The 43125-nt window shown below is 45.4% G+C and carries 43 protein-coding genes and 1 pseudogene; 20 read left to right on the top strand and 24 right to left on the bottom strand.

The genetic code is table 11. The features are described from left to right. Positions 1-246 precede the first annotated feature (246 nt). Both JGK16_RS26560 and JGK16_RS26555 read right to left on the bottom strand, forming a co-directional pair. Positions 247-1539: an MFS transporter gene (locus tag JGK16_RS26560; RefSeq protein WP_293182150.1), complete on the bottom strand. Its 1293-nt coding sequence runs from the start codon at positions 1537-1539 to the stop codon at positions 247-249. Next, entirely contained in the window at positions 1526-1693 is a 168-nt protein-coding gene (locus JGK16_RS26555; protein ID WP_293182148.1) for a hypothetical protein, read from the bottom strand. Before JGK16_RS26555 ends, JGK16_RS26560 begins: the two co-directional genes overlap by 14 nt. A 197-nt stretch (positions 1694-1890) precedes the next feature. Here JGK16_RS26555 and JGK16_RS26550 point away from each other — a divergent pair, with 197 nt between their 5' ends. After that, positions 1891-2229 carry a P-II family nitrogen regulator gene (locus JGK16_RS26550; RefSeq protein WP_293182221.1) on the top strand — a complete coding sequence of 113 codons (339 nt, stop codon included), beginning with the start codon at positions 1891-1893 and terminating at the stop codon, positions 2227-2229. Positions 2230-2383: 154 nt separating this feature from the next. Here JGK16_RS26550 and rdgB read toward each other — a convergent pair whose 3' ends face one another. The 8 genes from rdgB to JGK16_RS26510 all read right to left on the bottom strand — a co-directional run bounded on the left by rdgB (position 2384) and on the right by JGK16_RS26510 (position 8841). Further along, complete coding sequence (gene rdgB, locus JGK16_RS26545) at positions 2384-2968, bottom strand: RdgB/HAM1 family non-canonical purine NTP pyrophosphatase (protein ID WP_293193156.1); 585 nt, start codon at positions 2966-2968, stop codon at positions 2384-2386. A gap of 15 nt (positions 2969-2983) precedes the next feature. After that, complete coding sequence (locus JGK16_RS26540; RefSeq protein WP_293193155.1) at positions 2984-3604, bottom strand: hypothetical protein; 621 nt, start codon at positions 3602-3604, stop codon at positions 2984-2986. A 349-nt stretch (positions 3605-3953) separates the two neighbouring features. Next, positions 3954-5378 carry a phosphoglucomutase/phosphomannomutase family protein gene (locus JGK16_RS26535; RefSeq protein ID WP_293182143.1) on the bottom strand — a complete coding sequence of 475 codons (1425 nt, stop codon included), beginning with the start codon at positions 5376-5378 and terminating at the stop codon, positions 3954-3956. 192 nt (positions 5379-5570) lie between these two features. Continuing rightward, positions 5571-5699, bottom strand: a complete 129-nt coding sequence (locus tag JGK16_RS26530; RefSeq protein ID WP_293203491.1) for a hypothetical protein — start codon at positions 5697-5699, stop codon at positions 5571-5573. A gap of 46 nt (positions 5700-5745) precedes the next feature. Next, positions 5746-6480, bottom strand: coding sequence for a GTP cyclohydrolase I FolE (gene folE / locus JGK16_RS26525; protein WP_293182141.1), 735 nt, complete (start codon positions 6478-6480; stop codon positions 5746-5748). Positions 6481-6630: 150 nt separating this feature from the next. After that, positions 6631-7356, bottom strand: a complete 726-nt coding sequence (locus tag JGK16_RS26520; RefSeq protein WP_293182139.1) for an SDR family oxidoreductase — start codon at positions 7354-7356, stop codon at positions 6631-6633. A 243-nt stretch (positions 7357-7599) separates the two neighbouring features. Further along, entirely contained in the window at positions 7600-8580 is a 981-nt protein-coding gene (gene accA / locus JGK16_RS26515; protein ID WP_293182137.1) for an acetyl-CoA carboxylase carboxyl transferase subunit alpha, read from the bottom strand. 111 nt (positions 8581-8691) lie between these two features. Further along, a complete protein-coding gene (locus JGK16_RS26510; RefSeq protein ID WP_293203489.1) occupies positions 8692-8841 on the bottom strand; it encodes a hypothetical protein in 150 nt (49 codons plus the stop codon). A gap of 78 nt (positions 8842-8919) precedes the next feature. On the opposite strand from JGK16_RS26510, the gene JGK16_RS26505 reads away from it, so the two are divergent. After that, positions 8920-9417 carry a tellurite resistance TerB family protein gene (locus tag JGK16_RS26505; protein ID WP_293182135.1) on the top strand — a complete coding sequence of 166 codons (498 nt, stop codon included), beginning with the start codon at positions 8920-8922 and terminating at the stop codon, positions 9415-9417. A gap of 211 nt (positions 9418-9628) precedes the next feature. On the opposite strand, the pseudogene JGK16_RS26500 reads toward JGK16_RS26505, so the two are convergent. Continuing rightward, positions 9629-10631, bottom strand: a pseudogene (locus tag JGK16_RS26500) (long-chain acyl-[acyl-carrier-protein] reductase). Between the two features lie 244 nt (positions 10632-10875). Next, positions 10876-11568 carry an aldehyde oxygenase (deformylating) gene (locus tag JGK16_RS26495; protein WP_293182134.1) on the bottom strand — a complete coding sequence of 231 codons (693 nt, stop codon included), beginning with the start codon at positions 11566-11568 and terminating at the stop codon, positions 10876-10878. A gap of 179 nt (positions 11569-11747) precedes the next feature. Between JGK16_RS26495 and JGK16_RS26490 the strand changes: the two genes are divergently transcribed. Beyond that, positions 11748-12566, top strand: a complete 819-nt coding sequence (locus JGK16_RS26490) for a carbohydrate ABC transporter permease (protein WP_293193158.1) — start codon at positions 11748-11750, stop codon at positions 12564-12566. Positions 12567-12749: 183 nt separating this feature from the next. Further along, positions 12750-13007, top strand: coding sequence for a transporter suffix domain-containing protein (locus JGK16_RS26485; protein ID WP_293182132.1), 258 nt, complete (start codon positions 12750-12752; stop codon positions 13005-13007). 94 nt (positions 13008-13101) lie between these two features. On the opposite strand, the gene JGK16_RS26480 is transcribed toward JGK16_RS26485, so the two are convergent. After that, the gene (locus tag JGK16_RS26480) at positions 13102-14130 is read right to left on the bottom strand and encodes a hypothetical protein (protein ID WP_293142578.1); all 1029 of its coding nucleotides are present in this window, start codon (positions 14128-14130) and stop codon (positions 13102-13104) included. A gap of 349 nt (positions 14131-14479) precedes the next feature. Here JGK16_RS26480 and JGK16_RS26475 point away from each other — a divergent pair, with 349 nt between their 5' ends. The 6 genes from JGK16_RS26475 (at position 14480) to JGK16_RS26450 (ending at position 18602) form a co-directional block, all read left to right on the top strand. After that, positions 14480-14677 carry a DUF433 domain-containing protein gene (locus JGK16_RS26475; protein ID WP_293182130.1) on the top strand — a complete coding sequence of 66 codons (198 nt, stop codon included), beginning with the start codon at positions 14480-14482 and terminating at the stop codon, positions 14675-14677. Between the two features lie 9 nt (positions 14678-14686). After that, entirely contained in the window at positions 14687-14980 is a 294-nt protein-coding gene (locus JGK16_RS26470) for a DUF433 domain-containing protein (RefSeq protein WP_293193154.1), read from the top strand. Continuing rightward, positions 14980-15351, top strand: coding sequence for a DUF5615 family PIN-like protein (locus JGK16_RS26465; protein WP_293193153.1), 372 nt, complete (start codon positions 14980-14982; stop codon positions 15349-15351). The genes JGK16_RS26470 and JGK16_RS26465 overlap by 1 nt, the downstream gene beginning before the upstream one ends. Positions 15352-15483: 132 nt before the next feature. Then, on the top strand, positions 15484-17265 hold the full coding sequence (locus JGK16_RS26460) for a pentapeptide repeat-containing protein (protein WP_293193152.1): 1782 nt from the start codon (positions 15484-15486) through the stop codon (positions 17263-17265). Between the two features lie 29 nt (positions 17266-17294). Further along, positions 17295-17921 (top strand): hypothetical protein, encoded by a 627-nt coding sequence (locus tag JGK16_RS26455; protein WP_293193151.1) that lies wholly within the window; start codon positions 17295-17297, stop codon positions 17919-17921. Between the two features lie 15 nt (positions 17922-17936). After that, positions 17937-18602, top strand: a complete 666-nt coding sequence (locus JGK16_RS26450) for a hypothetical protein (RefSeq protein ID WP_293193150.1) — start codon at positions 17937-17939, stop codon at positions 18600-18602. 167 nt (positions 18603-18769) lie between these two features. On the opposite strand, the gene JGK16_RS26445 is transcribed toward JGK16_RS26450, so the two are convergent. The 4 genes from JGK16_RS26445 to JGK16_RS26430 form a co-directional block, all read right to left on the bottom strand. Continuing rightward, positions 18770-19285, bottom strand: coding sequence for a DUF4112 domain-containing protein (locus JGK16_RS26445; protein ID WP_293182120.1), 516 nt, complete (start codon positions 19283-19285; stop codon positions 18770-18772). A gap of 170 nt (positions 19286-19455) precedes the next feature. After that, on the bottom strand, positions 19456-21354 hold the full coding sequence (gene dnaK / locus JGK16_RS26440) for a molecular chaperone DnaK (RefSeq protein ID WP_293182118.1): 1899 nt from the start codon (positions 21352-21354) through the stop codon (positions 19456-19458). Between the two features lie 673 nt (positions 21355-22027). Beyond that, a complete protein-coding gene (locus JGK16_RS26435) occupies positions 22028-22390 on the bottom strand; it encodes a CHAT domain-containing protein (protein ID WP_293182116.1) in 363 nt (120 codons plus the stop codon). A 176-nt stretch (positions 22391-22566) separates the two neighbouring features. Continuing rightward, positions 22567-23133 carry a hypothetical protein gene (locus JGK16_RS26430; protein ID WP_293182114.1) on the bottom strand — a complete coding sequence of 189 codons (567 nt, stop codon included), beginning with the start codon at positions 23131-23133 and terminating at the stop codon, positions 22567-22569. 207 nt (positions 23134-23340) lie between these two features. Between JGK16_RS26430 and JGK16_RS26425 the strand changes: the two genes are divergently transcribed. Continuing rightward, entirely contained in the window at positions 23341-24357 is a 1017-nt protein-coding gene (locus tag JGK16_RS26425; RefSeq protein ID WP_293193149.1) for a hypothetical protein, read from the top strand. A 219-nt stretch (positions 24358-24576) separates the two neighbouring features. On the opposite strand, the gene JGK16_RS26420 is transcribed toward JGK16_RS26425, so the two are convergent. The 3 genes from JGK16_RS26420 to JGK16_RS26410 are packed head-to-tail and all read right to left on the bottom strand — an operon-like array spanning position 24577 to position 25576. Continuing rightward, complete coding sequence (locus JGK16_RS26420) at positions 24577-24915, bottom strand: XisI protein (protein WP_293193148.1); 339 nt, start codon at positions 24913-24915, stop codon at positions 24577-24579. Further along, a complete protein-coding gene (locus JGK16_RS26415) occupies positions 24903-25319 on the bottom strand; it encodes a XisH family protein (RefSeq protein ID WP_293182106.1) in 417 nt (138 codons plus the stop codon). The genes JGK16_RS26420 and JGK16_RS26415 overlap by 13 nt, the downstream gene beginning before the upstream one ends. A gap of 23 nt (positions 25320-25342) precedes the next feature. Further along, positions 25343-25576, bottom strand: coding sequence for a hypothetical protein (locus tag JGK16_RS26410; protein WP_293193146.1), 234 nt, complete (start codon positions 25574-25576; stop codon positions 25343-25345). A gap of 325 nt (positions 25577-25901) precedes the next feature. Here JGK16_RS26410 and JGK16_RS26405 point away from each other — a divergent pair, with 325 nt between their 5' ends. Both JGK16_RS26405 and JGK16_RS26400 read left to right on the top strand, forming a co-directional pair. Beyond that, on the top strand, positions 25902-26087 hold the full coding sequence (locus tag JGK16_RS26405) for a hypothetical protein (protein WP_293182102.1): 186 nt from the start codon (positions 25902-25904) through the stop codon (positions 26085-26087). Between the two features lie 284 nt (positions 26088-26371). Further along, positions 26372-26551, top strand: coding sequence for a hypothetical protein (locus JGK16_RS26400; RefSeq protein WP_293182100.1), 180 nt, complete (start codon positions 26372-26374; stop codon positions 26549-26551). 76 nt (positions 26552-26627) lie between these two features. Here JGK16_RS26400 and JGK16_RS26395 read toward each other — a convergent pair whose 3' ends face one another. Then, complete coding sequence (locus JGK16_RS26395) at positions 26628-27215, bottom strand: Uma2 family endonuclease (protein ID WP_293182098.1); 588 nt, start codon at positions 27213-27215, stop codon at positions 26628-26630. A gap of 261 nt (positions 27216-27476) precedes the next feature. Here JGK16_RS26395 and JGK16_RS26390 point away from each other — a divergent pair, with 261 nt between their 5' ends. Further along, positions 27477-28241 (top strand): DUF429 domain-containing protein, encoded by a 765-nt coding sequence (locus JGK16_RS26390; RefSeq protein WP_293193144.1) that lies wholly within the window; start codon positions 27477-27479, stop codon positions 28239-28241. 320 nt (positions 28242-28561) lie between these two features. On the opposite strand, the gene glgP is transcribed toward JGK16_RS26390, so the two are convergent. After that, positions 28562-31120: an alpha-glucan family phosphorylase gene (gene glgP, locus JGK16_RS26385; protein WP_293182217.1), complete on the bottom strand. Its 2559-nt coding sequence runs from the start codon at positions 31118-31120 to the stop codon at positions 28562-28564. Positions 31121-31429: 309 nt separating this feature from the next. Then, positions 31430-34771: an EAL domain-containing protein gene (locus tag JGK16_RS26380; protein ID WP_293193142.1), complete on the bottom strand. Its 3342-nt coding sequence runs from the start codon at positions 34769-34771 to the stop codon at positions 31430-31432. Positions 34772-35113: 342 nt separating this feature from the next. Here JGK16_RS26380 and JGK16_RS26375 point away from each other — a divergent pair, with 342 nt between their 5' ends. Beyond that, on the top strand, positions 35114-35692 hold the full coding sequence (locus JGK16_RS26375) for a hypothetical protein (RefSeq protein WP_293186728.1): 579 nt from the start codon (positions 35114-35116) through the stop codon (positions 35690-35692). Between the two features lie 325 nt (positions 35693-36017). Further along, positions 36018-37043, top strand: a complete 1026-nt coding sequence (locus JGK16_RS26370; RefSeq protein ID WP_293186729.1) for a M20/M25/M40 family metallo-hydrolase — start codon at positions 36018-36020, stop codon at positions 37041-37043. On the opposite strand, the gene JGK16_RS26365 is transcribed toward JGK16_RS26370, so the two are convergent. Next, positions 36998-37318, bottom strand: a complete 321-nt coding sequence (locus tag JGK16_RS26365; protein WP_293203486.1) for a hypothetical protein — start codon at positions 37316-37318, stop codon at positions 36998-37000. The two genes, JGK16_RS26370 and JGK16_RS26365, sit on opposite strands and share 46 nt — an antisense overlap. On the opposite strand from JGK16_RS26365, the gene JGK16_RS26360 reads away from it, so the two are divergent. From JGK16_RS26360 to JGK16_RS26345, 4 genes are all read left to right on the top strand, one after another. Next, positions 37308-39152, top strand: a complete 1845-nt coding sequence (locus tag JGK16_RS26360; protein ID WP_293193139.1) for an ABC-ATPase domain-containing protein — start codon at positions 37308-37310, stop codon at positions 39150-39152. The two genes, JGK16_RS26365 and JGK16_RS26360, sit on opposite strands and share 11 nt — an antisense overlap. Before the next feature lie 328 nt (positions 39153-39480). Then, positions 39481-41841, top strand: a complete 2361-nt coding sequence (locus JGK16_RS26355) for an FHA domain-containing protein (protein WP_293193138.1) — start codon at positions 39481-39483, stop codon at positions 41839-41841. Between the two features lie 228 nt (positions 41842-42069). Beyond that, positions 42070-42561, top strand: a complete 492-nt coding sequence (locus JGK16_RS26350; RefSeq protein ID WP_293193136.1) for an SRPBCC family protein — start codon at positions 42070-42072, stop codon at positions 42559-42561. Beyond that, positions 42558-43007 (top strand): EVE domain-containing protein, encoded by a 450-nt coding sequence (locus tag JGK16_RS26345; protein ID WP_293186734.1) that lies wholly within the window; start codon positions 42558-42560, stop codon positions 43005-43007. Before JGK16_RS26350 ends, JGK16_RS26345 begins: the two co-directional genes overlap by 4 nt. Positions 43008-43125 lie beyond the last annotated feature (118 nt).

The raw sequence follows: 43125 nt of genomic DNA, 5'->3' as shown, positions 1-43125 counted from the left end.
CCCAAAATCCCTTTCTTGCCGTAAAAGAGCTGATGGATGGGTGAAAAAATCAACAATTCTACTCCTTGGGACACAGGGAGTCTGCCGGAAAAGATAAGTGATTATCTTGCTAGTTAGGATCACCTTCGGGTGAGTGAAACCTACGGAGGGAGGATAAGACCAGCTTAGAGATGGCTCGCGTCGAGGCTCTCCCGTTGAAAGAGGAAGCCCGCACTCTATTTGTTTACAAAATGAGTGTCGGGTATGTCACGCCTTTAAGGCTTTGCGGGTATGGTACCAAGCTGCCATGCCCATCACTGGAACTAAAAAGCCCAAACTCAGCAGCACGATCCGCAAGCCGAGGTCATCCGATCCCACGGCTTTGCTGACAGCATCCGTCAGCGGGCCGGTCAGTGCTAAAGGCAAGCTGAGAGCAATATTAATCGCATTGTTCTCCAAGCCAAAGACTTTTCCCCGCATAGATTCGGGAGTTTTTTCTTGAATCAAAGCTTGCATCGGGCCGTTAATTAAGGAAGCGCCAAAACCGAACAGAGCACTCAATCCGAATCCCAGCCAAAGCTGTCTGACAAAGGCAAACATTCCCAACACAAAACCCATCATTACGAAACCAATTAATGGCAAAGGTTTGTTGTGCATTCGATCGCCCCAGTGGCCCAAAAACGCCGCGCCGAAGACCATTCCGATGCCCGCAGCAGCCAGCAAAAACCCAAATTGAGTTTCTTTGAGACCTATTTTGCCCGAAAGTGCGATCGCCAGAACTTGCAGCGCCGCAAACACCGAATACAAAATCGTCAACTGCACCATCGCGTTGCTAATCAGGCGATTGTGCTTCAAATACCGCAAACCTTCTTTAAAGTCTTGCCAAGGATGAACATTTTTGCCACTGCTACCGCCGCGATTTTCTTTAATGTGCATCAAGTAGAGCAAACCTGCTGAAATCAGGTACAACCCGCCCAGAAAAAACTCTTGAGAAGCTGGCCCGTAGCTGTGTTTGAGCCAAGTAAATATCGGTTCGCCGATCGTCATTCCGACAATTATCCCGCCCATTGTGGACGAGGCGAACAGAGCATTTGCCGACATCAGTCCCTCTCGCCCCACAGCCAGCGGGATTGCCGCCGCCTCTGCGGGAGCAAAAAATTGCGTTACGGTAGACACTAAAAACGTGAGTACCAACAACACCACAAAAGTTTTGGGCAAAAACGGCAAAGATCCAATCAACACCGCTCGGATCGCGTTGCAGCCGATCAGCATTTGCTTTTTGGAAAAGCGGTCTACCACGATACCGGCCGCCGAACCAAAGACGATCGCCGGTAGCGTGTAGGCGATCATCACCGCTGACAGCATCGAATTTTCCGAATGCTGCCAAGAAACGGGCCAGGGTCGGTAATCGCCTGTTTTCAGCAGAATAATCAGCAATACGTAAAAGATTTTATCCGCCACTTGGGCCAACAACTGGCCAGTCCACAAGGTGAGGAAGGGGCGATTTCTCAGTAGGGCATCAAGCCCGCTGCGGTCAGGGGGAGGGCTAGCTGGGTGCATAGGAATAGTTTAACTGACCGCTTCTGGCAATTATAGTTTTCAGCAATACGTGCAAATCTGACTTGTGCAAAGCGGAAACCGGCGAAAAATCCTGTCTCCTGTGTTCTTTTTCTGTTTTAGCAGATCGGCGACGGACGGCTTGGGTCTTTTTCACTCTAGCGCGATCGGCTCCACACGGCCACCACCGCCGGAAAATCAGGGAATGTTGTTAAATGTTGACCTGCATTATTTCATCGGGAGTACAACATAAGGTAATATATTTGACAAAATAGTTGCTGTTGGCAGTGATCTTAAAAGATGTCACGCCGATTAAGTAATATAACGAACGTAGTAATGTTAGGAGTGAGAAACTTGAAAAAGGTTGAAGCTATTATTCGCCCGTTTAAACTTGACGAAGTGAAAATCGCACTCGTCAATGCTGGGATTGTGGGGATGACTGTTTCTGAAGTTAGAGGTTTTGGCCGTCAGAAGGGCATGACAGAACGCTATCGCGGTTCTGAGTACACTGTTGAGTTCTTGCAAAAGCTCAAGGTCGAGATTGTTGTCGAAAACGATCAGGTTGACATGGTGGTTGATAAAATTATCGCTGCTTCCCGCACGGGCGAGATTGGCGACGGCAAGATTTTCATCTCCACCGTAGAACAAATTATCCGCATTCGGACGGGAGAAAAGAACCTGGAGGCAATCTAGAATACTGGGGAATTGGGAATGGGGAATTGGGAATGGGGCATTGGGCATTGGGCATTGGGCATTGGGCATTGGGCATTGGTAATCAATCACAAATAACCAATAACTAATAACCCATAACAACTGACTTCTTCCTTCTTCCTTTTTCCCTCCGAAATTACTTGACTAATGACTTCATTTGTGGTAATAAAGCCTGGAATGCTTGGCCTCGATGGGAGTGCGATCGCTTAATTTCCGGTGTCATTTCCGCAAAACTCTGTTGCTGTGCGGGTACGTAGAAAATCGGATCGTACCCGAAACCTCCCGTACCGCGAGGAGAGTGCAGGATTTCGCCGCGACAAATTCCTTCTACTTGCAGGGCAATTGTACCGTCGGGACGGGCGATCGCGATCGCACACACAAATTGTGCACCCCGGTTCTGTTCGGTTCCCAATTCTTTGAGAAGCCGAGATATCCTGTCAGCATCGGTTTTTCCGTAGCGCGCCGAGTAAATTCCAGGTTGACCGTCGAGTGCATCTACCATTAAACCAGAATCATCGGCGATCGACCATTCACCGATCGCTTTGGCAATTTCCGAAGCTTTCAAACAAGCATTAGCGATAAAAGTCTCGCCAGTTTCTTCTATTTCCAACTCTGCCGGCTTCAGTTGCAACTCCCATCCCAAATCCTGAAGATAAACCTGCATTTCCTTAACTTTGCCAGGATTGCCCGTAGCCACAACTAGCAATTTATTATTTGTCATTATTTCTGTTAAAAATTACGGATCTATCTTAACAAAAGATTGGTGAAACGGCTGCAACAAAATTCCCAAAATCTTATCAACGTCTTGAATATAATATTCGATCTGATCGATATAAACAGTAGTTTCCTCCAAAATCAAGAATTTCCAGTTAGTACCCGTTGTCACCGCGCCGTAAATGCGATCGATCTCAGTGTCTTGATTTTGATTAAAAGATTGAGCCGCCACCATTGCTGCAACACATTGACCCAACTCAGCAATAATATCCTCTTTTTTTGCCTCAAAAATTGTTACAACCGGAGCGCTGATGAATAATTGTTCTGGAGAACCGCTCATGATATAATCGCAAAACCCTTGCAAACCTCTTTCTGGATCGACTATAAAATCTTTACCTGAGAAAAGAGAAACTCGTTTGTTTAACATTCGCCTAACTTCTGCCAAAATCGGAGCAATTAAAAATTCCGATCGAGCTTTTTGAGTTGATATGAAAGTTGCGAGTGGCACATAATCGATGAGAAGTGTTGTTAATATTTCTGATGGTGTAACAGGTTCTGTGTCTGCAAATAAATTGCGCGTTTCATCTAAAGTTAATCCAAAATCTTTTTTGACTCTCGCAAGGCTGAAATCGCTGTATGCCATTTGCTTTTATACCAATTATTAAAAACTCTTACAACATTCTTCCGTAGGGTGTGGATCTCTTAAAAATCTCTGCATAAAAATCAACTGTTCGAGTGGCGACGCACCTTACACAATTGTTGAATAAACAAGCACGAACAATTATTGTGTATCAAGCTTTGTCAGGTGCGCTGCTTTAAGATTGTTTGTCTAATTTAGAGATTTTTAATGGCGGCACATCCTGCAATACTTTTGATTTATGAATAAGAAAGATTTTTTTGAACCACAGAGGCCGCAGAGAACACAGAGAAAGAGAGGTTTCATATTAATTCATCCGCGTTTATCTGCGTTTATCTGCGGTGGCAAACTCTTCTCAATTCTGTGCCCAACTCTTCGCCCAATTCAAGTTTTGCATCACCTCTTTCAAGGTCGCAGCTTCCGAATACAACCGCAACACTGGTTCAGTACCGCTAAACCGAATTAACAGCCAACTTCCGTCAGCCAAACGGAATTTATATCCGTCAACTTTGTTGCAATCTACAACTGCTTTCCCCGCTATTTCTGTGAGAGGTTGATTTTGCAGCAGCGACAGCAAACGCGCTCTTTCTGCCATGCTTGCTAGATGCAAGTCAATGCGATCGTAAGCTGAAGTAAAATTAGTTTCTGTTTGCAGTCGGCGATAGATGTCGCTCAAATCTTCCCCGGATTTGACAACGGCTTCTAGCAAGTACAGCGCCGATAGCAACGCGTCTCTTTCGGGTATGTGGGTACCGTAGCCGATTCCGCCGGATTCTTCGCCGCCGACTAGGACTTGGGTGGTTAACATTCGATCGGCAATATACTTGTAACCGATCGGCGTTTCAAACAATGGTAAGCCGTAAAGTTCGGCAATTTTGGGCATGATGTCGGAACCGCTGACGGTTTTGATGACTTCTCCGGTGAAGCCGCGCCGTTTGGCTAAGTGTTCGATTAATATAGGAACTAGGATTTGCGAACTGAGGAAGTTTCCGCTAGAGTCAACCGCAGCAATTCGATCGCTATCTCCGTCAAATACAAATCCGATCGACAAACCAGATGCTTTTCGCTGGTGAGTCCGCATGACGCGGAACAACTGCGACAGGTAGCGCGGCAAAGGTTCCGGTGCACCGCCACCAAACAGCGGATCGCGATCGCTGTTGACTTCCTGCACTGTTTCTTCTAATATTTGAGCTAATCCGCCCGCCGCTGCGCCGTGCATTACATCTACAAATACTGTGATTTTCCCGGATGCGATCGCCCCCTTAATCGCTTCAATATCCACCATTTCCCGCAAGGTTTTGCAGTAAGCCGGCCAAGGATTGAAACTTTCCAATTTTCCGGGAGTTGCTGAAAGTGCCGCCGGATTTTCGAGTTTTGCTTCTATCTGTTGCGTAACTTCGGGCGAAACTGAACCGCCAAATCCGCCCTTGACTTTTAATCCTAAATATGCACCGGGATTGTGGCTGGCTGTCAGGACGATCGCACCTAAAGCATTTAATTGTTTGGCAGCTAAACTAAAAGCCGGAGTTGGGGCGTAGGATTCGCTGAGGAGCACGTCAAATCCGGCGTTTTGGACTGCCTTAGCTGCTGCGAGGGCAAAATCTTCAGCCAGAAATCGGCGATCGTAACCGACAATTACAGTGCCGCTACTGGCATTATTGCCGCCGGTTTGTGCGAGAACTTGTGCTGCTAGGGGAGCTACCAACGCTACGCGATCGAAGGTAAAATCGTCAGCAATGATGCCGCGCCAGCCATCTGTACCGAATTTAATAGGATTCATCGTTTAGTCACAAGCCATAAGTCACTCGTCTATTTTATGAGCTTATTTGGCGATCGTCAGTCTATTTTAGATTTTAGATTTTAGATTTTAGATTTTCTTGCAGCCTTGAATCTGGCAGCTTGAACAAGACTCTAAAATTTGGGGAGCTCCTTTTAACGAGTGTACCTGGCACGGTACCGGTTTTGGGGCTGCTTAAAAGTCATCATTAGTCAGCAGTAAGCAGTCATCAACCGACAACTGACAACCGACAACCGACAGTTGACAACTGACAACTGTCAACCGACAACTGTCAACTGTCAACCGACAACTGTCAACTGTCAACTGTCAACTGTCAACTGTCAACTGTCAACTGTCAACTGTCAACTGTCTAAAAGAATGCCGGTTGGTGGCGGATCAAATTCAGGAATTCTTCGCGAGTTTTTTGTTCCTCCTGAAACACGCCCAACATCGCACTCGTCACTGTCCAAGCACCGGGTTTTTGCACGCCCCGCATCGTCATGCACATATGGCTGGCTTCCATTACTACAGCCACTCCCTGTGGTTCCAATATTGTCTGAACTGCTTCGGCAATTTGGCGCGTCAAACGTTCTTGTACCTGCAATCGTCGGCTGTACATTTCGACAATTCTCGCTAGTTTGCTCAGTCCCACTACTTTTTGGTTGGGAATGTAAGCGACGTGAACTCGACCCATAAATGGCAGCATATGGTGTTCGCACATACTGAAGGCGCTGATATCTCGCACCAGTACCATTTCGTTGTGACCTTCGTCAAAGATAGCGCCGTTGAGGAGTTCTTCGAGGGATTGACTGTAACCGCTGGTGAGAAACCGCATTGCTTCTGCTACCCGCTTCGGGGTTTTGAGCAATCCTTCGCGTTCGGGATCTTCTCCTATTCCCAGCAGCATCGTCCGAACGGCTTCCATCATTTCTTCCTGACCTATTTCTGAGGTTACCGGAACGTTGGATTCTTGACCGTGGGAGGAATTGCGATCGGGTCGAGTGGCGATGCGGGGCAAGTTGTTATCGGCGGTTGCGGGCTGTTTCATGGTGTCAGTTGAGATTGAGTTTGAGCCGTTCGTACCGTTATTCGATGCAATTGTCATAAAAAGTTGGTGTGAGGATGAATCTATTTTCGATTTTCGATTTTCGATTCGGCATATACCTATCGATTTTCGATTTTCGATTGAGGGATAGAACGAGAGATTTAAAGATTGTTGAATTCGATAAAAATCCAGCTTTCTACAATCTCAAGTTCACAAAACTCCGGCGTTGGACATGAGCGTGATTTCTTCAATGACTGCACTTGTCGGTAACTGAACTGCGTGCAGGATTGATTGGGCGACGATTTCTGGAGTTAACATCGCGCTGCGATCGAAATCGGCTTGGACGCTCTCTGTGTCCCACATGGGAGTGTTGACAGAACCCGGACAGATGGCTGTGACGCGAATTCCGCCAGCCCGTTCTTCTGCGGCTAATGTCTTGGATAAAGCCATGAGACCGAATTTGCTGACGCAGTAGGCTCCCCAGTTGGGGAAGGTTTGGGTGCCTGCGATCGAGGAAACGTTGATGATGATTCCCGATCGCCGATCGCGCATTCCCGGCAAAATTCCTAAAATACACTGCCAAACGCTAGTAAGATTCAGGTCTAGAACGTTCTGCCAGTCGGCTAGGGGCGTTTCGGTCAATGAGCCGGTGTAGCCCATGCCAGCGCTGTTGACCAGGATATCTACGGGGCCGAATTGAGCTGCGATCTCGCTGATGCCGCTTTGCACTTGCTCAATTTTTGCCAAGTCTAAGGGATAAGCTTCTGCTTTCACTCCGAATTCTCGGGCTGCTGTGGCAACGGCTTCTAGGTTTTCTGACTCTCGGCTAACTAAGGCCAGATTTATGCCAACGGCAGCGAACCCTAGAGCAGTTGCTTTGCCAATACCGCTGCTGGCTCCGGTAATCAGAGCCTGCTTTGTTGTTCGATCGTTCATTAAATTTCCTGATACTTTCGCTCGGCAACTCTCTCAAGCGTTACAGCCTTCTTCGGCAAATTAGAAAGCTGTTTGCCACGGGTGAACACAGTTAATTATGAAATTAACATTAAGAACTGTTAAGCCGATGTCATCTGAAAAATTATAACACTGCTGACAGATTCGCAGAATGGTGAGTTGTGAGTTATGAGTTTGAAGTTAAGAGATTTTTAACTCATAACTAATAACTATGAATTCGTCGGCTCAAGCAACCTTTTCAGTGAACACACCGATGTCGCGGAATTTTTGATACCGGAGATCGCGTCGCTGCTGGCCGGTGAGCTGTGTCAGTTCTGCTAAGTTTTCCAACAAAGCTCCTTTGAGCATAGCCGCAGCTTTCAGGGGATTGGAGTGCGCGCCACCAACGGGTTCGGGTACTATCTGATCCAGAACGCCGAGGTTTTTCAAATCCCAGGAAGTAATTTTGAGGGCTTCGGCGGCTAAGTTGGCTTTACCGGAGTCTTTCCAGAGGATGGCCGCACAAGCTTCGGGGGTGGCTACGGTATACACGGAATGTTCTAACATTAACAGCCGCTCGCCGACGCCGATGCCCAATGCGCCCCCGGAACCGCCTTCGCCGATGACAGTGCAAATAATCGGAACGTCGAGGCGAAACATTTCTCGGAGGTTGCAGGCGATCGCCTCTCCCTGTCCGAGCTGTTCGGCTTCTAAGCCAGCCCAAGCCCCCGGAGTATCGATAAAGGTGAAAATTGGCATACCGAAGCGATCGGCGTGTTCCATCAACCGCAGGGCTTTGCGGTAGCCGCCGGGAGCTGCCATCCCGAAGTTGCGGGCGATATTGTCTTTGGTGTCGCGTCCTTTTTGATGGCCGATGATGACTGTAGGGCGCCCGTCTATGCGGGCAATTCCGCCGACGAGGGCGGGGTCGTCTCCCCCGCGCCGATCGCCGTGGAGCTCGATCCACTCGTCGCTAATTGCCTGAATGTAGTCGAGGGTGCTGGGGCGGCGCGGGTGACGGGCGAGTTGCAGCCGCTGCATAGGGGACAAGCTGCTGAAAATTTCTTGTCGCAGTTGGGCGGAACGAGCTTCGAGTTTGCGAATTTCGTCGGTGACATCGACGCTGTTTTCTGCGGCGAGTTCGCGAATCTGGTGAATTCGGGTTTCGAGTTCGGCCAGAGGCTTTTCAAAATCTAGGAGTAATGGTTTGCGGTCGGGGTTTGCCACGCTGATAATTTCTATAGGGTTTTTAAGGTGAAAGTCGATCGACTGTTTCCCGATCCTACCTTGTCAGTTGACACTGAAAAAGAGGGTTCTTGGGAAGTTTTGAATTTTGAATTATGTTTTTCTTCGTAGCCAGAGTTGAAAACCTGAGGCTTGAGCCTCGTTTTTTGTTACACTATTTTTGCTTAATCCCAGAGTTTTACCAGAAAGAATTGGTTTAAAGCCGAAACCCTTGTAGGGAGAAATTAAAATCAGACTATTCATTAATCCAATCCTCTTGCTTCCAGGTAGCTGTTAACTGTCAACTGTCAACTGTCAACTGTCAACTGAACCACCCCCCCTATGCCTGCCCACAGCCACAAAAGACCTAACCCTGCTGAATTGTTCCAAAGCGCAAAAAGCGATACAAGTGCGATCGAACTCAGTCCGTCGGAAGCTTTGACAGCTATTTCAGTCTTAGCTGTTGCCGCCGACGGTGAAATATCCGAAGCCGAAAGACAAACCCTTGCCGCCAATCACATTCGCTTGTTCGGCTCTTATTCTGGCGAACACTTCCAAGAACTATTTAAGAAAGTTCTGAAATTGAGCAGTCTGTACACTCCGGCCGAAGTATTTGCCGCAGCTAAAAACGCATTGAATGCTCAGCTTCGAGAAACAGCTTTTGCAATTGCCACAGATTTGGTCTTGGTAGATGGAGTTTTCACAACCGAGGAAAAAGATTTCTTAGTTGAACTTTCCCAAGCTCTCGACATCTCCGAGACAATGGGCAAAAAAATCATCGAAGTCATGACCATCAAAAACTGCGGGGACAATTTGATCTCAGCTCAATCTCTTGAATAAGTTGAGCGATAGACCACTATATCATGTCTGGTTAAATAACCGTTAGCTGTATATTTTTGACCGATCCGCACTCTTTGTCCTGACTGCCAAAAACTTTTCTTCGAGTCGTGCGATCGAACACAATCTCAACTCTTAACTCCCTCAAAAAAAAAGTTACTGGTTATTATCAGAAAAAATTTCCTCAATAACCAATAACCCTTAATCAATCACATCAAAATGACATCAAAGGTCGGAAACCGTGCTTGACGGAAATTTCTCCGATTTGCTCCATCTTTTCTACCGTAATTTGATTCCGTCCCCAAGAAAAATTGGTGTACAACTTTTCAAATTCCAGCAGCATGGATTCGGCAAAACAGGCAAATAACTGCCGGCCCGGCACATCCATATTCACAATCTTCATAATCTTCCACTCAATATCGAGGGAATGCTCCACAATCCCGCCATTGAGTACGTAAATTTCGGGATGCTGAACCTGAGTTGCCAGATTTTTCGGATAACCACCGTCAATCAACAAACAGGGTTGCTTCAATGTCTTGGGGTCAATTTCTACTCCCTTTGGCATACTGGCTACCCAGACTACAATATCCGCTTGGGGGAGAGCTTCTTCCAAATCCATGATTTTGCCTCGTCCCAATTCCGATTGCAAATCTTGCAATCGTTCTTTGTCGCGGGCAATGAGCAACAATTCTGCTACATTAGTTTTAACATTCAGCCAGCGGCAGACAGCACTGCCAATATCTCCAGTAGCACCACAAACCGCCACAGTAGCTTTTGAAAGTTCAATCCCCAATTTGGGGGCTGCTTCTTCTACTTGGCGGCAGAGGATGTAAGCCGTGTGGGTGTTACCAGTGGTGAAGCGTTCAAACTCCAACTTTAGATTGCGGATTTGCTTAATTTGCTGCAAGTTGAAGGTTTCAAAAATGATCGAAGAAAAGCCGCCTAAAGCAGTGATATTAATCCCGTTTTTTTGAGCGTGTGCCATCGCGTTAATGATTTTGCGAGTGGCTGCTTTGATCCGGCGAGTGGCTAGCATTTCTGGTAGAAAACACGACTCCACATAGCGGCCTTCTATTTTTTGCCCGGTAATGCTAGTGACAGTGATATGATCGACTATCTGGGGCGGTGCGCTGCACCAAAAATCGAGCCCTTGATCGGCATATTCTGGATAGCCCAGCTCGTTAGCTACTGATTGGGCGACCGATTAGACCAAACATTAAGTTGTCAAATGAAGGAAGAAGAAAGATGTCAGTTGACAGTTGACAGTTGACAGTTGTTAGTTGTCAGTTATCAGTTATCAGTTGTCAGAAGTCAGAAGGGAAAATTAATTTTTTTTAATTTAGTTCCCGTTCTTTATTTCCAACTTGATTGGGGTACAAGACCTTGTAATGCAGAAGGAAGAAGGGAAAATTAAAAGGTTTTAATTTTTAATTTTTATCCCATTCCTTATTTCCAAATTGATTAGGCTGCGAGGCCTTGTGCTGACATCCGCATGATGTCGCGGTTGTTAAACCCTATGTTACCCAGGGCTTCGCCGTAGGCAATCATGAAGTCTTCAATTAAAGCATCTTTTTCCATTCCCAAAACGCTAGCATCGTCTGCGACAGCGTTTAGCAGCCTCCAGATGATGGGCAGGTTTTGGCGGTTGGCGGCTTCGAGTTCAGCTTTGGATTCTTCAAAGTGAGCTTGCAGCCAGACTTCCCCAAAGTTGAGGTGGCTGTATTCTTCTTTGACGACGCCTTCGGTGATTTTGCGGGCAAAGTCATCGGCGACGGGAATGTAGATGTTGTAGGCTGCGATCGCAAAACACTCGATAATGAGTGATTGAATCAGCAAGCAAGTTACAACCTTACCTTCGGCGGATGCCGTTTGGAAGTTGCTGTGCAAATCCGAAAAGAACTCCTTGGCAAATACCATGTCAGGCGTGACTTTGAGATTCTTGCCACAAGCTTGGAAGCCTTTCATGTGGCGGTTCTCCATCTTGGACAAGCCAATTAACTCACTTTTTTTGTCAGCCAACATTTCTGCCAGTTGCAGGTAATTGTCATGAGCTTCTTGTTCGCCTTCAATCACAATGGCGTTGATGCGGCTGTAAGCATCTTTGTAAGTTTCGGTTTGAAAGTCAATTGTTGGGCTGGCCTCAAGCTGGGGCATAGATATGTCGTCTCCTTATATAACCTTGTAGGATGTTTGGAAACCCCTTTGAATTTTGGGGTCACGTGCACTACACTTTACCTATTTTTGACTAAAAATTTACGGTTGTGTGGGAATCTGGAAGGCGATCGGGTTTGAGAGCCTCACAAGCTTATTATTTTAGGTTAATTCACAAGTTTATGGGTAAATCCTTTGACAGGTCTCAAGCGCTGGAACTGCTGAGTTTTATTTTGTTGCTGGCGGGGGCTGCGCTGGTGCTGCTGCCGCTGGCTGCTGTTTTTTGGGTTTCTTTATCACCATCTGGTGTCGGTGTCAAGGCGACAGACCTGACTTTTGCAAACTATCAGGAGGCTTGGCGACGGGGGAATTTTTTGTTGGCATTTGCTAATTCTACTCTAGTGGCGATCGCAGTTACTGCTTTTCAGGTAGTGACTTCTGCTTTAGCGGGTTATGCTTTGGCCAGGCTGAAGTTTCGCGGGCGACAGGCCCTAGTTTTGGTGGTTTTGGCGACGCTAGTGATTCCGTTTCAGCTTTTGGTGATTCCAATATTCATGGTTTTGAAGTGGGGCCATTTGCTGAATACTTACGGGGCGCTGATTTTGCCGACGGCGGTTAACGGTTTCGGAATTTTTCTGCTGCGCCAGTATTTTCTGACAATTCCGGTGGAGTTGGAGGAGGCGGCAATGCTAGATGGGGCTAACCGCTGGCAGGTGTTGTGGCAGGTGATGCTGCCTTTAGCGCGCCCTGCTTTGGTGACGCTGTTTTTGTTTACCTTTATCGGCGAGTGGAATGATTTGTTTAAACCGCTGGTGTTTACAACGCGACCAGAGTTGCGGACTGTGCAGTTGGTTTTAACCCAGTTTCAGGAACAGTTTACTAGCAGTTGGCCGTTGTTGATGGCGGCGGTGGTAATTGGGACTGTGCCGGTGGTGTTGCTGTTTTTGGCGGGCCAGCGGCAGTTTATTCGGGGAATTGCGGCGACGGGGATTAAGAATTGAGTTGGTGGGCCGAAGAAGACCGGGCGGTTGAAACCGCGTCTATACAAACAAAACCCACCTCCGTGGGTTGAAGAGTGAGCAATTAAAATTACGTTATTTTCTTTACACCCTCGCTCGGACTTCCTTTGTGTATGCGCGGTTTTAACCGCGGCCCGATCTATAATTATCCAATAAATGAAATCTATGCAGAATTTGCAAAAGCTGGGTTGGTTTTTATTTATTGCATCTTTTTTGCCCTGGCTGGCAATCTTGTTTATTGTACCATTCCTACCACTGAGCATCGCCGAAAAAACGCAAATAGATGTTGTTTTAGCTGTGCTAGCCGAAGTGTGTTTTTGGCTGAGCGTGGTAATTTTGGGAAAAGAAGTAGTTACGAAATATCGGCGTTATTTGAATCCCCGCTATCTTTGGAACAAAATCAGAAATTTTCACCGCAGATAAACAGGGATTGACGCAGACTTGGTTCGTAGTGAGGACTTTAGTCCGCATTTGGAGAGGACTAAAGTCCTCACTACGAACCCAGGTCAAGGTTGAGCTATTCGCTAATAATTTGCAAGCGAATCGAGCGTTCTCCGTCTCCGAAATCCACTTCAATCTTTTCTCCGGAAAGACTGTCCAAACATCCCAAAAGTAAGCGCAAATTTGGTGTGCTTGCTCCTGTATCCACGTACAATCTATCTGCCAAACTTCCTAAACGCTTCCAAACAGTGTAGAGTTTGACTACAGTTTGTTCTAGCAAGGCGGCTTGTTTGACAACATCGGCGGTAGTTCCCAAACAGCCGACTCGCAAAGATTCTTCCAAAGCCATTTCCATGTCTAGGTGAGACTGGTTCAGAGCTTGGACTTGGGCGGCGGCATCGAGATATTTCGATAAATTCTTGGCGTCAGAAGTTAGCTGTTTGACTGTATCTACATCTGGATTTTCTGCTACTTCTTTTTGAATTTCGCTTTGGTGAGATGGGGAGAGTTTCTCCATTTCTTTGACTAAAGGAGCCAGATAGCGGGAAGGAAGAGAACCGCTAGATGCTTTTTCTTTGACTTCTTCTGGCAATAAATCTGAGTTCATTGCCATCCATTCGTCGGATAGTTGTTTGACTTCGCGGCGGGTGATACGATCGCCTTTTCCGGCAGCATCTGTTACCATTTGCTGTACTTCTGGAGATGCTTTGGCGGTTTCTACAAAGGCTCTTTTGCTGAAGTTTCTAATGGATTCTGGGTCTAAATCTCCTTGTTCGATGAGAGTATCGGCACTTTTAGCTAATTCGATTAAAGAATAGGCTTGACTTTTGCTGATTTCTCTTTCTTTTAGCCAATTCAAGAAGCCTGTACCGCGTCCGTCGCCGCCTTTTTTTTCTCTATCTCTGACTGTGCGGAGAATTTGTCCGCGCCAGATGTCGGTTTGTAAGTCGAAACGATCGCACACTTTCCAGGCGTTGTCAACCTGATTGTCAAAATCGAAGTCTGGTATTTGTTCGTCTTCGGGGTCTGGTAATTGGAAATTGATATCTGTCAAGCCTCTGAGGGCTTCGGCGAGTTCTGTGGGAGATTGGGGGACTTCAGCCATTAGGAGAAATTTGTGTAGAGCGACAGCCGGTTTAATTGGGAATTTGCACGAATTGAGATTGAAGACACTACCTGTAGTAGTAAGGCGGCAAGGCTGACACTACTGATAGAGTTTTTGTGCAAGTTATCTCATTATTGCATGGCTGGGGGCGATCGGCGAAAAGATACTCAAAAAGACTCCGGGTACGGCCCTGATGGGACTTGATGCGAGTGCTGGCTGTGGGGGGATTGAGTTAAAGTGAATTAGGAAACTAAAGGAACTAATAAAATGCTGGAAACTACCAAACGTTAGGAGCGCTTTATCCCTTTGTTAAGCTAGAATTGAGAAAATAAGGTAAAGGAAAAGTGCCATGTCAGAACAAGACATCGCTAAGATAATTACGATCGAACCGGGAAAGCGTGGTGGTAAGCCCTGTATTCGGGGCATGAGAATTACGGTTTATGACGTGTTGGAATATCTTGCATCTGGGATGAGTTATGAAGAAATCCTAGATGATTTTCCCTATCTCACGCAACAGGATATTTTGGCTTGTTTGAGTTTTGCTTAAGAGGTAACTATGTCAACAACTGCGATCGACATTGGCACGCTGGTTGTCAGTACGCCTGAAACCTGTGGAGGGCGGCCCCGAATTGCGGGAACCAGAATTTCTATTGCTCAAATTGCCGTTTGGAATAAACAAGGAATGAGTGTAGAAGAAATACTCGAAGAGATTCCCTATTTAGATTTAGCACAGGTTTATGCGGCCCTATCTTACTATCATGCTAACCGTAATGAAATTGAGGCAGATTTAGCTGCGGAATTAGCTGAATATCAGCTTTTGGAAGCTGAACACAGGGCGGGGAATCTTTAATGAGCCTGATTCGTTTGTATTTGGATGAGGATACGCTTAGAAAAGCATTCGTGCAAGCCCTGCGAGAGAATGGGGTTGATGTGGTGACTGTCTCAGATGCCAATAATTTAGGGCGTATAGATGAAGAACAACTGATATGGGCAACAGAGCAAGGTCGAGTCATTTATACTTTTAATAGTCGAGATTTCTGTCGGTTGCACGGGAACTTGCTCGCAGTAGGCGGGAGTCATTCAGGAATTATTGTTGCACCGCGACAAAGTTACTCTGTAGGCGAACAGTTGCGCGGTTTGTTGAATTTGATTGGTAGCAAGTCTGCTGAGGAAATGATGAATCAACTGGAATTTTTAGGAACTTACATTAGTTATGAATAGAAGTATCTAAGTCAGTGGTTGTAACTATCCCTGCCTTGTGCTAGATTTTTATCCAATTCCGTAAAATTTTTGTCAGGGCGATCGCCACAGCATCGCAATGAAAAAATAACTACTATCTCCCTGCGTGAAATCATGCCCCAAGACTTCTCCGGTAAAAATCTCCGAGGCCGCAACTTCAAAGGTCAAAACCTCACAGGTGCAAAATTCATCGGTGCAGACATCCGAGGTGCAAACTTCACCAATGCCATCCTCAGAGAAGCTGACTTCACTGGTGCCAAAGCTGGACTGCAACAGCGATGGCAAATTCCACTGCTAATAATCGCATTACTTATCGCAGCAGCAGCGGGATGTGTCGGGGCAATAGGCGGTGCTTTTGTAGGAGCTTTTTTGTCCGAAAACTATCAAAAATTTCTGAGTTACCCAGGGATAATCTTTTCAATAGCTACTGTTATTTTCTTGATGATGATTATCCCCCACGGATTCAAGTCTGCTTTTGAATTTTTCCTAGTTATAGCTTTTGTTTTTGTTGTAATTTTAACGTTTTCCTTTGGCTTATCATTAGAAGTAGCTGGACCTGTAAGTCTGGGTTTATTATTAACTTTGGTTTTTGCTGTAGAGTTTTCTTTGGCTTTGGCTTTAACTTTTGCTGGAGTTGTATCTGATACTTTTGCTTTAGGTGTGATCGCGACTTTATTTGGAAGTTTGATCGCAGTAATACTTGTAGCTTTTGTTAAGGCGTTTGCAACAGCAAGAGCTATTAGTCTCGTTGGGGCTGTGGTTGGCATTTACGCTGTTACTTTTATATCAGCTTATATTAGCAAGCGAGCTTTAGCTGATGATAACAGATTTTCGTGGCTAAAAAGTATAGCAATTGAGTATGCAACTGTGAAAGGTACTACTTTTCGTAATGCCGATTTAACTGATGCCAATTTCACTGAAGCAACTCTCAAAAGTACAGATTTTAGAACAGCTAATCTCACTCGCACTTGCTTCCGAAATACAGAAAAACTCGATCGCGCGCGAGTCGGTAAATCGATATTAGCTGATACCCGCGTCCGAGAATTACTCGTCACTGGCAATGGCTACAAAAAATCCTATGTTGGTGCGAATCTTCAAGGCGCAAACTTGATAGGCGTTAATCTCAACGAGGCTAATCTCAAGCAGGCTAACCTCAGCGAAGCAACTTTGCATCAAGCTAATTTGGAATGGGCAAACCTCACTGAAACTCAAGCCTTGGCAACAAATTTTACAGCAGCTAGTTTTACAGGTGCTTGTTTGGAAGCTTGGAACATTGACGGTAATACAAAGCTCGATCGCGTTGACTGTCGGTTTGTTTATCTTCTAGAATATCCCAAACCGGGAACTGACGATCGCGAACGTTGCCCCAGCAGTGGCGAATTTGCACCAGTAGAATTTACCAAACTGTTTGAGGAGGTTTTAAATACAGTTAATCTAATTTTTCGTAACGGAATTGACTGGAAAGCTTTTGTTGCTGCATTCAAACAATTGCAAGTGGAAAACGAAGGCACGGAACTGACTATCCAGAGTATTGAAAATAAAGGCGATGGAGTCATTGTTGTCAAAGTTAGCGTACCACCTGATGCTAATAAGGAGCATATTCATAAAAATTTCACACAAAGTTATGAACTAATGGCGGCAAGATTGGAAGATAAAGACAAGCAGATAACTTTTCTTGAAGGAGTCGTTATCCAACTCGCAGCTAAACCTGTTACCATAGAACTTAAAGCTATAGCAGAGAGTAAATCCACGGGAAATCAAAGCAGTAATCTCTATGTTGCTAGAGACGCGATCGGGTCAACGTTAAATATAGGTAATATTGAAGGTACAGTTACCAACGCAAACAACGAACAGCTAGAGTCTACTCAACTAAATCAGCCTCCGCAGGAATCCTGAAGTTAGATTTTGAAAAAAAGGATGAAAATATGATTAATAACAACTTAAATTTTACTGATACGATTAACCAGACACACATCTCTACGATTAACCTGATTCCTCAAAGTGACAAGCCGGGAATCAAAGAATTGTTGACTGAGTTACAAATAGCGATCGAAGCTGAAACTAATTTATCTGATGATGATAAAGCTGAAGCCTTGGAACAGGTAAAAACTTTGGCAGAAGTAGGGAAAAATCCCCAAGAAAGCACAATGCAAAAGGCGGGGAAAACGGCAATGAAAATTCTCAAAGGTACTATTGCTAGTTTACCGAGTGCAGCGACATTGGTGGAAGCTTGCAGTAAATTGTTATTTGAGATTGAAACTTTTGATGAGTCCGCATCCTTGCAGTTAGATGAAATCAGCAGCAAACTTACCACTAATCTTAACCAGTTACCTCACTCACCTGGGCTGTTTCAATTAGTGATAGATCAATTGTTAAAATACTACCAACTGTCAATAAAAGCAGTTGAAGAAAGATATCAAGCCGAACTCCAAGCAAAAGATGCTCAAATAGAGACGTATCGTGAGGAAATAGCTTTTTTGAGAGAACTGACTGTCAAGTTAGCTAAAAATCCGATCGTGATTAATTCCAGCCAAGACAACAAGCCAGAATAAATTTCTTTTTAGTTTATGTCAAATGAGGAAGAACTGGCTCGGCTGAAACAAAAGTGTGAAGCAAAAATTAGAGAATTAATGCAAAGACATAAATTAGAAATCGCTGTTAAAGACAAGGAAATTCAAGGCTGTTGCCAAGAAATCGCTATTAAAAACAGTAAAATCCAAGACTATAGCGAACAAATCTTATATTTAAGAAAACTTAATATGGCTTTAGCACAAAAAGAATTAATAATCTATAATAATAATGAAGTAAAATCTACATCAAAGAGTAAATCTATGACTGACAGTAGCAGCAAAAATATCAATGTTGGGGGAGACGTTACTGGGTCAACATTGAACATAGGCGAGATCAGCGGTATAGTTACCAACACGATCGGCCAGCTACCAGCCTCTCCTCAAAGTGACAAGCCGGGAATCAAAGAATTGTTGACTGAGTTACAAACAGCGATCGAGGCTGATACTAATTTATCTGATAAGAATAAAGCTGTGGCCTTGAAACAGGTAAAATCCTTGGCAGAAGTAGGGAAAAATCCCCAAGAAAGCACAATGCAAGAGGCGGGGGAAACAGCCATGACAATGCTGAAAGGTATTCTTGCTGGTTTACCGAGTGCGGCAACATTGGTCGAAGCTTGCAGTAAGTTGTTGCCCGCGATCGCGAGTCTCTTACTTTTACCCTAAAATTATTCAGAAATTCAGACATAACTAACGCGCTGCTACGAAGAAACCGGGTTTTTGACCATATCTGGGACTGCAATGAGTATGCTCGGAAAAACTCGGTTTCTGAACCCCGTGCGAAGTCCTAAAAAGGACACAGCAATGCTGTTTCCCTACCCCAAAACTCAACATCAACCGCCAGTCAAAGCTTTAAACACCCACCCAAAAAACATCACGCTCAAGAAAATTACACTACCAACAATCAACGTCAAACCCAACAGCAAAGCCACCACAAACAACCAATCAGCTTTTTTTCCAGCCGGTTCAGGCGAACCTAAATGAGCATCCAGCAATTCGATATTTTTGATATTAGCTTTCCAAGCAACATCTAACAAGTCTCCGGCAACTGGTACAGTGCCAGCAACTGTATCAAATACGATGTTAGCCGCCATCTTTACTAAAGTCTCTTGTGGCACTCCCATTTGAGCGGATTTGAAAACAACATAACCTGCAAAAATTGAACCAACTAAATCGCCGCCACCCGGTATCAATCCTAATATTGGATCGAGTCCGATGCGGTATTTTGTGCCGGGAATCGGAATTGCGTTGTCGAGTAAATGGCTGATGCGGCGGAGTCGGCGCAAGGATGCAGCCTGAGATTTGTTGGGAGTGTTTGCGGAGGAATTTTGTATAGGAGGACGAGACATTTAGATTACTCCTGACTTTATTTCTTAGTCCGCGGAGGCGGACTTCGTTTTTGTAGAAGCGATTTCAATCGCCGAATCATGAAGGTGTTAACTTTTATCATACAGAGAAACCCGGTCTCTATTCAAAACCGGGTTTCTTGCTTCTAGCTGCTGGCTGTTAGTTTAGCCTACTATTTGTTGCCTTCGGTGAAGTCGGCGTCAATCACGTCGTCGCCGCCGCCAGTCGGGCCGCCGTCTCCAGGGCCACCAGGGCCGTCAGTGGGGCCGCCTGCTTGCTGGTAAAGGTTGCTGCTGACTGCGTAGAATGCTTGCTGCAACTCTGTTGTCAAGGTTTTGATCCGATCGTCATCTTCACTCTCGATCGCAGCCCGCAAGTCTTTTAGCAAGCCTTCAATCTTGGTTTTGTCATCAGCAGGAACTTTATCGCCCAATTCTGCCAACTGCTTCTCGATTTGGTAGGCTTGAGAATCGGCTTGGTTTTTGCGATCGATCCGTTCGCGACGTTCTTTGTCAGCAGCCGCATTCGATTCGGCTTCCCGAACCATGCGATCGACTTCATTGCTAGGCAAAGTAGAAGCACCGGTAATGCTGATAGATTGTTCCTTACCAGTACCTTTATCCTTAGCAGCTACATTCAAAATACCGTTAGCATCGATATCAAATGTAACTTCAATTTGAGGTACGCCACGGGGAGCTGGGGGAACTCCATCTAAACGGAAAGTTCCCAAATCTTTGTTATCGTTTGCCATTTCCCGTTCGCCTTGCAAAACGTGAATTTCCACGTTTGTTTGGCCATCTACAGCAGTCGAGAAAGTTTCCGACTTCTTGGTAGGAATTGTGGTGTTGCGGGGAATGATTTTGGTCATCACGCCGCCCAAGGTTTCCACGCCGAGAGACAGCGGGGTAACGTCGAGCAACAGGATGTCTTTGACTTCGCCTGCGAGCACGCCTGCTTGAATTGCGGCACCGACTGCGACCACTTCATCCGGGTTTACCGTTTGGTTGGGGTCTTTGCCGAGGATTTTTTTGACGAGTTCTTGCACGGCTGGAATGCGTGTAGAACCGCCAACTAAGACAACTTCATTAATTGCTGATTTGTCGAGTTTGGCGTCGCGGATTGCGTTTTCTACGGGAATGCGAGAGCGATCGATCAAATCAGAACAAAGCTCTTCAAACTTGCCCCGAGTCAAGGTGGTGTCCAAGTGTTTTGGCCCGTCTTGAGTTGCGGTAATAAACGGCAAGTTGATTTCTGCTTGGGTAACGCTCGAAAGTTCAATCTTGGCTTTTTCGGCTGCTTCCGTCAGGCGTTGCAGTGCTTGTTTATCTTTGCGGAGGTCAATTCCTTCGGCTCTTTGGAATTCTCCGGCGATGAAATCAACAATTTTTTTGTCGAAGTCGTCACCACCGAGGTGAGTGTCTCCAGAAGTTGCTAGCACTTCAAATACGCCGTCGCCGACTTCGAGAATCGATACGTCGAAAGTACCGCCACCCAAGTCAAATACGAGGATGGTTTCGTTGCTCTTTTTATCTAATCCGTAGGCTAAAGCTGCTGCTGTAGGTTCGTTAATAATCCGCAGAACTTCAATACCGGCAATTTTTCCCGCGTCTTTAGTAGCTTGGCGCTGGGAATCGTTGAAGTAAGCGGGCACGGTAATTACCGCTTGGGTAACAGTTTCACCGAGGTATTTGCTGGCATCTTCTACGAGTTTACGCAACACTTGCGCGGAAATTTCTTCGGGAGCAAATTGCTTGCCGCGGGCGGGACAGTCTAGTTTGAGGCTGTTCCCAACTTTCAGGACTTTGTAGGAAACTTCTGTGGTTTCGTGGGTTACTTCGTCAACCCGACGCCCGATAAACCGTTTTACTGAGTAAAAGGTGTTTTCGGCGTTCATCACGGCTTGACGCTTGGCGATTTGTCCGACGAGTTGATCGCCATTTTTAGCATATGCTACTACGGAAGGTGTGGTGCGACCCCCTTCGGCGTTGGCTATGACGGTGGGTTTGCCGCCTTCCATAACTGCGACGCAGGAGTTTGTCGTACCTAAGTCAATTCCAACTACTTTTCCCATAGGGGTGTTCCGGCTCCAATCTCTACAAAATTTTGGTTTTCTATCTGTGTGATAGTCTGGTTATTCAGAACTGCGATTCTACTTCGCGGTTTACGGGTAGTCAGCTCTGCTTTAATACAACAGTCTTCGATAGGGTGCTTATCTCTATACTGCGGGCGGTTAGACCTTGCGATGAAGGTGTATTTACCGAACCTGTTGGGGGACGGTTGCATCGGTGAGGCTTGTACTGCTACAGCTTTGGACTGCTTTTCTTTACTCTTCCTAATGTAGGGCGTGCGATCGATTCAGGCATTGTGGCAAACCGTATACGTTGTGTTGTATTTGCCGTCTTGGGTGTATAAATTTAGTTGGGCCGGTTTGGGCGATTCGTTGTGCGATCGCATTTTTTGGATGCCAAATATAACGGTTATCAGAAAGATGAGGTACGTTGTTGGGCTTTAGCCCTCTTAGTTTAAGGGTTATGTAAGCTGTCAGTTATACATCATCCATCTTTTTGAGAAAGGCTATATAAGATTTTATGCGATGTCCATGCCAAGCGGACTGAAGATCATGTAATTTTAACTGTCTACTCTTCAACCCCCGAAGGCGGGTTTTGTTTGTGTAGACGCGGTTTCCAACCGCCGGGTTTCAACCGCCAGGTTTCAACCCAATTTCAACCATCGCCGAATTTCAACTACCGCGCATCACCAATTAAAATAAACGGCGACCAATAAAACGGATGGCGACTAATCTGACTCAACTTAGCTTGCCGCAAAGCATCATTTTTACTCATCCCCTTATTAATATTTTGATAAAACTGAACCATCAAATCTTTAGTAGCTGCATCATCAACACTCCACAAACTCGCCATCACAGCTCGTGCACCCGCACGCTCAAATACATAGGCAACTCCCGATATTTCTTCACCGTTAGAATTTGCTTGCATAGCAGTTTGACACGCGCTTAAGGTGAGGAGTCTGGTGTTTTGCAATCCTAATAAGGCGGCATCGCGAATATTGAATTGGCTGTCAGCAAACAGCAGTGTATTTTCGTCCATGCCCAAATTTTGAGCTTCGCGAAACCCAACTCTCTAAATCGAACAAGTTGGGTTTCGTTCCTCAGCCCAAGCTAAAACTGGACGCACTCCTACCGAAAGAAACCGGGTTTTTATCGAATCTGCGGGCTACAACGAAATATTTTCGTAAAAAACCCGGTTTCTGACCCCCGACGGACTCAATAAGGAGTCACTACAATTGTCATAGTCTTTTTCTGCACATTAAATCGCATTTCATCAACGAAAAATCGCTTGTTTTTTCGTATGTACTGCAATTGCGCCCGATCAACGACAGGCGAACTCAATTTCACCACAGCTTGACCTTTAATAGCATCTTTCATCTCAAAAGCACTCATGGGAATGCCATTCCATATGGCTTTGGCTTGAGGCAAAATCCCATGCCGATAACGAGGCCCCCGATTACTCCTAGGCGGGGGCGTACTTTGGGGAAACATGATTTTCTCAATTTGGTTCAAGGGGAGAGATCGCTGTTCCCCGGATGCCTGTATCCATAATTTTTGCCCTTTCTGATCAATTTTTACAACTCGACCATCTCTTTTTTCACCTCCTTTCATCACAATTTGCGCTTGCGTCCGTAAAGTTACTGGTACGGCCTGGCTAACGTTAGCTTGTGCTTGTATGGATAGCAAATTCTGTGGTTGGCTGGCGGCATTGACTTGTGCTGCCATACCCGCTGTTACTGTAAAAAATCCTACAACTAGAAATGAAAGTGTGTTGCGTTTCATAATCTCCCTAAACCCCCTTCAATGGTAAGCGTTAACTCCGCTACCGTTATAAAATTGTATTTCACCTCTCTAGAAGGTGATTCAGTACATACGGTATGAAAGGCTAAATATGCCAGTCATAGAAACCAGTATCGACAAAGCTTGGGGATTTTTAACTTATTTTTTTCATACCCTGATTAAGCAACGCCATTTTGTGAAGGTGATTGTGTGACCGCTTCTCCCCAACCTACTCCTCAACCTACTCCTCAACCTACTCCTCAACCTACTCCCCAACCTACTCCCCCGAATCCCCCGAATCCCCAGCCGAATCCCCAACCGACTCCTCAACCTACTCCCCAACCGACTTCCCCGCTGACTCCAGAACCGAATATTTTAGGTAACTTTGCCAGTATTGTTGGCTTGCTTGGTACAGCTTTGTTTTTCACAGGCTGGATTTATCGCTGGTCTTATTTTTACTACTTTCAGCTAGAGGTAATGACCCTTGATTTACCAGTAGAATCGTTTTTCATAGTACCGATTCAGGTTTTTTTAGCTGACCCCTGGACGATACTCAAAAGTTTACTCGCACTTCTGCTAACAGCTCTAGCAATTTACCACACTTTGTGGGTATTTGATATTGTAAATAGAAAAATTTCTGCTATAGTCAATTGGACAATTATAAGGTTTTCTTCGTCGGCTCGTGTAACAAGAATTTCGTGGTTTTATCACCCACTGATGTCTTGGCAGCAATTTAATATCAATCGATTTAACTCGATTAAATTGGTACGATCGCTGGTTAACGAAATTATTATCGTTAGTTTGGTATTAGTAATGTTGTTTTGGTCTGCTCGCTACCAAGGTATTGCCGATGCCCGAGGCGATGCGGGGGAAAATTCATCTTTACCCGCCGTTGCTTTAATCGCTAAGCAAGACAACATTGCTTTAGGCAGAAAACTCGACGATCCAACACTCCGATTAGCCCCCAAAGGATTTAAGGCGATCGGCGATGCAGGTCTATTTGCAGATTTGAGCAAAAGAGATTATACTGATATCAATAATCCCAAAGAACCTAGAGTTTGGCGGTTGCTTTTGGAGAGAGGAAACTGGATTTATCTGTTTCCGGCTTTAACAACAGAACAGCAAAAAGACCCTAAAGCACGCCCGCCAGTGATGGCAATTCAACAAAGTCAATCCGGCGATCAATTGTTAATTATAAGTCCCGAACCTTCTAAACCGTCTAAATAAAGTCGGGGCTGGTTGATTGGATGCCAAAATAGTCTCGATGCTAATGGTTAGACAGTTAAATTAACTTTTAGAGTGTGTCAGTTAAGACAGTCCGTTGGAAAAACGAGGTGAAAAATAGACGCTGCGATTGCCGCGCGTGGACGTTCGCAATGACAAAAAAGCATTAAGTAAACCGTATTGCGATTTCAACAGGTTTTTCTGGGGAACCTTACGCATTTTCTAAGCAACTCCATAGCCAGTATATGGACGCTTGTACGGTGGATGCAACCCTAAAATAATATCCTCTTTGGGTACTCCCATCTCAACTAATTCTTGTCCTAAATCGGCTTCTGTCATATTGCGTTGAATCCAGATTTTACCATCCTTGATATCTAAGTGAATGAAACAGTTATAAATCCGCTTGTATCCCTCCCAGCCAACGTCTAAAATTTGGTAATGATCTTGTTCTGTATCGAACACCAACTGACATTCAACATCCAAATCTGAATTGGGATCGACTGTGGCATGAGTGGTTAGTAACTGGCGGATAAATTGGCGGTACTCCTCTATTCTTTCCATTCGATGATTACCTCCTGCACTGGTTCGTAGACGATTAACTTCACTTGATACTGTCTGACAGCTTCCTGAGTGAATCGTTCTTGAAAAAAGGATTCAAATATATCGAGAGGAATTGCCAGATATAGAGTTCTGTCTGGTTCGTTCATTTGCAATCCTAAGCGGTAGTTCAAAAACTGTCCTAACGCTGAATGAAAGTCTGTCACCGCTGATGGATTCAAAAAACTTTTGATTTCAACAGCAATCTTTTGTCCAGCCTTTTCAGCGGCAAAGACTTTTTCTGCTGCTAAATCAATCTCAAACTTCACCTTATCTATCTTGAGGATCAGCGGATCTGCCGTAATTACCCACTGCTCCTTCAAGAGAGCTTGTTTAACAGCATCATGAAATCGGTCTTTGGCAGCCATCGTTTTTTTACAGTATCTAGGTATTATGATAGCCGATCGCCCTCCTTTGACTCTTCCGGTGTTTTCCCTCGCGAATTTAAGTTGAGTTCGATCGCGGGACGATCGGCAATTGTCGGAGAATTGGCTTTTCTGAGAGAGTTGAGATAACGGGCGATGGCTACGCCCCGGCTTGCGCCTACGCACTTCCGTTCAAATTCGCCCCGACGCGCAGAATCAGAAACACCGCCAAGCTTTCGAGCTCTGGCTGAGTCATACACGCGCGATCGGCCTCGAAATCCTCATCCTAGTAGCTGCGGATGCGCGACAGCAGTTGCGTCACGCTAAAGTCATCCAAAGCTTGTTGATAGCCGCGAGTATATTCACTCTCGTCGCTTTCAGGTCGTACCATAGAGATTGCCTCCTTGTTTATTAGGGGCCATAAGCCAGCGACGAACTTTCCTAGGGATGACGCTGGCTTTTGACTTGTTGAGATTATAGCATGGATATAGCACATATAAATGCTTTAAATGAGCTATATTCGACAAAGTGGTCTAGATACAGCACAATTGCGATCGGTTTAAACTAAAAAATAGTGAATATCTTATGACCAAACGCTTAGCGACCTATTTAGCCGATGGAATCTATGACATCCTTGAAGAGTGGGCAAGTCAAGAACGCCGTTCAGTCAGCAGCTTGTCAGCATTCATTTTGGAGCAAGCAGCCAGAGAACGTCAAAAGGAAATGAAACAACAGCCCCCGCCATCGGATGAGAAGCAGGAGAAGAGTTAAGTTGAGTTTGGGCGATCGATCGCTCTCTCAAACAAACTGAGGACTGAAGTTTTTTATTGCTGATTCATGCGCGATCGGGCGCATAGTGCTGTGCAAAAGCAGCATAATGCTGCATATTCGACAGAATCGTCTAAAATACTCGACAATGACGATCGTCCTAAATACGGTATGAAAGGCTAAATATGCCAGTCATAGAAACCAGTATCGACAAAGCTTGGGGATTTTTAACTTATTTTTTTCATACCCTGATTAAGCAACGCCAATAAAAAAATACTGAATTTCTAATGGCTAAACGTGTATCAACCTCAATAGCAGAAGGAATTTACGACCTACTCCAAGAGTGGGCAGATGAAGAACGGCGCTCAATCAGCGGCTTATCAGCATTCCTTTTAGAACAAGCTGTGAGAGAACGTCAAAAACAAAAACAGCCCCCGCCATCCGATGAAAAGCCGGAGAAAAATTAAGTGCAGTTTGTGCGATCGCCCGAATTCAGCAGATCGATGGCTGAAGTCCTTGCTGCAAAACGATTGTGCAACAAGTCTATTCTGCTGCGACTTCAAAATTTATGCGATCGTAAATATCCGTCAAGCTAATTTGGAACTCAACCGAGTCCATTGCTAATACAGAATCTTCTGACTCATACTCAGTAAATAGCCATTTATCATCAGCAGTCTTAGTCAATTGTTCGACATGATATTTGTATTGGTCAATTAAAATATATTCCCGAAGTTCAGGAATCGATCGATAATAAAGAAACTTCTCCCCTCTGTCATAATCTTTAGTAGATTTCGACAAAACCTCAACAATTAGCAAGGGATTTGTCACAGTCGTGGTGTTAGTTCCCTGATAAACCGGTTCACCCTGAATCACCATCACATCTGGATAAGTGTACAGACGATAACGCGGTATCCACAACCGCATATCATTGATAAAAATCTCGTAATTTTGCCCGCTTACAGTCAAGGGAAATATGCGGCAAAAATTCAGCGCAATTTTATTGTGATTAGCTGTTCCACCAGTCATCGGTAATATTTCTCCATCTAGATATTCGCTTTTGTATTCCGCAGCTTCGTCTAAAGCTAAATATTCCTCTGGAGTATAGTAGCGTTTTTCTGTTTCTGCCAACATACTATATTTCTCCTATCCAATTTTATATCTATCATTGTATCATATTTTTGATGGTGCAATTATCTCTCGCACACAAGCATCTGTAGGAAAGCGGCACTGCCGTATCCTAATCCGCAGCTAGATTTTTATGTATAATTATCACGGCTGACACATGGGGGTAAGAAACCCGGTTTCTACGAGATTTTGCGGACAGGAACGAGAAATATACGAGGAAACCGGGTTTCTAATCTCAGCGCGCGTCCAGGACTAATTTAAACAAGTATGAAATTTATCGGCATAGACTTAGGTTGGAGTTCAGGAGCAAGCGGTTTGTGCTGTTTGAATTGGGAAAACAATCGATTGCAATTCATCGAGTGCGATCGCCAACAATCCCTCAACGACATCCTCACCTGGATCGATCGCCAAATCTCCCCAACCGAACCAGCCATCATCGCCGTAGACGCACCCACAATCATCGCCAATCCAACGGGAATGCGCGACGCTGACAAACTCACCCACAAACACTTCGGGCGCTACCACGCAGGCTGCTATCCCGCCAATCTTTCTCGCCCCTTCGCCCAAAAAACAGTCGAATTTGGCCTTTGTTTAGAAGCCCGAGGATTTGTCCACTCACCAACTATTGAAGCTAAGAAACTAGGCAGATATCAAATAGAAGTCTTTCCCCATCCAGCCACAATCAACTTATTTAAATTAGATAGAATCATCAAATACAAAAAAGGAAAACTGGCAGAGCGTCAATTAGAATTGATGAAACTCTGCCAGTATATTATCGATATTTTACCGAGCCTTGAACCAAGTCTCAATCTGTCTTGTGGCACAGACATCTTGCCTGTGAACTGTGGCATAGGCATCTTGCCTGTGAGCGATATCCCCACCAGTATCGCTACCCTTAAAGCCTTGGAAGACAAGCTAGATGCCTTGCTGTGCGCTTATATCGGCGCTCACTGGTGGTACTGGGGAATCGAGCGGAATTTGGTTTTGGGCGATCGCGCAACCGGCTACATAGTCATTCCCCAACTTCAATAAGAATAGGGAGCATCTCATTTTTGTAAAAAGCATTTTTTCTTATAGTGCGAGCTTAAGAGCTCGCGTATCGTATAATACGCGAGCTCTTAAGCTCGCACTATTAAATGCAAAACAGAGATGCTCCCTGCGGACTAAAGTCCTCACTACGAACCTGAGGGAGTATCTCAGTTTTGCAAGAAGCATTTTTTATGGTAGTGCGAGCTGTCGCGAACTCGCGACAGCTCGCACTGTAAATGCAAAACTGAGATGCTCCCGAAAAATAGCACAATCGCGCATTGACCATCACAAATGTCAACTGTCAACTGTCAACTGTCAACTGTTTAATGTGCCCAGAGAATCACACCAACTTCATAAGGACTGCTGAGATTATCGTGCTTCGGCAAAACCCGCAGCGACAAACCTTGCAAACCGCTAGAAGTATAAGTAATGTCAGCCGTATAAAGGCTAGCATTGTGAGGATCTTCTCCCAAATACTCCATTACCATTGGCACGCCACCAACAATCTCGCCGTTAGCATCAACCGAACCTTGATAAAGTTCGACTTGTACGTCCGCAGGTGTCAATCCCATCAGATTGATTCGAGATTTAACAGCGATCGACTGATTGACCTTAACTTCCTTATCCTGGGAAATATCAACAGCCTCAATCTTAATGTCGTGCCACTTCCCGAGAAGGTGCTTCTTCCACTGAGACAACTCCTTAGCCGGAGCGCATCCGTCAGAAGTCATCGTGTGATAGCGATCGCTCACGGGGAAATAAGCCCGCCGCGCGTAATCCTTCACCATCCGAGCCGTATTGAAGAAAGGACAGTTCAAAGCAATAGAATCCTTCATTTTCGCCGTCCAACCGCGGGGAATACCATCAGCATCCCGGTTGTAAAACAGCGGTACAACTTCCTTTTCCATCAAGTCGTACAAAGCATTCGCCTCGACTTCATCCTGATACTTAGTATCTTCGTAAAACTCGCCATGTCCGATCGGCCAACCAGTGCGAACATAATCCGCCTCATCCCACCAACCGTCAAGAATGCTGAGGTTTGGCAAACCATTCATCGAAGCTTTCATCCCGGAAGTACCAGAAGCCTCACGGGGACGGCGCGGCGTATTCAGCCACACATCGCAACCGGACACCATCATCCGAGCCACGTTAATGTCGTAATTCGGCAGAAACACCATCGAACTGATAGTTTCGTGCTCGCGGATGAAATGAACGATATCCCGAATCAATTCCTTACCCGGAATATCCATCGGGTGAGCTTTCCCAGCAATCACAAACTGCACGGGGCGGTTTTTGTCACGCATGATCCGCATAATGCGATCGACATCGCGCAAAAACAGCGTCGCCCGCTTGTAAGTAGCAAAACGGCGTGCAAACCCGATCGTCAGCACCTTCGGATCGAGAGCTTCCCGAGCGTGTTCAATTTCCGTTTGAGCCGCCCCGCGCTCGCGCAGAGTCTTTTGCAGCCACTCCCGCGCAAACACCACCAACTCCGATCGACAGCGTTCGTGATTCCGCCACAATTCCTCATCAGGAATCGACGACATCCGATCCCAGAGTCGATCGTCCTTGCGAGTCATTTCCCAATCCGGGCCAAGATAGCGATCGTACAACTCCTGAGTAGACTTCGCCACACAACTGCGAGCGTGAACCCCGTTGGTAATCGAAGTAATCGGCACCTCTTCCTCAGGCAAACCCGGCCACAACCCTTGGAACATCGGGCGCGACACGACACCGTGCAAAGCCGCCACCCCGTTGACAAAACTCGACATTTTAATTGCCAAAATTGCCATATTCAGAGGCCCGGACAAATCTTTAGTATTCTCCCGGCCCAATCCCAGGAACTCATCTTGCGACAAGCCAAACATCTTGGGATACTGACCCAGATAGTGCATCACCATATCCGGCTCGAACAAGTCAAACCCAGCAGGTACAGGCGTGTGAGTCGTAAACATACTGCTCGAAATCACCACCTGTTCCGCTTCCAAGAAACTCAGGTGATGTTCCTCCATCAGCATCCGTATGCGTTCCAAAGCCATGAAAGCCGCGTGGCCTTCATTCATGTGATAAGCCGTAACTGTCAAGCCCAAAGCCTTGAGCATTTTCACTCCGCCGATGCCCAACATGATTTCTTGGTGCATCCGCAGAGTTTTGTCACCGCCGTAGAGTTGGTCGGTAATATCTTGGTCGTAGCGGCTGTTAGGTTCAATATTTGTATCCATTAGGTACAGGGGCACCGTGCCCACCTGTACCCGCCAAATCCGGGCGTATACCTTGCGGCCGGGATAGTCCACCTCAATCCGCAATTCCGAACCGTCGGGATTGCGTTCTAGGTGCAGCGGCATATTGTAGAAATCGTTCAGCGGATAGCGTTCTTGCTGCCAGCCATCGGCGTTGAGATATTGCGAAAAATAGCCTTCTTGATACAGCAAGCCTACGCCAGCCAAGGGCAAGCCCAAGTCGCTAGCAGATTTGAGGTGGTCGCCTGCGAGCACGCCCAAACCGCCGGAATAGATGGGTAGGGCTTTCACTAAGCCGAATTCCATCGAAAAGTAAGCGTAGCATTCCTGGCGATCGGTGCCGCGCTGTTTGCGGTACCAGGCCCGATTTTTGAGATAATCGTCTAACTGCTGGGCTGCTCGGTTCATTTGAGCAATGAAGCCTTCATCTTCTGCCATTTCTTGCAGTCGCTCTTGAGAAATGGTTCCGAGCATCAGCACCGGGTTTTGATTGCTGGAATCCCAGAGATCTCGATCGAGCCGGCGGAAAAGGTCTTTGGTATCAACGTTCCAGTCCCAGTGCAAGTTGTAGGCAAGCTTGCGTAGGGGTTCGAGAATTGCCGGCAGAGACGGGGAAACGTTAAATGTGCGAATTGGCTGCATAGACAAAGCGTTTATGTTGGGGTAGCGATATTTTCGTCTGTCTTTTGGCACAAGTCCGTTATTCTGCACACTATTTTAAGTTTTAAGTCGTGCGGGCGATCGATCGCAAGGTCGATCGCCCACCTCCAACGACACAGCAGTAGGGTTTCCCTACAAGTGGTGAGAGCAAATGCCGATCGCCCTTTACTCTCACATTCAAGGTACGTAGTTGCGCTTCAGCGCTCTTTCTTGATATATAGGAAAAGAGCGCTGAAGCGCAACTACGTACCTAAAGCAGCGTCAGCACCCGATCGAATGACCAATGACCAATTAAGCAATTTTCACTTTCCTCAACAGACAATTTACCAAAAGTTTGCTCGCATCCCCAGCCGAGAGCGCCTTGCTAAAATAATGACCCTGAATTTCGTGACAGTGGAGCGATCGCAAACAATCCAACTGCTCTTTAGTTTCTACTCCCTCAGCCACCACGCTCAAGTTCAAATCTCGCCCCAGAGTTGCTACAGCATTTGCGATCGCCCGTTCGCACGGATCAGTCGTCAGTTCGCTGACAAAAGATTTGTCTATTTTCAAGATATTCAACGGAAACTTTTTGAGATAATTTAGAGAACAATAACCCGTACCGAAATCGTCCAGCGCAATCTGCACTCCCATAGCCTGCAACTCCCTCAAAACTTTTGTGGTATAATCCACATCTTGCATAGCTGTAGTCTCGGTGATTTCTAACTCCAAATACTTCGGTGCTAAACCAGTTCTTTCCAAACAATTCGCCACCATTTGCACTAAATTAAATTGCTGAAACTGCCGCGCCGAAAAGTTAACCGCTACCCGCAAATCTGGTTGCAAAGCATCCTGCCAAGCTTTATTTTGAGTGCAGGCAGTTTGCAGCACCCATTCGCCAATAGGGACAATTAATCCGTTCTCTTCGGCGATCGGAATAAATGTCGCCGGAGAAACTAAACCTAATTCTGGATGTTTCCAGCGCAGCAGGGCTTCCATACCCTGGATTTTCCAAGTAGTGATGTTGACTTTTGGCTGGTAAAAAATCTCAAATTCTCCCTGTTCTAGAGCCTCGTGCAACCTGTTTTCTATATTTAGCAACTGGCTGCCTTCGGGATTAAGTGTTGCAGTGTATAATTGATAATTATTTCTTCCCCTTTCCTTAGCGCGGTACAAAGCGGCATCGGCATTTTTGACTAAAGTTTCGGCATCTTCACCGTCGTTGGGATAAAGGGCAATGCCGATGCTGCTACTGATGTGAAACGCCTGTTGTTCTAGTTTAAATGCTGGTTTTAAATTGTCGAGTATTCTTTGAGCTGTTTTAATCGCATCTTCTAAGCAATTGATTTCGGGAAGCAGTACAGTAAATTCATCGCCTCCCCAGCGGGCTACCGTATCCGTCGATCGCAAAGTGTCGCTGATGCGTCCGGCAAAACCCTCTAACAGGCGATCGCCCGCAGCGTGACCTAGTGTATCATTAATCTTTTTGAACCTGTCCAAGTCTAAAAACATCACAGCGAGCATTTTTTCATTTTTTTTAGCTTGTTTTAATGAAGCCAACAGGCGATCGTTAAACAGTATCCGGTTCGGTAAACCTGTGAGTTGGTCATAAACAGCTTGATAGCGAATAATTTCTTCAGCTTGCCTGCGCTGAGTGATATCCATCATAGTGCCAATCGCCCGCACTGCTTCACCGCTAGCATTCCGGATAATGTAACCGCGATCGAGCACAAAAACATATCCCCCATCTGCGCGGCGAAAGCTGTATTCCTCCGACCAACATTGAGCGTCTGAGTTCATTGTTTCGTTGAAGCTAGACTTCACTCTTTCCCGTTCTTCGGCATGAACATTCAGCCACCATGATTCTAAATCTATCGTCTGAGTTTCGTTGAGTTTGTATCCAAAAACTTTTTCAAACTCTTCGCTCAACCAATACTCATTTCTTGACACATTAAAATCCCAAACTGCATCATTTGTTGCCCGCGTCAGCAGGTGAAAGCGTTCTTCACTTTTGCGGAGTTTTTCTTCAGATTGCCAGCGTTCCGTTACATCCCGAAAGCTGAACACTCGACCAGTAATTTTGCCTCCAGTATGCTGCGGTAGCGAGTAGCGTTCGACAATTCTGCCATCTTGAAACTCGATGACATCGAAACTTTCTGCTGCGGGGATATCGGACAATTCTTTAGCACGGTTGAGAAAGATTTCCGGGTATCTTAACTGGCTGATTCCGAACCCCAAAATTTGGTTGCTATCTCTCGAATCTAGCAGAAAATCTGGCAACTGCCACATTTGAGCAAACTTGCGGTTAAAGCTGACAACTTTTCCGCTACCATCCACCGCCAGAATTCCGTCAGCAGTAGATTCAATGGTTGCTTGAAGCAAAGAAAGAGATGTTTCTAGTTCTAACTCTGCTAATTTGCGATGGCTAATGTCAAAAGCAGTGACTAATATTGACGCTTTTCTCTCAAATTTGATAATATCAACAGTGGCTTCAATCCAGCGAGTTTCTCCAGTTTTCGTGATAATTCTCACTTCATATTTTGAGCCTGCACTGTCTCGCGGCTGGCGGGATTTACCCCATTGTTTAACTGTCGATCGAAAATCTGGATGAATAAAATCGTATAAATCCAATCCTAGCAATTCTTCGCGAGTATATCCAGTTAAAGCTTCTGTCTGAGAATTGACATAGCGCAACTGTCGGCGCTGATAGATAAATGCAGCAGCATTAACAGTTTCTACCAGTTGCCGAAACTTTTTTTCACTGCGCCGCAAATCTCTTTCAGCCCGCTTGCTATCGGTAATATCTTGTGCTACATACAACTTGCCGCTCACTTCACCTTTGCCGTCGCGAATAGTTGAAATTGAAAGCAGTACAATTATTTTTTTACCCTGTTTGGAAAGGTAGACTTTTTCGACGTTGCGGACAGAACCTTGGGCTGTTAATGTTGCTGATTCTAATCCGGCTGCCGGTGATTCAGTTTGTTTGAAAAGTCCAGCTATTTGTTTGCCTAACAACTCTTTTTTAGAGTATCCTAAAAGTTGACAGGTAGCTTGGTTAGACGACAGGATATGACCGCCGGGAGTTGTAGCAACGATCGAGACGCTCATTTCCTCGCAAATATCGAGGGCGTATTCCGCAGTTTGCTGCAAATCTTGGGTCATTTTGGCAATAGTATCCCCGATATCTTGTTCTTTTTTTTGACGCAACACTTTTTTTGCTTCTGGTAGCTTTTCTTTCTCTGTTTCAGAGTGAGATTTCCCGCTCGTCTTAGATAAGATAGTTGCTGTGTTCGTCCTGATTAATAACGAGATTACTATAGAAATAAAAGCCAAAAAAGAACAGATTGTTTCCCGACCAAAACTACGTTTATTTTCGGAATTTTGCGGAGAATGTATAAAGTTGTCGCTTGGTAAATGTACAGCTTCTCTTTGGGATAAATTATCTACAAATAAGTCGGCGGCTGCCGAAGTAGTGGGGCGAGATGACGCTCCCAAAGAGCTAAGTTTCTCAGGCTCCAGCAAAATTGCTTCCACACTGCGATTGTCGGTTATATCCCCTATACTTGCCGACAATTTTATTGAATTAATGCTACATTCCACACCAAAAATAGCAGCAGTCAAAGATACCAAAATCAATTGATACGTAATTTTCATTTGCTCCAGTTCCTGATTTTAAAAAGATGTCTTCCTGTCTCAAGAAATCTAAATACTTTGAGCATATGTTGAGGAATTACAGAAAGAATAGCACCTAAATTTATGTTGCTTTAGTAAATTGAAGAGTTCAAAAATAAGAATTTATCTTTGTAACTAATTATAATTTTAATCTTAATTTAAGATCTGTCATCGGCCATTGTGCCACAAACTATCCGCCATTATGCCTAGACATCGGCTGGGATCGCGCTAAAATTAGAAAATTCCCGCTCATAGGCGGCGGAGATTTGTTAGAAAAATAAACAATTAGCTTAAGATCGATGCAGAGATCCACGAATTGAACCAATGAGTCAGACGATCCCAGAACTCCAAACAGAAGTCCGCGCGCTGCAAGCAGAAGTTGCCACTCTGCAAGAGACGCGGGAAAAACTTTGCCTACAGCGCTCAGAGTGCCGAGTGACAGTCAGTTTTCCCAAGAATAATACTCCTGAGGCCCTTGCCGAGTTCCACCAGCAAAATGCTGCTTTTGGGGAGCAGTGGTTGCAGCAAATCCAGGAAATTGACCGAGAGACTAAAATTATTGAAAAGCAACTGGAAGCAAAACAGGCTTTACTCAATTACAAACAAGGTGAACTAGATAAATTGCTGGCGGGAGAGCACTGGAAAGAAGTAGAAAACCACGTTCAAACCGGGGAAAAGCGCCTGCAAGCACAAGCTCGCAAAATTAATCAAGCAGCAGCGCAGCTAGAGGCAGAAATCCAAGCTTTAAAAGCACTGTACGACCAACTAAATCCCAGTTACTCGGAGTGGTTTCAACAACCAACTCAAATTGTTGAGTTTTCCGCAAAAACTATTCCTTATGCTGTGGGTAGCAGCAGCGGGTTGATATTGGGAAATAAGGAGATAGAGTGGGAGAAAAAGTAGTTTTGAGTTGTGAGTTACGAATGTAAATTAGTATTTGAGTTCGTCGTGAATTTTCTGAAGCAAGTAACAGGAATTACGCAACGGCTACATTGAAACAGGTACGTAGTTGCGATGAAAGCGCTCTTTCATATATAATAAAAGAAAAGAGCGCTGAAGCGCAACTACGTACCTAAGAGCTAGTTATACAATACGATCTTTGAGGATAGCGCTACTAGAAAAAATGTTAAGAACTTTGAGTTTCATTTTTGGAAACAGGGTTATTTTAAAGGATGGTGTCAAGTAAAATCACAAACATAATAGCCTAAAATATAAAATAGACTTACTGATGAAACAATTGATTTCGATAGCGCTATTTATTCTGGTTGCGGTGGCAGTTGTGGGTTGGGGCTCTGACTCGTTGCAGCCGAAAACGGCTGTACCGGAAGTTTCGATCGATCGCACTATCCACACTTTCCAAAGCCAGTCTCCTGCTGAAAAAAATGCAGTCAGTCAGCCGCAAGTTGACTCGTCCCGGTTGTGGAAACACGTCGAAACTTTAGCAGGGGAACGCGAGGGAGAACGAGCTCGCTCTTTTACGAGAGACTACATTTCCCAACAACTGAAAACCTTCGGTTTTTCACCAAAATTGCAGGAGTTCGATCGCGGAATCAACGTTTTCGCCGAGAGAAAAGGTACTGACTCAAACGCTGGTGCAATTTTAATTGCAGCACACTACGATACTGTACCACAATCTCCTGGGGCTGACGACAATGCAACAGGAGTTGCGGCAGTTTTAGAAGTAGCAAGATTGCTGGGTTCTCGTCCTACGCCTCGGACATTGCAAGTGGCATTTTTTGACCGGGAAGAAATCGGACTTTTAGGTAGTTTAGCATTCGCGGGTAGCCCGGCGCGGTTAAAAAATTTGCAGGGTGCGATCGTCCTGGATATGATCGGTTATGCCTGCCGCACGGCTGGATGTCAGCGATATCCCGAAGGATTGAAACCGCAACCTTTTCTAGATGCAGCGGGGGTGACTTCTCCCGATAAGGGCGAGTTTATTGCTGTGATTGGGGATGCGGAACATCCGCTGCTGTTGGGTACTTTTGCGGAGTCGCCACAAGCTGATTTACCACCGGTGATGACGTTGCCGGTTCCTCTGAAAGGGCTGCTGACTCCCGATGTTTTGCGTAGTGACCACGCGCCTTTCTGGTATAAAGGAGTTGGTGCTGTGTTGGTGACGGATACTGCAAATTTGCGATCGCCCCACTACCACCAGTCTACCGATACACTCGCAAATATCGATCGACCTTTTTTCATCGGTTCTGCTCAAATTGTGGTTAATGCTACTGCTAAATTATTGGAAATTCGGTAATGGGTAATGGGTAATGGGTAATTGGTAATTGGTAATTGGTAATTGGTAATTGGTGGGTAATTGGTAATTGGTAATTGGTAATTGGTAATTGGTAATTGGTAATTGGTAATTGGTAATTGGTAATTGGTAATTGGTAATTGGTAATTGGTAATGGGTAATTGGTAATTGATAATTGGTAATTGGTAATTATGTAAGGTGTTCTTTCCTTCTTCCTTCTTCCCTCTTCCTTCTTCCTTCTTCCTTCTTCCTTCTTCCTTACAAGAAATGACTAACAAAGACAATCTGCGACAGCATTTACTGCAACTAGACAATCGAAGCTACAAAGCGTACAAAGACATTCAAGGTAGATATGATTTTTCAGAATTCACATTAATAATTGATTATGTCCAGGGAGATCCCTTTGCATCTCCCAGTAAATTTAGAGTCAAAGTTCCGCCAAACATTGCTCGAATTCCCCGCGAACTTTTCCAATCTCGCAGTCGAGAAATAGCCCTGCGAGATTACCTAACTCGCCAGTTTGACAAAGCAGCATATAGCATCAGCAGCAAGCGCGGCAGCGGTAAAAGCGGTACGATCGCAGTGACTCGCTTCAGACAAGAAGTTTTAGAACGAACTTCGGCATTTATCCTAGACTCAACTGCATCAGATCTGGGAGATTTAGGGGGGGTTGAAATCCGATTTTCCGTCGGACTTCCGGCGGGCGGGCGCAGTATTTTAGGGCGACAAGCTGCTGAAATGCTGTGCGAAGATATCCCGCGAATTGTCAGCCAATCTCTGAAATATTCTAGCTTAAATGCTGCGGAATGTCGCCTTCATGTTGAAACGGTAGAAGATGCTGATTGGCTGCGGCAGCAGTTAGCTGAAAACGGATTAGTTGCGTTTGTTGCTGACGGTTCTATTTTACCCCGCCGCAGCGGTGTTGACAACCGTCCTCTGTTAAATGATGCTGTGGCTTTTGTGTCGCCGTCGTCGTTAAAGGTTGAGTTTAATTGTCCGAATCGCGGTTTGATTTCCGGTATGGGAATTCCCGCTGGGATTAGTTTGATTGTGGGCGGTGGCTATCACGGCAAATCAACTTTACTCAGGGCGATTGAGTTGGGAGTTTATAACCGAATTCCGGGTGATGGTAGGGAATTTGTGGTGACAAGTCCGGCGGCGGTGAAAATTCGGGCGGAAGATGGCAGAAGTGTGGCGTCGGTGGATATTTCTCCTTTTATCAATCATTTGCCGCAAGGTAGAGATACTGTACAATTTTCTACTGCAAATGCGAGCGGCAGTACGTCGCAAGCTGCTAATATTATTGAGGCTTTGGAAGTTGGGAGAAGGAAGAAGGAAGAAGGAAGAAGGAAGAAGGAAGAGGGAAGAAGGAAGAGGGAAGAATCTCAATCTTTTGCGACAGGGATGCAAGCCGCCTCTTGTGAAGGGGATTTAGTACCTGTTTTGTTGGTGGATGAGGATACGGCGGCGACTAATTTTATGATTCGCGATCGCAGAATGCAGGCCCTGATTGCTAAGGATAAGGAACCGATTACGCCGTTTATCGATAAAGTGAAACAGTTGTACGCAGATTATGGCGTATCGACGATTTTAGTCATGGGCGGAAGCGGCGATTATTTTGATGTGGCGGATACTGTGATTTCCATGGATAATTTTGCAGCATATAATGTGACGGAAAAAGCTAAAGAAATAGCAAGTATTTACTCGACCAGTCGCGCTGCTGAAGGGGGAGAAAGTTTTGGTGATATTACTCACAGAGTCCCGGTTCCTGCTAGTTTAGATCCGAGTCGGGGACGGCGAGATGTGCGGGTGAAGGTGCGGGATGTGGATGAATTGGCTTTCGGAACTGAGGAGATTGATTTGGGCGCTGTCGAGCAAATTGTGGACAGGGGACAGTTGCGGGCGATCGCCTCGGCAATGATTTATGCAAAGGGTCACTACATAGACGGGAAGCGCACTTTGTCGGAAATTATCGATTTGGTGATGGCAGATATTGACGCGCAGGGGATGGATATTTTATCCTCTTTTCCTGAGGGAGATTTTGCTATGTTTCGCCGCTTTGAATTGGCGGCGGCTATTAATCGGCTGCGAAGTTTGTCGGTTGTCAGTTGACAGTTGTCAGTTGTCAGTTGTGTGCATTTGAGTTTGCCAAATACGTGTGTAGGGGCGAAGCATGACCGCAGAAAATATGAGATTATCACTAATAACTTATATGCGGTCATGCTTCGCCCTCTTCAAAACCCAGATGCGCCCTGTCAGTTGACGGTTGACAAAATGAAGAGGAAAGAATGAATAGGGAATAGGGAATAAGTAATATAGATGTAACGCGCGCGGAAGACGATAGTATAGACATTTTGCATTAGTTCGCAAATAAATAAGTGGATTGTTGCCTTACTTTTGATATGCTGACAAAAGTGAATGCAAAAAAGGCGATTTAAATATGATAGGTAATATAGGACAACCGACTGCTGTCAGCGATCGCCCTTATTTAGTATTAACGAGTCAAGATCAAAGCATACAGTTAGAGTTAAAACAGCCGCAGCACGTACTGGGGCGCGATCGCACTCGTGCTGATTTGGTTGTTCCCGAACCCTGGCGGGCAGTTTCCGGGGTTCACGCTGTGTTGCGCCAAATTGGCCAAAATTACTGGATTTACGACGGTGACGGCCAGCAGCCGAGCACTAATGGCTTATTTGTCGATCGCACTCGCATCACTCCCAACGACGGTTATTGTCTCAAAAACGGTACAGAAATTAAAATCGGTCTCGATCCCAAAAATCAAGTTTTGGTGACTTATTTTAATCCCCTGGCGAGTCAAATCTTTCCCCCCAGCAAACAGTCAATTCCCCTCAGCAATCGATCGGTTTTGTTGGGCCGCGATCCAAATGCTTCGCTACAATTAGATGCGCCACTGGTTTCGAGGCGACACGCGACAATTGACGCTGACAGTCGCGGCAATTATATTTTACGCGATCACAGTGTTAATGGCGTTTTTGTCAACGGCCAGCGCATCACGAATTCTGTACAGTTGGCCGAGGGAGATGCGATTCGGATCGGCCCGTTTACTCTAACTTACCGCAATCATACGTTAGAGGTGCAAGACCGAGGCAGTCAAATTCGCCTGGATGCTGACAGTCTGGTGATTCCCAAGCGCTTGGATCGTATCACTTTGGCGATCGAACCTGGGCAGTTTGTGGCTTTAGTCGGCGGTAGCGGCGCGGGTAAATCTACTTTAATGCGGACGCTTTTAGGCATCGAGAAAACTACTCAAGGCGCTGTGTTTCTCAACGGCGACAACCTGCGCCAAAACTTCAATATTTATCGCAATCAAATTGGTTACGTGCCTCAAGATGATATTATTCACGCAGATTTGACAGTAGAAGAAGTGTTGAGTTATGCCGCTAAATTACGCTTACCTCCCGATACAGATGTTAAGGAAGTAGTCACAAAAACTTTAGAAGATATTGAAATGACTCACCGCCGTACTGCTTTTGTAAAACAGCTTAGTGGCGGACAGCGCAAACGGGTTAGCATCGGAGTTGAACTGTTAGCAGATCCGAAACTTTTCTTTTTGGACGAACCGACTTCTGGGCTCGATCCGGGTTTGGACAAGAAGATGATGCAACTGTTGCGAAAGTTGGCAAGTCAAGGCCGGACGGTGATTCTGGTGACTCACGCGACGGCAAATATCACGATGTGCGATCGCATTGTGTTTATGGGCCGCGGCGGACGGCTTTGTTACTTCGGCCCGCCCACGGAAGCCCTGGATTTTTTCGATGTCAAAACAGGGGATTTTGCCGACATTTACAACGAATTAGAAACGTCAGAAACTAACGTTCAAAGCTGGGCGGAAAAGTTCCAGAAATCTCCCTACTATCAGCGCTATATTGTTAACCACTTCAGCACCGCCAACGCTAGTGGAAAAACGCCCGCTGCACCTCCCAAGCCCAAATCTCTATCTTTTATCAAACAACTTGTTTTGCTATCTCAGCGCTATTTTCAACTAATTTCCCGCGACTTAGTTAACTTAAGTTTAGCTCTTTTGACTGCGCCGATCGGGATTAGTTTGCTGCGGCTTGCCGTCAGGGATAAAGACCCGTTAATTGGCGCGCCGGAGCCAACTTTAGCACCTTTAGCGATGCGAGTTTTGTTTGTGTTTACCTGCGCGGCTATTTGGGTGGGTCTGGCAACTTCCCTGCAAGAAATTGTCAAGGAATCTGCTATTTATCTGCGGGAACGTTTGGTAAATTTAGGATTGTTTGCTTATTTGGGCTCAAAGTTTTTTATCCTTTCGGGGTTAGCAGTATTGCAAACGCTGTTGATGGTAGGAGTGATTCTGATTGCTTTCAAATCCCCCGAACCGAGTTTGATTTCCTGGCCGGTGGGAGCAGCTATTACCACTTTTCTAACTTTAATGAGCTGCATCAGTCTCGGATTGCTGGTTTCGGCGATCGTCAAAAATGGCTCTCAAGCTAACAGTGCTTTACCTCTAATATTGCTACCTCAGATTATTTTCTCGGGAGTTTTGTTTAGGATGGAAGGTGTGGCGAGCAAGTTTTCTTGGTTGATGTTAAGTCGTTGGTCTGTGGGCGCTTACGGCTCTTTAGTTAATGTAAACGCGATGGTTCCCGCGCCTACGACTTTGCCGGACGGGAGTACACTTCCTCAGCCGTTTGAGCCTACTCCTGTTTACGATCCGACGTGGCACAATCTGAGTTTAAATTGGGGGATTTTGTGCGTGCATATTTTCGTATATTTGATGTTGACTCTGTGGTTGCAGAAACGGAAAGATATTTTATAGCAGTTGACAGTTGACAGTTAAAAAGTTAATAACGTAGGGTGCGTCACCATGAATCATCTGCTCGAAAAAGTGAAAAATCTCACAGCGACGCACCTTTCACAGTTGACAGTTGACACTTGACAGTTTAAACCAAGAAGGGCTAAAGCCCAACAACGTACCTCATCTTTGTGAGAACCGCTATACAATTAGAAATCTGCACTTAGTTAATGCCAAAAATTTGAGGATTAAATGTTAGTTAAAACCAACGCCTTAGTAGAAATTCCTGCATCACCGGAAGTAGTCTTTGATTTTGTGGCATCACTATCGAATGTGCCAAAATCATTTCGCGGATTTGGTTTAATTCCAGCAATTATTAAAGCTGAAATGGCTGATGGTGGAGAAATGCGTGAAGGCGGTGTGCGTCAGATAAAACATTCCGATGGATCGGTGATTGATGAAGAAATAATTACTTTTAAAAAGCCAGAAAGACAAACTTACCGATTGGTTAGAGGGTTTAAGTTTCCGATTTCTCTACTGATTGAGTCTGGTGGCGGAGATTGGAAGTTTACTACTACAGAAAAGGGGACTCGGATTGATTGGGAGTTTTACTTTATGCTGACTTCTCCGGTATTTTATCCGGTTGGGTTGTTGTTGGTTCAGGTTTTTATGCAAAAAGCTATGCAGCAGTGTTTAGACAATATTCAACAATCTTTGGCTAACCAAAGCGAAGGGATTGTATGAATTATTGGCTGATGAAGTCGGAACCGGATGTTTATAGTATTGCGGACTTGCGGCGTGACAAATTTTCGATTTGGGATGGCGTTCGTAACTATCAAGCGCGCAATTTTATGCGGCAAATGAGTTTGGGTGATTTAGTATTTTTTTACCATTCTAATACTAAAATTCCGGGCATTGTTGGGTTGGCGCGCGTGGTTGAAACTGGGATTGCTGACCCGACTCAGTTTGATGTGAATAGCGAGTATTATGATGCTAAATCGCAGCTTGATGCGCCTCGGTGGCAGACTGTGAAAGTTGAGTTTGTTGAAGAGTTTACTAAGTTAATATCTTTGGATGAACTGAAAGCAAAGTTTACTGCTGATGAGATTTTGGTGGTGAGGAAAGGTAATCGCTTGTCGGTGATGCCGGTGTCTGAAAGTGCGGCGCAGAAGATTTTTAAGGTGAGGTAGGAGAAAGGTGTTGATATTTGTCACAGGCAAGATGCCTGTGCCACAAAAAATCTTGTGGGGTGGGCTTCTAGCCCGCCCCTAATATTTGTCACAGGCAAGATGCCTGTGCCACAAAAAA

Source organism: Microcoleus sp. PH2017_09_SFU_O_A, from assembly GCF_020738625.1.
Classification (GTDB): domain Bacteria; phylum Cyanobacteriota; class Cyanobacteriia; order Cyanobacteriales; family Microcoleaceae; genus Microcoleus.
This window is presented reverse-complemented; position numbering and strand designations above follow the sequence as displayed.

Excerpts from the sequence above, each read along its gene's own strand:
- JGK16_RS26560 (WP_293182150.1), bottom strand. The coding sequence starts at position 1,539 with ATGCACCCAGCTAGCCCTCCCCCTGACCGCAGCGGGCTTGATGCCCTA.
- rdgB (WP_293193156.1), bottom strand. The coding sequence starts at position 2,968 with ATGACAAATAATAAATTGCTAGTTGTGGCTACGGGCAATCCTGGCAAA.
- JGK16_RS26540 (WP_293193155.1), bottom strand. The coding sequence starts at position 3,604 with ATGGCATACAGCGATTTCAGCCTTGCGAGAGTCAAAAAAGATTTTGGA.
- JGK16_RS26535 (WP_293182143.1), bottom strand. The coding sequence starts at position 5,378 with ATGAATCCTATTAAATTCGGTACAGATGGCTGGCGCGGCATCATTGCT.
- folE (WP_293182141.1), bottom strand. The coding sequence starts at position 6,480 with ATGACAATTGCATCGAATAACGGTACGAACGGCTCAAACTCAATCTCA.
- JGK16_RS26520 (WP_293182139.1), bottom strand. The coding sequence starts at position 7,356 with ATGAACGATCGAACAACAAAGCAGGCTCTGATTACCGGAGCCAGCAGC.
- JGK16_RS26510 (WP_293203489.1), bottom strand. The coding sequence starts at position 8,841 with ATGAATAGTCTGATTTTAATTTCTCCCTACAAGGGTTTCGGCTTTAAA.
- JGK16_RS26505 (WP_293182135.1), top strand. The coding sequence starts at position 8,920 with ATGCCTGCCCACAGCCACAAAAGACCTAACCCTGCTGAATTGTTCCAA.
- JGK16_RS26495 (WP_293182134.1), bottom strand. The coding sequence starts at position 11,568 with ATGCCCCAGCTTGAGGCCAGCCCAACAATTGACTTTCAAACCGAAACT.
- JGK16_RS26490 (WP_293193158.1), top strand. The coding sequence starts at position 11,748 with ATGGGTAAATCCTTTGACAGGTCTCAAGCGCTGGAACTGCTGAGTTTT.
- JGK16_RS26485 (WP_293182132.1), top strand. The coding sequence starts at position 12,750 with ATGCAGAATTTGCAAAAGCTGGGTTGGTTTTTATTTATTGCATCTTTT.
- JGK16_RS26480 (WP_293142578.1), bottom strand. The coding sequence starts at position 14,130 with ATGGCTGAAGTCCCCCAATCTCCCACAGAACTCGCCGAAGCCCTCAGA.
- JGK16_RS26475 (WP_293182130.1), top strand. The coding sequence starts at position 14,480 with ATGTCAGAACAAGACATCGCTAAGATAATTACGATCGAACCGGGAAAG.
- JGK16_RS26470 (WP_293193154.1), top strand. The coding sequence starts at position 14,687 with ATGTCAACAACTGCGATCGACATTGGCACGCTGGTTGTCAGTACGCCT.
- JGK16_RS26465 (WP_293193153.1), top strand. The coding sequence starts at position 14,980 with ATGAGCCTGATTCGTTTGTATTTGGATGAGGATACGCTTAGAAAAGCA.
- JGK16_RS26460 (WP_293193152.1), top strand. The coding sequence starts at position 15,484 with ATGCCCCAAGACTTCTCCGGTAAAAATCTCCGAGGCCGCAACTTCAAA.
- JGK16_RS26455 (WP_293193151.1), top strand. The coding sequence starts at position 17,295 with ATGATTAATAACAACTTAAATTTTACTGATACGATTAACCAGACACAC.
- JGK16_RS26450 (WP_293193150.1), top strand. The coding sequence starts at position 17,937 with ATGTCAAATGAGGAAGAACTGGCTCGGCTGAAACAAAAGTGTGAAGCA.
- JGK16_RS26445 (WP_293182120.1), bottom strand. The coding sequence starts at position 19,285 with ATGTCTCGTCCTCCTATACAAAATTCCTCCGCAAACACTCCCAACAAA.
- dnaK (WP_293182118.1), bottom strand. The coding sequence starts at position 21,354 with ATGGGAAAAGTAGTTGGAATTGACTTAGGTACGACAAACTCCTGCGTC.
- JGK16_RS26435 (WP_293182116.1), bottom strand. The coding sequence starts at position 22,390 with ATGGACGAAAATACACTGCTGTTTGCTGACAGCCAATTCAATATTCGC.
- JGK16_RS26430 (WP_293182114.1), bottom strand. The coding sequence starts at position 23,133 with ATGAAACGCAACACACTTTCATTTCTAGTTGTAGGATTTTTTACAGTA.
- JGK16_RS26420 (WP_293193148.1), bottom strand. The coding sequence starts at position 24,915 with ATGGAAAGAATAGAGGAGTACCGCCAATTTATCCGCCAGTTACTAACC.
- JGK16_RS26415 (WP_293182106.1), bottom strand. The coding sequence starts at position 25,319 with ATGGCTGCCAAAGACCGATTTCATGATGCTGTTAAACAAGCTCTCTTG.
- JGK16_RS26405 (WP_293182102.1), top strand. The coding sequence starts at position 25,902 with ATGACCAAACGCTTAGCGACCTATTTAGCCGATGGAATCTATGACATC.
- JGK16_RS26400 (WP_293182100.1), top strand. The coding sequence starts at position 26,372 with ATGGCTAAACGTGTATCAACCTCAATAGCAGAAGGAATTTACGACCTA.
- JGK16_RS26395 (WP_293182098.1), bottom strand. The coding sequence starts at position 27,215 with ATGTTGGCAGAAACAGAAAAACGCTACTATACTCCAGAGGAATATTTA.
- JGK16_RS26390 (WP_293193144.1), top strand. The coding sequence starts at position 27,477 with ATGAAATTTATCGGCATAGACTTAGGTTGGAGTTCAGGAGCAAGCGGT.
- glgP (WP_293182217.1), bottom strand. The coding sequence starts at position 31,120 with ATGCAGCCAATTCGCACATTTAACGTTTCCCCGTCTCTGCCGGCAATT.
- JGK16_RS26380 (WP_293193142.1), bottom strand. The coding sequence starts at position 34,771 with ATGAAAATTACGTATCAATTGATTTTGGTATCTTTGACTGCTGCTATT.
- JGK16_RS26375 (WP_293186728.1), top strand. The coding sequence starts at position 35,114 with ATGAGTCAGACGATCCCAGAACTCCAAACAGAAGTCCGCGCGCTGCAA.
- JGK16_RS26370 (WP_293186729.1), top strand. The coding sequence starts at position 36,018 with ATGAAACAATTGATTTCGATAGCGCTATTTATTCTGGTTGCGGTGGCA.
- JGK16_RS26360 (WP_293193139.1), top strand. The coding sequence starts at position 37,308 with ATGACTAACAAAGACAATCTGCGACAGCATTTACTGCAACTAGACAAT.
- JGK16_RS26355 (WP_293193138.1), top strand. The coding sequence starts at position 39,481 with ATGATAGGTAATATAGGACAACCGACTGCTGTCAGCGATCGCCCTTAT.
- JGK16_RS26350 (WP_293193136.1), top strand. The coding sequence starts at position 42,070 with ATGTTAGTTAAAACCAACGCCTTAGTAGAAATTCCTGCATCACCGGAA.
- JGK16_RS26345 (WP_293186734.1), top strand. The coding sequence starts at position 42,558 with ATGAATTATTGGCTGATGAAGTCGGAACCGGATGTTTATAGTATTGCG.